This window comes from Pseudomonas pharyngis, assembly GCF_021602345.1.
Classification (GTDB): domain Bacteria; phylum Pseudomonadota; class Gammaproteobacteria; order Pseudomonadales; family Pseudomonadaceae; genus Aquipseudomonas; species Aquipseudomonas pharyngis.
Genome location: NZ_BQID01000005.1, coordinates 106,499 through 164,169, shown reverse-complemented (window position 1 = coordinate 164,169; position 57,671 = coordinate 106,499). Strand labels below are relative to the sequence as shown.

The 57,671-nt window shown below is 60.5% G+C and carries 46 protein-coding genes and 8 tRNA genes (2 of these 54 running past the window's edge); 43 read left to right on the top strand and 11 right to left on the bottom strand.

Annotated elements, in window-relative coordinates:
- On the top strand, positions 1-397 hold the end of the coding sequence (locus L6D74_RS12815; RefSeq protein ID WP_236189396.1) for a pirin family protein. The gene continues 470 nt to the left of window position 1, outside the view; 397 of the gene's 867 nt are visible here — the last part of the coding sequence; its start codon lies off the left edge, out of view; its stop codon occupies positions 395-397.
- 140 nt (positions 398-537) lie between these two features.
- Positions 538-1,980, top strand: coding sequence for a mechanosensitive ion channel family protein (locus tag L6D74_RS12810; protein WP_236189394.1), 1,443 nt, complete (start codon positions 538-540; stop codon positions 1,978-1,980).
- Positions 1,981-1,984: 4 nt separating this feature from the next.
- Here L6D74_RS12810 and L6D74_RS12805 read toward each other — a convergent pair whose 3' ends face one another.
- Positions 1,985-2,572 carry a GNAT family N-acetyltransferase gene (locus L6D74_RS12805; protein WP_115077195.1) on the bottom strand — a complete coding sequence of 196 codons (588 nt, stop codon included), beginning with the start codon at positions 2,570-2,572 and terminating at the stop codon, positions 1,985-1,987.
- 117 nt (positions 2,573-2,689) lie between these two features.
- Between L6D74_RS12805 and xth the strand changes: the two genes are divergently transcribed.
- The 3 genes from xth to L6D74_RS12790 all read left to right on the top strand — a co-directional run bounded on the left by xth (position 2,690) and on the right by L6D74_RS12790 (position 6,338).
- The gene (gene xth, locus L6D74_RS12800; RefSeq protein ID WP_236189393.1) at positions 2,690-3,484 is read left to right on the top strand and encodes an exodeoxyribonuclease III; all 795 of its coding nucleotides are present in this window, start codon (positions 2,690-2,692) and stop codon (positions 3,482-3,484) included.
- A gap of 139 nt (positions 3,485-3,623) precedes the next feature.
- Positions 3,624-5,282, top strand: a complete 1,659-nt coding sequence (locus L6D74_RS12795) for a cytidine/deoxycytidylate deaminase family protein (protein ID WP_236189392.1) — start codon at positions 3,624-3,626, stop codon at positions 5,280-5,282.
- A gap of 228 nt (positions 5,283-5,510) precedes the next feature.
- Positions 5,511-6,338: an arylamine N-acetyltransferase family protein gene (locus L6D74_RS12790; protein ID WP_236189391.1), complete on the top strand. Its 828-nt coding sequence runs from the start codon at positions 5,511-5,513 to the stop codon at positions 6,336-6,338.
- A gap of 3 nt (positions 6,339-6,341) precedes the next feature.
- Here the strand turns inward: L6D74_RS12790 and L6D74_RS12785 are convergent, their stop codons facing one another.
- A complete protein-coding gene (locus tag L6D74_RS12785) occupies positions 6,342-6,671 on the bottom strand; it encodes a BrnA antitoxin family protein (protein ID WP_163974504.1) in 330 nt (109 codons plus the stop codon).
- Positions 6,672-7,018: 347 nt separating this feature from the next.
- Between L6D74_RS12785 and L6D74_RS12780 the strand changes: the two genes are divergently transcribed.
- Positions 7,019-8,539, top strand: coding sequence for a nucleobase:cation symporter-2 family protein (locus L6D74_RS12780; RefSeq protein ID WP_163974505.1), 1,521 nt, complete (start codon positions 7,019-7,021; stop codon positions 8,537-8,539).
- A gap of 123 nt (positions 8,540-8,662) precedes the next feature.
- On the opposite strand, the gene L6D74_RS12775 is transcribed toward L6D74_RS12780, so the two are convergent.
- Positions 8,663-8,738: transfer RNA gene (locus L6D74_RS12775), tRNA-Asn, on the bottom strand.
- A 228-nt stretch (positions 8,739-8,966) separates the two neighbouring features.
- Between L6D74_RS12775 and L6D74_RS12770 the strand changes: the two genes are divergently transcribed.
- Positions 8,967-9,197, top strand: coding sequence for a hypothetical protein (locus L6D74_RS12770; protein WP_064594806.1), 231 nt, complete (start codon positions 8,967-8,969; stop codon positions 9,195-9,197).
- Here L6D74_RS12770 and L6D74_RS12765 read toward each other — a convergent pair.
- Both L6D74_RS12765 and L6D74_RS12760 read right to left on the bottom strand, forming a co-directional pair.
- Positions 9,194-9,394, bottom strand: coding sequence for a hypothetical protein (locus L6D74_RS12765; protein WP_007956421.1), 201 nt, complete (start codon positions 9,392-9,394; stop codon positions 9,194-9,196). The two genes, L6D74_RS12770 and L6D74_RS12765, sit on opposite strands and share 4 nt — an antisense overlap.
- Positions 9,395-9,506: 112 nt before the next feature.
- The gene (locus L6D74_RS12760; RefSeq protein WP_064594808.1) at positions 9,507-10,703 is read right to left on the bottom strand and encodes an amino acid aminotransferase; all 1,197 of its coding nucleotides are present in this window, start codon (positions 10,701-10,703) and stop codon (positions 9,507-9,509) included.
- 336 nt (positions 10,704-11,039) lie between these two features.
- Here L6D74_RS12760 and uvrB point away from each other — a divergent pair, with 336 nt between their 5' ends.
- Entirely contained in the window at positions 11,040-13,055 is a 2,016-nt protein-coding gene (gene uvrB / locus L6D74_RS12755; protein ID WP_011333338.1) for an excinuclease ABC subunit UvrB, read from the top strand.
- Positions 13,056-13,115: 60 nt separating this feature from the next.
- Here uvrB and L6D74_RS12750 read toward each other — a convergent pair whose 3' ends face one another.
- Both L6D74_RS12750 and L6D74_RS12745 read right to left on the bottom strand, forming a co-directional pair.
- Positions 13,116-14,666: an MDR family MFS transporter gene (locus L6D74_RS12750; RefSeq protein ID WP_007956426.1), complete on the bottom strand. Its 1,551-nt coding sequence runs from the start codon at positions 14,664-14,666 to the stop codon at positions 13,116-13,118.
- Positions 14,656-15,705, bottom strand: a complete 1,050-nt coding sequence (locus L6D74_RS12745) for an HlyD family secretion protein (protein ID WP_236189390.1) — start codon at positions 15,703-15,705, stop codon at positions 14,656-14,658. Before L6D74_RS12745 ends, L6D74_RS12750 begins: the two co-directional genes overlap by 11 nt.
- Before the next feature lie 230 nt (positions 15,706-15,935).
- Between L6D74_RS12745 and gltX the strand changes: the two genes are divergently transcribed.
- The 12 genes from gltX (at position 15,936) to L6D74_RS12685 (ending at position 25,365) form a co-directional block, all read left to right on the top strand.
- A complete protein-coding gene (gene gltX, locus L6D74_RS12740; protein WP_007956429.1) occupies positions 15,936-17,417 on the top strand; it encodes a glutamate--tRNA ligase in 1,482 nt (493 codons plus the stop codon).
- A gap of 202 nt (positions 17,418-17,619) precedes the next feature.
- Positions 17,620-17,695: transfer RNA gene (locus L6D74_RS12735), tRNA-Ala, on the top strand.
- Between the two features lie 79 nt (positions 17,696-17,774).
- Positions 17,775-17,850: transfer RNA gene (locus tag L6D74_RS12730), tRNA-Glu, on the top strand.
- 53 nt (positions 17,851-17,903) lie between these two features.
- A tRNA-Ala gene (locus tag L6D74_RS12725) sits at positions 17,904-17,979 on the top strand.
- A gap of 78 nt (positions 17,980-18,057) precedes the next feature.
- A tRNA-Glu gene (locus L6D74_RS12720) sits at positions 18,058-18,133 on the top strand.
- Between the two features lie 183 nt (positions 18,134-18,316).
- Positions 18,317-18,856, top strand: a complete 540-nt coding sequence (locus L6D74_RS12715; protein WP_236189389.1) for a TetR/AcrR family transcriptional regulator — start codon at positions 18,317-18,319, stop codon at positions 18,854-18,856.
- A 30-nt stretch (positions 18,857-18,886) separates the two neighbouring features.
- The gene (locus L6D74_RS12710) at positions 18,887-19,720 is read left to right on the top strand and encodes an alpha/beta fold hydrolase (RefSeq protein WP_085612829.1); all 834 of its coding nucleotides are present in this window, start codon (positions 18,887-18,889) and stop codon (positions 19,718-19,720) included.
- A 47-nt stretch (positions 19,721-19,767) separates the two neighbouring features.
- Positions 19,768-20,229, top strand: a complete 462-nt coding sequence (locus tag L6D74_RS12705) for an acyl-CoA thioesterase (protein ID WP_039770148.1) — start codon at positions 19,768-19,770, stop codon at positions 20,227-20,229.
- Between the two features lie 35 nt (positions 20,230-20,264).
- Positions 20,265-21,224, top strand: a complete 960-nt coding sequence (locus L6D74_RS12700; protein WP_085648997.1) for a tRNA dihydrouridine synthase — start codon at positions 20,265-20,267, stop codon at positions 21,222-21,224.
- Between the two features lie 121 nt (positions 21,225-21,345).
- The gene (locus L6D74_RS12695; protein WP_063429319.1) at positions 21,346-21,792 is read left to right on the top strand and encodes an Hsp20 family protein; all 447 of its coding nucleotides are present in this window, start codon (positions 21,346-21,348) and stop codon (positions 21,790-21,792) included.
- A gap of 184 nt (positions 21,793-21,976) precedes the next feature.
- On the top strand, positions 21,977-22,672 hold the full coding sequence (locus L6D74_RS12690) for a DUF1266 domain-containing protein (protein ID WP_236189388.1): 696 nt from the start codon (positions 21,977-21,979) through the stop codon (positions 22,670-22,672).
- On the top strand, positions 22,669-25,365 hold the full coding sequence (locus tag L6D74_RS12685; RefSeq protein ID WP_236189387.1) for a J domain-containing protein: 2,697 nt from the start codon (positions 22,669-22,671) through the stop codon (positions 25,363-25,365). Before L6D74_RS12690 ends, L6D74_RS12685 begins: the two co-directional genes overlap by 4 nt.
- On the opposite strand, the gene L6D74_RS12680 is transcribed toward L6D74_RS12685, so the two are convergent.
- The 3 genes from L6D74_RS12680 to L6D74_RS12670 all read right to left on the bottom strand — a co-directional run bounded on the left by L6D74_RS12680 (position 25,362) and on the right by L6D74_RS12670 (position 31,398).
- A complete protein-coding gene (locus L6D74_RS12680) occupies positions 25,362-27,053 on the bottom strand; it encodes a molecular chaperone HscC (protein WP_236189385.1) in 1,692 nt (563 codons plus the stop codon). The two genes, L6D74_RS12685 and L6D74_RS12680, sit on opposite strands and share 4 nt — an antisense overlap.
- Before the next feature lie 107 nt (positions 27,054-27,160).
- The gene (locus tag L6D74_RS12675; RefSeq protein WP_039770156.1) at positions 27,161-30,439 is read right to left on the bottom strand and encodes a bifunctional diguanylate cyclase/phosphodiesterase; all 3,279 of its coding nucleotides are present in this window, start codon (positions 30,437-30,439) and stop codon (positions 27,161-27,163) included.
- 68 nt (positions 30,440-30,507) lie between these two features.
- The gene (locus L6D74_RS12670; RefSeq protein ID WP_007956444.1) at positions 30,508-31,398 is read right to left on the bottom strand and encodes a LysR family transcriptional regulator; all 891 of its coding nucleotides are present in this window, start codon (positions 31,396-31,398) and stop codon (positions 30,508-30,510) included.
- Between the two features lie 140 nt (positions 31,399-31,538).
- On the opposite strand from L6D74_RS12670, the gene leuC reads away from it, so the two are divergent.
- From leuC to L6D74_RS12555, 23 genes are all read left to right on the top strand, one after another.
- Positions 31,539-32,957: a 3-isopropylmalate dehydratase large subunit gene (gene leuC / locus L6D74_RS12665; RefSeq protein WP_011333350.1), complete on the top strand. Its 1,419-nt coding sequence runs from the start codon at positions 31,539-31,541 to the stop codon at positions 32,955-32,957.
- A gap of 11 nt (positions 32,958-32,968) precedes the next feature.
- On the top strand, positions 32,969-33,613 hold the full coding sequence (leuD, locus tag L6D74_RS12660; RefSeq protein WP_007956446.1) for a 3-isopropylmalate dehydratase small subunit: 645 nt from the start codon (positions 32,969-32,971) through the stop codon (positions 33,611-33,613).
- Between the two features lie 144 nt (positions 33,614-33,757).
- Positions 33,758-34,522 carry a class I SAM-dependent methyltransferase gene (locus L6D74_RS12655; RefSeq protein ID WP_085689290.1) on the top strand — a complete coding sequence of 255 codons (765 nt, stop codon included), beginning with the start codon at positions 33,758-33,760 and terminating at the stop codon, positions 34,520-34,522.
- 69 nt (positions 34,523-34,591) lie between these two features.
- The gene (gene leuB, locus L6D74_RS12650; protein WP_039770158.1) at positions 34,592-35,674 is read left to right on the top strand and encodes a 3-isopropylmalate dehydrogenase; all 1,083 of its coding nucleotides are present in this window, start codon (positions 34,592-34,594) and stop codon (positions 35,672-35,674) included.
- Between the two features lie 66 nt (positions 35,675-35,740).
- Entirely contained in the window at positions 35,741-36,853 is a 1,113-nt protein-coding gene (gene asd, locus L6D74_RS12645) for an aspartate-semialdehyde dehydrogenase (protein ID WP_011333354.1), read from the top strand.
- A 193-nt stretch (positions 36,854-37,046) separates the two neighbouring features.
- On the top strand, positions 37,047-38,057 hold the full coding sequence (locus tag L6D74_RS12640) for an aspartate-semialdehyde dehydrogenase (RefSeq protein ID WP_064594829.1): 1,011 nt from the start codon (positions 37,047-37,049) through the stop codon (positions 38,055-38,057).
- A 209-nt stretch (positions 38,058-38,266) separates the two neighbouring features.
- The gene (locus L6D74_RS12635; RefSeq protein WP_236189384.1) at positions 38,267-40,906 is read left to right on the top strand and encodes a motility hub landmark protein FimV; all 2,640 of its coding nucleotides are present in this window, start codon (positions 38,267-38,269) and stop codon (positions 40,904-40,906) included.
- Between the two features lie 150 nt (positions 40,907-41,056).
- Positions 41,057-41,881, top strand: coding sequence for a tRNA pseudouridine(38-40) synthase TruA (gene truA / locus L6D74_RS12630; protein ID WP_039771597.1), 825 nt, complete (start codon positions 41,057-41,059; stop codon positions 41,879-41,881).
- 64 nt (positions 41,882-41,945) lie between these two features.
- Positions 41,946-42,560, top strand: coding sequence for a phosphoribosylanthranilate isomerase (locus L6D74_RS12625; RefSeq protein ID WP_236189382.1), 615 nt, complete (start codon positions 41,946-41,948; stop codon positions 42,558-42,560).
- Positions 42,561-42,752: 192 nt separating this feature from the next.
- Positions 42,753-43,673 (top strand): acetyl-CoA carboxylase, carboxyltransferase subunit beta, encoded by a 921-nt coding sequence (gene accD, locus L6D74_RS12620; RefSeq protein WP_007956457.1) that lies wholly within the window; start codon positions 42,753-42,755, stop codon positions 43,671-43,673.
- Entirely contained in the window at positions 43,670-44,977 is a 1,308-nt protein-coding gene (gene folC / locus L6D74_RS12615; RefSeq protein WP_236189381.1) for a bifunctional tetrahydrofolate synthase/dihydrofolate synthase, read from the top strand. The genes accD and folC overlap by 4 nt, the downstream gene beginning before the upstream one ends.
- Complete coding sequence (locus L6D74_RS12610) at positions 44,961-45,623, top strand: SPOR domain-containing protein (RefSeq protein WP_236189380.1); 663 nt, start codon at positions 44,961-44,963, stop codon at positions 45,621-45,623. The genes folC and L6D74_RS12610 overlap by 17 nt, the downstream gene beginning before the upstream one ends.
- A gap of 98 nt (positions 45,624-45,721) precedes the next feature.
- Complete coding sequence (locus L6D74_RS12605) at positions 45,722-46,282, top strand: CvpA family protein (protein ID WP_039771589.1); 561 nt, start codon at positions 45,722-45,724, stop codon at positions 46,280-46,282.
- Positions 46,283-46,323: 41 nt separating this feature from the next.
- Complete coding sequence (gene purF / locus L6D74_RS12600; protein ID WP_007956466.1) at positions 46,324-47,829, top strand: amidophosphoribosyltransferase; 1,506 nt, start codon at positions 46,324-46,326, stop codon at positions 47,827-47,829.
- 80 nt (positions 47,830-47,909) lie between these two features.
- On the top strand, positions 47,910-49,121 hold the full coding sequence (locus L6D74_RS12595; protein WP_064594841.1) for an O-succinylhomoserine sulfhydrylase: 1,212 nt from the start codon (positions 47,910-47,912) through the stop codon (positions 49,119-49,121).
- Positions 49,118-49,894: an SDR family oxidoreductase gene (locus L6D74_RS12590; protein ID WP_041475192.1), complete on the top strand. Its 777-nt coding sequence runs from the start codon at positions 49,118-49,120 to the stop codon at positions 49,892-49,894. Before L6D74_RS12595 ends, L6D74_RS12590 begins: the two co-directional genes overlap by 4 nt.
- Positions 49,895-49,984: 90 nt before the next feature.
- A tRNA-Val gene (locus L6D74_RS12585) sits at positions 49,985-50,060 on the top strand.
- A gap of 55 nt (positions 50,061-50,115) precedes the next feature.
- A tRNA-Asp gene (locus L6D74_RS12580) sits at positions 50,116-50,192 on the top strand.
- A 93-nt stretch (positions 50,193-50,285) separates the two neighbouring features.
- A tRNA-Asp gene (locus L6D74_RS12575) sits at positions 50,286-50,362 on the top strand.
- 421 nt (positions 50,363-50,783) lie between these two features.
- Positions 50,784-53,615: a xanthine dehydrogenase family protein molybdopterin-binding subunit gene (locus L6D74_RS12570; protein WP_236189379.1), complete on the top strand. Its 2,832-nt coding sequence runs from the start codon at positions 50,784-50,786 to the stop codon at positions 53,613-53,615.
- Positions 53,608-54,147: a (2Fe-2S)-binding protein gene (locus tag L6D74_RS12565; protein ID WP_007956473.1), complete on the top strand. Its 540-nt coding sequence runs from the start codon at positions 53,608-53,610 to the stop codon at positions 54,145-54,147. Before L6D74_RS12570 ends, L6D74_RS12565 begins: the two co-directional genes overlap by 8 nt.
- Positions 54,148-54,149: 2 nt before the next feature.
- Positions 54,150-55,385 carry a c-type cytochrome gene (locus L6D74_RS12560; RefSeq protein WP_236189378.1) on the top strand — a complete coding sequence of 412 codons (1,236 nt, stop codon included), beginning with the start codon at positions 54,150-54,152 and terminating at the stop codon, positions 55,383-55,385.
- A 2-nt stretch (positions 55,386-55,387) separates the two neighbouring features.
- Positions 55,388-56,359 carry an XdhC family protein gene (locus tag L6D74_RS12555; protein WP_236189377.1) on the top strand — a complete coding sequence of 324 codons (972 nt, stop codon included), beginning with the start codon at positions 55,388-55,390 and terminating at the stop codon, positions 56,357-56,359.
- 52 nt (positions 56,360-56,411) lie between these two features.
- Here L6D74_RS12555 and L6D74_RS12550 read toward each other — a convergent pair whose 3' ends face one another.
- On the bottom strand, positions 56,412-57,671 hold the 3' portion of the coding sequence (locus L6D74_RS12550) for an NAD(P)/FAD-dependent oxidoreductase (RefSeq protein ID WP_236189376.1). The gene runs 24 nt beyond the window's last position; only the last 1,260 of its 1,284 coding nucleotides appear in the window; the start codon falls outside the window, past its right edge; its stop codon occupies positions 56,412-56,414.

Below are 57,671 nucleotides of genomic sequence, written 5' to 3'. Positions count from 1 at the left end.
CGGCAGCCTGCGGCTGATCGCCGGTGAGTTCGACGGCCACAAAGGTCCATCCCGCACGTTCACGCCTATCGACGTGTGGGATCTGCGACTGAACACTGGCAAGTTGCTCTCGCTGGATCTGCACGAAGGCCGCAACACGGCGCTGGTGGTGTTGAAGGGTTCGGTTCAGATCAACGGTGGGGAGTCGATGCGCGAAGGCCAGTTGGCGCTGTTCGAGCGTGATGGCGATCGCATCACCCTTGAAGCCAGCGCGGACGCGGTGGTGCTGCTGCTCAGCGGCGAGCCGATCGACGAGCCGATTGTCGGCCACGGCCCGTTCGTGATGAACACCGAGCAGGAAATCCATCAGGCTTTCGCCGACTTCCAGTCCGGCCGCTTCGGCCAGATGCACAGCTAAAAAAACCGGCAGGCGCCACGTGCGCCTGCCGGTTTTTTTTTGAGCGCGTGCAGTGGCGCTCATCCCGCCAAATCAATTCCTCCTACACTGAGCCCAATCTGTGCGATCTTCTCGCGACTGGCCCCTGTCGGAGTTGTTTGATGCTGTCTCTGCTCACCGATCATCCGTTGTTTTGCGCCTTGATCCTGATCCTGGTCGATCTCGGTCTGTGGCGCCTGATCAGCGCCCACGGCAGCGCATGGAAACTGTTGGTGCGGGTGCTGATTTTTGCCCTGTTCAGCATCCTGCTGTTCAACGAAGGGCTCAACCCGATGGAGCCTGCGCCGTGGGCCGACAATGTGCCGTTGCACCTGGCGGCGACCGGGTTGCAGATCGGCTGGTGGCTGTTCGGCGCGCGCACCCTGACGGTGCTGATTGGCGCGGTGATGATGCAGCGGGTCGGACACACCGGGCGGTTGTTGCAGGATTTGCTCGGTGCGGTGATTTTCCTGATCGCCATTATCGCGGCACTGGCCTATGTGCTGGATCTGCCGGTCAAGGGCGTGCTGGCAACCTCCGGGGCGCTGGCGATCATCGTCGGTCTGGCGTTGCAGAGCACCTTGAGCGACGTGTTTTCCGGGATCGTGCTCAACACCACCAAGCCTTATCAACTGGATGACTGGATTTCCATCGACGGCACCGAAGGTCGGGTCACCGACATCGACTGGCGCGCCACGCGCCTGCAAACCAGTCAGGGCAGCATGGCGGTGATTCCCAACTCGCTGGCGGCCAAGGCCAAGATCATTAACTTCAGCCGGCCGAGCAATATGTTCGGGGTGGCCGTCAGCGTGCAGGTCAGCCCCCATGCGCGGCCCAGTTCGGTGATCGAGGCCCTGGAGCGAGCGATGCAGGGCTGTCGGCAATTGCTGGAGAGCCCCGCGCCGAGTGTCGCGCTGAAGAGCTCCAGCAGCGCCGGCACCGAATATGAGATCAGCGGGTTTGTCGCCTCGATGAGCGAAAAGCGCGTGGTGCGCAATCAACTGTTCGACCTGGCGTTCCGGCACCTGCAAGCGTCCGGGGTCAATCTGCTGTCGAGCGATGAACCCGGTGTGGCGAGCAATCTTTCGCGGCCACGGGCGTTGCTCGACAGCTCGCCGATTTTCTCCACCCTGCGTCAGGAAGAGAAAGAAACCTTCAGCCAGAACATGACCCTGCAAACCTTCCGGGCCGGCGAGATGATCCTCGCGGGCGGCGAGGTCAGCGATCATCTGTTCATCATCGAGTCCGGCGTGGTCTCGGTGACGCTCAAGCGCCATGGCGCGCCGTTCGAGTCTGGACGGATGGGGCCGGGTGAGGTGATCGGCGAGGCGGGGATTCTGTCCGATACGTCGTTGCCGGCCGACTTCTCCGCCAAGACCTTCTGCGCGCTGTACCGCATCGAGAAGTCTTATCTCAAGCCGTGCCTGGACGCTCGTCACGACATCAACGACGCGATGCAGGCTCTGCTCGATTTCCGCCTGCACAAGGCGCAATCCCTGACGGAAGAAACGCCGGTGCTGGCGCCGAAAAAAGGGTTCCTGCAATGGCTGCGCAATCGCGTCTGAGCCTTCAGCGCAGGCCGTAATCCGCCAGTTTGCGTTCCAGGTTCAGGCGCACCTGTGGCCATTCGTCATCGATGATGCTGAAGCGCACCGAGTTGCGCTTGCGGCCGTCCGGCATGATGCGTTCGTGGCGGACGATGCCTTCCTGTTGCGCGCCGAGCCGCAGGATCGCGTTGCGCGACTTCTGGTTGTTCTCGTCGGTGGTGAACTGCACCCGCACGCAGTCGAGCACCTCGAACGCGTGGCGCAGCATCAGGTACTTGGCCTCGGTGTTGACGAAGGTCTTCTGAAAACGTGCCGAAATCCAGCTGCTGCCGATCTCCAGCTTGCGGTTGAGCGGGTCGATTTTCCAGAACCGGGTCGAGCCGATCACCTCGCCGGTTTCCTTCAATACGATGACAAACGGCATGACGGTCCCAGCCTCACGGCCATCGAGGGCCTTTTTCAGGTAGGCATCGACGGTGGTGGCCGACGGCACCACGGTGACCGTGAGGTTCCACAGTTCACCGTCAGCGGCAGCGCGGAGCAGGGCATCGGCGTCGGTGTATTGGAGCGGGCGCAGGATGATGCCCTGGCCTTGCAGCGTGGTTTGCATGTGGGGATTCTCGGCGATCGGGCGAGGGCTTATTACGCCGTACGGGAAGGATCCGACGCAACCGTCGCGGTGGGCGGATGTCAGAGTTTTTATCGGTCAATGGCAGGAACCCGGACGATGAAAAAAATGCGCATTGCCACGTTCAACGTCAACGGCCTGCGGGCCCGACTGCCGAACCTGCTGGAATGGCTCAAGCGCGAGCAGCCGGACATCGCCTGTTTGCAGGAGCTGAAACTGGTGGACAGCGCGTTTCCCGCCGCCGAGCTGGAGGCCGCTGGTTACGGCGCCATCTGGCACGGCCAGGCTTCATGGAACGGCGTGGCGATTCTTGCCCGCGATGCGCAACCGCTGGAGAGCCGGCGCGGTTTGCCCGGCGACCCCGACGATAAACACAGCCGCTACCTCGAAGCGGCGGTGCACGGGGTGTTGGTGGGCTGCCTGTACCTGCCCAATGGCAATCCGCAACCGGGGCCGAAGTTCGACTACAAACTGGCCTGGTTCGAGCGCCTGATCAAATACGCCAAGGATCTGCAAAGCAGCGATCACCCGGTGGTGCTGGCCGGCGATTACAACGTGGTGCCCACCGATCTGGATATCTACAACACCCGTTCGTGGCTCAAGGATGCGTTGTTGCAACCGGAGAGCCGCGAGTGCTATCAGCGTCTGCTGGATCAGGGCTGGACCGATTCGTTGCGGCATCTGTATCCCGAGGATCGGCTCTATACGTTCTGGGATTACTTCCGCCAGCACTGGCAGAAGAACTCCGGGCTGCGGATCGACCATCTGCTGCTCAATCCGACGCTGAGCCCTTATCTGCACGAGGCCGGTGTGGATGCCTGGGTGCGCAACGAACCGCATGCCAGCGACCACGCGCCGACGTGGATTCGCATCGATTCGCGTAAGCGGAAATAATCAATTCTCGTGATTGAGAATAGTTATTGCAATCAGATTGCCAAGGCGTTTTTTGATTGAAAATGCATAGTGGCTTTTTGGTTTCGGATGTCGTAATTTTGGAATATAGGAACTACAAAAAGACGACGGAGCGAAGCGAATGGCCAGTTTTTTTAAGGATGCAATTTCAAAAATTTATGGTGACGACGATGATTTTATAATCATCGGTCTAACAGGGCGCACTGGAAGTGGGTGTTCGACAGTTGCAAAAATACTTTCGAAGCCACAGGAGGAAATAAAGCACTCCCTGTTTTCTGGTAATAACCCTGATTCAAATCCTCAAAGAAAGCAGAAGATAATTCTTAAGAATTTTGAAAAAAATTGGGAGCCGTTTGTAACCATACAGGCAAGCTCGGTTTTAACGCTTATGTTGTCGGAGCTTGATATAACAGAGTCATCCGTTTTTTTGGGAGGAGTGGACGGGATAAGTGAGAAGGTTAAACGGGATATTGTTGAGGTTTTGCAAGAAATAAAAAATGAACCTGTAGTGGAGGGTGATATAAAAAACCTGAGGAGATACTTTGCAGAATTTTTGCCTGGACAGAACGAAAAGCTAAAGCGTGTTATTGGTGGTTCTGGTTATGTAAAGTTATTTCAGCAAATTGGTAATAATCTTCGAAATTCTGGTAGTCCGGCTTCTGATGAACGTAAGAGTGGTAGTTTTTATTCGCTCGCAGATAAAATAAATTCAATTATAAAGTTGATACGCTCGGCTCGAGGTAAGGGGCGGAAAACTTTTATCGTTATTGATGCTATTCGCAACCCATTCGAGGCGACATATTTCCAAGATCGTTATTCTTCTTTCTATTTAATGGCGGTTTCGTGTGAAGATGAACAACGTAAGAGACGACTGAGACTTCTAGGGTATACGGATGAGCAAGTAGGTAGGATTGATGGGGAGGAGTACAGTTCTAGAAGTCTCAATCAGCAGTCTACTTATATAAAGCAAGATATTCAGGCTTGCTTGGAACGGTCGGAGCTGTATATAAATAACCCGGATTCAGAAAACGCTGTTTCGGATTTTTCCAGTCTAGCAAATCAGTTGATCACTTTTGTATCTTTAATGATGAGGCCGGGGCTAGTTACGCCTACACCTTTAGAACGGTGTATGCAAATGGCTTATACTGCAAAATTGAATTCGGGTTGTATTTCAAGACAAGTAGGAGCTGTTGTAACGGATTTAAATTTCTCAGTGCAATCTGTTGGCTGGAACGATACTCCATATGGGCAAGTTCCTTGCAGTTTGCGTAATCGATTTGACCTTGTGAGCGGTTACGACCAGAGTGCTTACTCTGAATATGAGAAAACTGATGTCGCTTATATTGAAAGATTTAGTGGTGAGAACTCCAAGTATCTAAAAATTGCAAGTACGGGGAGGAATGTCTCCTACTGTTTTAAAAGTGAGTATAACAGTCTAAAAAAAGAAAAAAATCAGGTTCATACCAGATCACTGCATGCGGAAGAAAATGCATTTCTGCAGATTTCTAAGTATGGTGGTAGACCTGTTGAGGGTGGAAAGCTTTTTACAACTGCTAGCCCTTGTGAGTTGTGTTCGAAGAAAGCTTATCAATTAGGTATTAAGGAAATTTATTATATAGATCCGTATCCTGGGATTGCAGTAAATCATATATTAATGGGAGGGACTAATAATCCTCAGTTGATAATTTTTTCTGGTGCCGTCGGGCGAGCGTTTCATAATCTATACTCGCCGAGGTTGCCATATAAGGACGAGTTGAATGCTTTGGCGCTTGATGACTAAATGATTTATATGTCAAGCGCCTAACTCTGAGGCGTTATGTCCATTGGCAAGCCATTATTGCTTTTGCTAGTGCGCTGCTCATCCATTTCCTGAGTCGGATGAGCAGCGGGATGAACAGGTACTGATAAATGTGATCGAAATAATCAATTGTCGAGACCATAGATGAGTCTCTTATACATGGCGACCATCGGCGGAACGATCCGCGCCCCCATGCAAAAGGACCCAGCCATGAGCGAGCCACGCCTGACGAATCTGAAACAGTATCTGCAACGCCTGGGATTCGATGCGCCCCCGACACCGACCCTTGAAACCCTGCGCCTGTTGCAACTGCGCCATACCGGCGCCTTTGCTTTCGAAAACCTGTCGACGCTGAGTGGCGAACCTGTGCTGATCGATCTGCCCTCCATTGAGCGCAAGGTCCTGAACGACGCCCGTGGCGGTTACTGCTACGAGCTGAACAACCTGTTTCTGGCCTTGTTGCTGGAGCTGGGGTTCGATGCGCGGGGCATCAGCGGGCGCGTGGTGATGAATCAGCCCGAAGGCAGCTGGACGGCGCGCACCCACCGCTTGAGCCTGGTGAACATTGACGACGTGCGCTACATCACCGACGTCGGCTTCGGCGGCATGGTGCCGACCGCGCCGCTGGTGCTGGATACCGAAGCCGAGCAATCCACCCCGCACGAACCGTATCGCATCGAAGTGCAGGCCGATGGCTACATGCTGCGGGCCAAGGTTGCTGGCGAATGGCGGCCGATGTACCTGTTCGACCTGCAGCGCCAGGAAGACATCGATTACACCCTCGGCAACTGGTACGTCTCGACCCACCCGGACTCACCATTCGCCCAGCGCCTGATGGTGGCGCGTACCGGCGACGGCTGGCGGCGTACGCTGAACAACGGCAGTTTCGCCATTCACCGCATCGGCGCCGAGAGCGAGCGGCGCGAAGTGACAGATGTTGATGAACTGATCGAATTGCTGGAACGGGAATTTGGCCTGAACTTGCCGCACCAGCCCGGTGCACGGGAGGCTCTGGCGCGCTTGATTCAGCCAGTTTGAACGCTACGGTTTGACGTCCGGTTCCAGCACCCGCCGGATCTCGTTCACGGCCGCCGACAGTTTTTTCTCAAGGCTCTTGAGGTCGGTGGCGGTGATGCCTTGCTTGAATTGCCCGCTTGAATGTTCGAGTTCTTCGGTTGCGCCACGGCTATTAAGCAATGCGTGGCGCAGGGTGTTGTTGATCACCGTCTGATAGCCAAACCCCTCGCTTTCAGCGACCTCGCGCGCGGCTTCGATCACCGCGTCATCGAGCATGATGGTGATGCGCGTTTTACCCTTGGTGGGCGCAATGGCGCCGCGTTTACCGTCGCTGAAATTGTATTCATTTTTCATTGATTACCTCTGCGCAAAGTTGCCATTGCTCGCTGGGCTCGAATGCGTTGGCAGCATTCTTGCTTTTGTCGAACTGAATCTTGAATGACTTCAATATGCATACTTTATATGTATAAAAAAGAGTGCGGCCGCGCCGTCGGTCGCCGTGAACACTTCAGCCTAGGCGGATAAAACGTGAACTCGATTGGGGATGTGTTGCCGGATTTGTGGAATGAAAGCAGCGGGATAGAAGGTTGGGTGGCTAGCTAACCATTATGTGACTGACAAGTTGTATACAAGTCTATGGACATTTGTCCTGACTCTTGCATACAGTGTGTGCATAACAAAAACCAGGGAACTCCCCCACCATGAAAACGCCCCATGTTTCACACCAACGGCCCGAGGACGAGAATCTCGGGGTCGGCGCGAATATGGCTTACGGCCTGCAACACGTTCTGACCATGTATGGCGGTATCGTCGCGGTGCCACTGATCATCGGTCAGGCCGCCGGGCTTTCGCCGGCGGACATCGGTCTGTTGATTGCTGCTTCATTGTTTGCGGGGGGGCTGGCCACGTTGCTGCAAACCCTGGGTTTACCGTTTTTCGGCTGTCAGTTGCCGCTGGTGCAGGGCGTGTCGTTCTCTGGCGTTGCCACCATGGTGGCGATTGTCAGCAGTGGCGGGGAGGGCGGCTTCCAGTCGGTGCTCGGCGCGGTGATTGCGGCGTCGCTGATCGGCTTGCTGATCACGCCGGTGTTCTCGCGAATCACCAAGTTCTTCCCGCCGCTGGTCACGGGCATCGTGATCACCACCATCGGCCTGACGCTGATGCCGGTGGCCGCACGCTGGGCCATGGGCGGCAACAGTCATGCGCCTGATTTCGGCAGCATGCAGAACATCGGTCTGGCGGCGGTCACGCTGGTGCTGGTGTTGTTGCTGAGCAAGGTCGGCAGCTCGACCATCTCGCGTCTGTCGATCCTGTTGGCCATGGTGATCGGCACGGTGCTGGCGGTGTTCCTCGGGATGGCGGACTTCTCCAGCGTCACCCAGGGCCCGATGTTCGGCTTCCCGACGCCGTTCCATTTCGGCATGCCGACCTTCCACTTCGCTGCGATCCTGTCGATGTGCATCGTGGTCATGGTGACTCTGGTGGAAACCTCGGCGGACATTCTGGCGGTCGGTGAAATCATCGGCACCAAGGTCGACTCCAAACGTCTGGGCAACGGCCTGCGGGCGGACATGCTATCGAGCATGTTTGCGCCGATCTTCGGCTCGTTCACCCAAAGCGCCTTCGCCCAGAACGTCGGGCTGGTGGCGGTGACCGGGATCAAGAGCCGCTATGTGGTGGCGACCGGCGGTATCTTCCTGGTGATCCTCGGTCTGCTGCCGTTCATGGGCCGGGTCATCGCAGCCGTGCCGACGTCGGTACTCGGCGGCGCCGGTATCGTGCTGTTCGGCACCGTGGCGGCAAGCGGTATCCGCACGCTGTCCAAGGTCGATTATCGCAACAACGTCAACCTGATCATCGTCGCCACCTCGATCGGCTTCGGCATGATCCCGATTGCCGCACCGAACTTCTACGATCACTTCCCGAGCTGGTTCGCGACCATTTTCCATTCGGGCATCAGTTCGTCGGCGATCATGGCGATCCTGCTGAACCTGGCATTCAACCACTTCACGGCGGGTAACTCGGATCAGCAGTCGGTGTTTGCGGCGGCAGAAGAGCGGACCCTGCGTTATCGCGATCTGGCAGCGCTGCGTGAAGGCGACTACTTCAGCGACGGCAAGCTGCATGACTGCGACGGCAATGAAGTGCCGGTGATCGATCCGGATTCGGATCACGGTCATGGCGTACCGAAGGCACATGCCAAGAGCAGCGAGCACGTCTGACCGTTGTGGTTGAATGAAAAGGGCCGATCAGCTGGAAAACTGATCGGCCCTTTTTCTATGTCGCCGTTTTTTTCAGCGCCCACTAAAAAGCCCCTGAATCTTTCGATTCAGGGGCTCTGTATTTGGCTCCACAACCTGGACTCGAACCAGGGACCCAGTGATTAACAGTCACTTGCTCTACCAACTGAGCTATTGCGGAATTGGTGCGTATGTTACTGATTTAAAAAGACTAGTCAAGCGCGAGATGTAAATTTGTTGGAAAGGTCAGGACGGGCGGCGGTTTATCGGCGATTGGCGGTTACCAGAACTCCACCAGAGGTCTACCATGGCCGCCCGGAAGTGGTCACACGCGCTGCCGGCCATTCGCCGAAAAGGTACGCGCCATGAATAGTCCCATCCTCACCCATTGTCCTGTCGAGGTGTTCGCATGAGCACCGCGCAAATCAGCCTGCCCAAAGGCGTTGGCCCACATGCCGAAAAGCTTTTCGACGCGATCACTCAGGCCGGTACGGCTGAAGAACTGAACCGCGCAGGCGGCAAGGCCGAAGGTTTTGTCCTCGGCCTGGAAAGCACCAAGGCCATCAAGAGCCAGATCGCCGAATCGCTCTACGTCGTTTATGACGATGCGGCGACTCAGCGTGCAGCGGAACTGGCTTAACCGCCGAACGTGAAGGTGCCGAGCATCAGTTTGGCGTACAGCATCGTCGCACCCAGTTGCACCAGCCACAGCGCCAGCCCGCCGAGAAACACCCCGGCCGCGACTTGCAGCACCAGGTTGTTGCCGCGTTTGGCCGGGGCGCGGGGGATGAAGTCATCCAGATCGTCGCGGTCGGCGCGCAGGTCATCGTTTTTCATGTCGTCTCTCTGAAATATCGTTTGGGTGCAGTCTAGAGGGTGTAGCGGCTTTTCTTCAGACAAATAAAAAACGGGAAGCGCGAAGGCCTCCCGTTTTCAGTACGGCGCCGGATCAGATGACCTGAACGATGGCGTCCGTCACGGCTTCGATGTTGCTCTGGTTCAGCGCAGCGACGCAGATGCGGCCGGTGTCCAGGGCGTAGATGCCGAACTCGTTGCGCAGGCGATGAACCTGTTCGGTGGTCAGGCCGGAGTAGGAGAACATGCCGCGCTGACGACCGACGAAGCTGAAGTCACGCTGCGGGGCTTTCTTGGCCAGCAGAGCAACCATCTGCTCGCGCATGCCACGAATGCGCAGGCGCATTTCAGCCAGTTCGGCTTCCCACTGGGCGCGCAGTTCCGGGCTGTTCAATACCGCAGCAACGATGCTTGCACCGTGGGTCGGCGGGTTGGAGTAGTTGGTGCGGATCACGCGTTTGACTTGCGACAGGACGCGGGCGCTTTCTTCTTTCGATTCGCTGATGATCGACAGCGCACCGACGCGCTCGCCGTACAGCGAGAACGACTTGGAGAACGAGCTCGATACGAAGAAGGTCAGGCCGGATTCGGCAAACAGCCGCACGGCAGCGGCGTCTTCGGCGATGCCGTCACCGAAACCCTGGTAAGCCATGTCGAGGAACGGCACGTGACCTTTGGCCTTGACCGTTTCCAGCACGTTGTTCCAGTCCGCCGGGCTCAGGTCGACGCCGGTCGGGTTGTGGCAGCAGGCGTGCAGCACGACGATCGAGCCATTCGGCAGGGCGTTGAGGTCTTCGAGCAGGCCGGCACGGTTCACGTCGTGGGTGGCGGCGTCGTAGTAGCGGTAGTTCTGCACCGGGAAACCGGCGGTTTCGAACAAGGCGCGGTGGTTTTCCCAGCTCGGGTCGCTGATCGCCACAACGGCATTTGGCAGCAGTTGCTTGAGGAAGTCGGCACCGATTTTCAGTGCGCCGGTCCCGCCGACGGCCTGGGTGGTGACAACGCGGCCAGCCGCCAGCAGTGGCGAATCATTGCCGAACAGCAGCTTTTGCACGGCCTGGTCGTAGGCCGCGATGCCGTCGATCGGCAGGTAGCCACGGGAGGCATGCTGAGCGGCGCGAATGGTTTCGGCTTCGATGACGGCGCGCAGGAGTGGAATTCGCCCCTCTTCGTTGCAGTACACACCCACCCCGAGGTTGACCTTATTGGTCCGGGTATCGGCGTTGAATGCTTCGTTGAGGCCCAGGATTGGATCGCGGGGTGCCATTTCGACAGCGGAGAACAGGCTCATTTTTACGGCAGCTCTATTGGAGAGTGGAGGGACGTGTGGCGCTCCAGCCGAATGCACTAGAGCGGTGCACAAACGGGGAGCTAGTATAGAGGCCATCATCGATCAATGGCGACAGGCGAATCGGCTTTTAAGGTAAGTTTTTCCGATTATTTCTCGACCGTTAGTCGAATGCATCTGTCGGAGACTTTACCGGATGTAGGACGTTTGCCTTGAAAGGCGAGGCAATCGGCTCCACATTCAGCACAATCTTCGTTTTTTCTTGCGCGACATCGGTCGTTTGCGGTCATTCTCGTGGTGCTGCGGTTTGCCAGCAGCGTCGCGATTCCAGAGGTGTTTATGTCTGAATTCCAGCTCGTCACCCGTTTCGACCCCGCCGGCGATCAACCCGAAGCCATTCGCCTGATGGTCGAAGGCATCGAAGCCGGGCTGTCGCACCAGACGCTGCTCGGGGTGACCGGGTCGGGCAAGACCTTCAGCATCGCCAACGTCATCGCCCAGGTGCAGCGCCCGACCCTGGTGCTGGCGCCGAACAAGACGCTGGCCGCGCAGTTGTACGGCGAGTTCAAGTCGTTCTTTCCGAACAACGCCGTCGAGTACTTCGTTTCCTACTACGACTACTACCAGCCCGAAGCCTATGTGCCGTCGTCCGACACCTTTATCGAGAAGGATGCGTCGATCAACGACCACATCGAGCAGATGCGCCTGTCAGCGACCAAGGCGTTGCTGGAGCGCAAGGACGCGATCATCGTCACCACGGTCTCGTGCATCTACGGTCTGGGCAGTCCGGAAACCTATTTGAAAATGGTCTTGCACGTCGATCGCGGCGACAAGCTCGACCAGCGTGCGCTGGTGCGGCGGCTGGCCGACCTGCAATACACCCGCAACGACATGGATTTCGCCCGTGCGACCTTCCGGGTGCGCGGCGATGTGATCGACATCTACCCGGCGGAATCCGACCTCGAAGCGATCCGCATCGAGTTGTTCGATGACGAAGTGGAGAGCATTTCCGCGTTCGACCCGCTGACCGGCGAGGTCATCCGCAAGCTGCCGCGCTTCACCTTCTATCCGAAAAGCCACTACGTGACGCCTCGGGAAACCCTGCTCGACGCCATCGAGGGGATCAAGGTCGAGTTGCAGGAGCGCCTGGAATACCTGCGCAACAACAACAAACTGGTGGAAGCCCAGCGCCTGGAGCAGCGCACCCGATTTGACCTGGAGATGATCCTCGAACTCGGTTATTGCAACGGCATCGAAAACTACTCGCGCTATCTGTCGGGTCGTCCGGCCGGTGCGGCGCCGCCGACGCTCTACGATTACCTGCCGGCCGACGCCTTGCTGGTGATCGACGAATCCCACGTCAGCGTGCCGCAGGTCGGCGCGATGTATAAGGGCGACCGCTCGCGTAAAGAGACCCTGGTGGAATACGGCTTCCGCCTGCCATCGGCGCTGGACAACCGGCCGATGCGCTTCGACGAGTGGGAAGGGGTCAGCCCGCAGACGATTTTCGTCTCGGCCACGCCCGGCAACTACGAAGCCGAACACGCCGGCCGGGTGATCGAACAGGTTGTGCGCCCGACCGGTCTGGTCGACCCGCAGGTTGAAGTGCGCCCGGCGCTGACCCAGGTCGACGATCTGCTCTCGGAAATCACCAAGCGCGTCGCGGTAGAGGAGCGAGTGCTGGTCACCACGCTGACCAAGCGCATGGCCGAAGATCTGACCGATTACCTGGCCGATCACGGCGTGCGTGTGCGTTATCTGCACTCGGACATCGACACCGTCGAGCGGGTGGAAATCATCCGCGACCTGCGTCTGGGTACTTTTGATGTGCTGGTGGGGATCAACCTGCTGCGTGAAGGTCTGGACATGCCGGAAGTGTCGCTGGTGGCGATTCTCGACGCGGACAAGGAAGGTTTCCTGCGTTCCGAGCGGTCGCTGATCCAGACCATCGGCCGGGCGGCGCGTAACCTCAATGGTCGAGCGATCCTCTACGCGGATCGCATCACCGGTTCGATGGAGCGGGCGATTGGCGAAACCGAGCGCCGTCGCGACAAGCAGATCGCCTTCAACCTGGCCAACGGCATCACGCCGAAGGGCGTGTTCAAGGACGTCGCCGACATCATGGAAGGCGCCACCGTGCCCGGTTCGCGCAGCAAGAAGCGCAAAGGCATGGCCAAGGCCGCCGAAGAAAACGCCAAGTACGAAGCCGAACTGCGCTCACCGAGCGAGATCACCAAGCGCATCCGTCAACTGGAAGAGAAGATGTATCAGCTGGCCCGCGACCTGGAATTCGAAGCCGCGGCGCAGATGCGCGACGAAATCGCCAAGCTGCGTGAGCGGCTGTTGGCCGTTTAACGGATCGTTCCCACGCTCTGCGTGGGAATGCAGCCCTGGACGCTCTGCGTCCGCTCAAGGTTAATGTGCCTCGCCGGCCTTCAGTCCGGCGGGCAATTTCTTGGTCAGCAAAATCGCCAACATGCTGATCCCCAGCGCAATCCCGACAAAATGAAACGCATCGTTGTAGGCCATGATCAGCGCCTGCTGATGCACGATCTCGCTCAACTTGCCCAGCGCCGCCGTGTCACTGCCGAAGCGATCAGTCATCGACGCCAGGCGTTCGGCCACCTGCGGATTGGTCGGCACCACCGCTTCACGCAGGTAATCGAAGTAGGTCTTGGTGCGCGCATCCAGCAGGGTGGCGAGCAGAGCGATGCCGATGGCGCCGCCGAGGTTGCGCAAAATGTTGAACAGGCTCGATGCCGAGCCCGCGTCCTGCGGCAGGATGTACGCCGTGGCGATCAGCGAAATGGTCACCATGATCAGCGGCTGGCCCAGTGCGCGGATGATCTGGATCTGGTTGAACTGCGGCCCGGCGAAATCCGGGTTGAGCACGCCGGAGGAAAAACTCGCCAGCCCGAACAGGCCGAATCCGATCGTGCACAGCCATTTCGGCGAGACGAATTTCATCAGTTTCGGCACCAGCGGAATCAGAAACAGCTGCGGCACGCCCATCCACATGATCACTTCGCCGATCTGCAGGGCGTTGTAGTTCTGGATCTGCGCCAGATACAGCGGCAGCAGATAGATCGAACCGTACAGCCCAACGCCCATGCCGAGGCTGGAAATACTCGACAGCCCGAAATTGCGGTTGCGCAGGATGCCCAGGTTGATCAGCGGATTGGGCTTGGAAATCTGCACGATCACAAAGGTGATCAGGCTCAGCAGGGCGATGCTGCCCAGCGTCACGATCAGGCTCGATTCCAGCCAGTCCTTGCGATGGCCTTCCTCAAGAAAAACCTGCAGGCAACCGAGGCCGATACCCAGGGTGAGAATGCCGGTGTAATCGGTGCTTTTCAGCAGCTCCCAATGCGCTTCTTTTTTCTCCAGGCCGTACATCAGCCCGGCGATCATGATCAGGCCCGGCGGGATGTTGATATAGAAGATGTATTCCCAGCCCCAGTTCTCCGTGAGCCAGCCGCCGAGGGTCGGGCCGATGGACGGGGCGAAGGTAGCGGTCATGGCAAACATCGCCATGCCTTTGGCGCGGTGATGTTCGGGGAGTTTGATCAGGGTCAGGGTGAACGCCAGCGGGATCAGCGCGCCGCCGGTGAAGCCCTGCATGGCGCGAAACACGATCATGCTCTCCAGACTCCAGGCCATCGAGCACAGCAGCGACGAAATCAGAAACCCCAGCGACACCCACACTGCCAGCCGCCGTGCCGACAGCAACTGCACCAGCCAGGCGGTCAGCGGGATCATGATGATTTCCGCCACCAGATAAGACGTCGAAATCCACGAGCCTTCTTCCAGCGTCGCCGACAGGGCGCCCTGAATATCCTTGAGCGAGGAGTTGGTGATCTGGATGTCGAGCACTGCCATGAAGGCGCCGAGCATCACGCTCATCACCGCAATCCAGTCCCGCCGGGTCGGTTCGCCGACCGGGCGGATCAGCGAATCACCGGCCATTGTCGGCGGTGTCTTTGATATTCACGGTGGCGGTGACGGACATGCCCGGACGGATCTTGCCGTGCAGCGGGTTATCGGCCTTGAAGGTCAGCTTGACCGGAATCCGCTGCACGACCTTGGTGAAGTTGCCGGTGGCGTTGTCCGGCGGCAACAGGCTGAACTGCGCGCCGGAGGCGGCGAACAGGCTGTCGACCCGGGCCTCGATCGGCGTATCGCCGTAGGCATCGAAAAGCAGCTCGGCTTTCTGGCCCGGCTGCATGTGACCGATTTGGGTTTCCTTGAAATTGGCCTGCACCCAAATGTCTTCGTCCGGAACGATTGAAAGCAGATAGGCGCCGGCCTGCACCACCTGACCATTGCGCGCGGCACGCTGGCCGATCAGGCCGCTGATCGGTGCGTGGATTTCGCTGCGGGTCAGGTTCAGTTCGGCTTGGGCGAGGTCGGCGCGGGCGTTGGCGATCTGCGCATCGAGGCGTTTGATCTCGGCGGTCAGCGCGTTGACCTGCTGGCGCTGGCTCTGGGCATCGGCCTGGGCCTTGGCCACTTGCGAGCGGGCGATATGAGCGTCGGCGGAGAGGGTGGTGACCCGCTCCTCGGAGACGTAGCCGGGTTTACGCAGGGTTTCTGCCCGCGACAAATCCATCTGCGAGCGCCCGAGGGTGGCTTGCGTGGTTGCCACTTGCGCATCGCTGGCGGCGATCAGGCTCGATTGCTGAGTCAATTTGCTCTGGGCCTGCAGGCGTTCGGCTTCGCGGGTGGCGAGGGCGGCATTGGCGCGATCGACGGCGAGACGGAAATCATTCGGTTCGAGACGAATCAGCAACTGGCCTTTTTCCACATGCTGGTTGTCCTGCACCAGCACTTCCTCGATGCGTGCGCTCAACTGGCTCGACACGCGGGTGATTTCACCCTGGACATAGGCGTTGTCGGTGCTTTCATAAAAGCGTCCCTTGAAAAACCAATGGGCGAAAAAGCCCCCGGCAATCAGCAGGACCAGCAACAGGAAAATGAACAGGCGACGCTTGAGTTGGGCAGGCATGGGCAAACTGTAGTCGAGGAATTGTAAGGAAAGTTATCAGCAGGCGAATCTGGCACACAGCCGATGAGCGGTAAATGCCGTCTGTTGATATTCGGCCATTCACCACGGCCAACGGGCGTTCCAGACGCAACCTTGGCTTAAATGCCCTGCCCGCTGGAGCGGGGCGGGTGTCGCCTGTTACCATTCGCCGCTTGATCGTTCTTTGCTTTTCATTCTTTTCGAGACATGCCATGACCACCGTCCGCACTCGCATCGCGCCATCGCCTACCGGGGATCCCCACGTAGGTACCGCTTACATCGCACTGTTCAACTACTGCTTTGCCAAGCAGCACGGCGGTGAGTTTATCCTGCGGATCGAAGACACCGATCAGTTGCGTTCGACCCGCGAGTCCGAACAGCAGATCTTCGACGCCCTGCGCTGGCTGGGTATCGACTGGAGCGAAGGCCCGGACGTCGGCGGCCCGCACGGTCCTTACCGTCAGAGCGAGCGCGGCGATATCTACCAGAAGTACTGCCAGCAGCTGGTCGACATGGGCCACGCCTTCCCGTGCTTCTGCACCGCTGAAGAGCTGGACCAGATGCGCGCCGAGCAAATGGCTCGCGGCGAAACTCCGCGTTACGACGGCCGGGCACTGTTGCTGTCCAAGGAAGAAGTCGCCCGTCGCCTGGCTGCCGGCGAGCCGCACGTGATCCGCATGAAGGTGCCGAGCGAAGGCGTCTGCGTGGTGCCGGACATGCTGCGTGGCGATGTCGAGATCCCGTGGGATCGCATGGACATGCAAGTGCTGATGAAGACCGACGGCCTGCCGACGTACTTCCTGGCCAACGTGGTCGACGATCACCTGATGGGCATCACCCACGTGCTGCGCGGCGAAGAATGGCTGCCGTCGGCGCCGAAACTGATCCTGCTTTACGAATACTTCGGCTGGGAACAGCCGGAGCTGTGCTACATGCCGCTGCTGCGTAACCCGGACAAGAGCAAGCTGTCCAAGCGCAAGAACCCGACTTCGGTGACGTTCTACGAGCGCATGGGCTTCATGCCTGAGGCGATGCTCAACTACCTGGGCCGCATGGGCTGGTCGATGCCGGACGAGCGCGAGAAGTTCTCGCTGCAGGAAATGGTCGACAACTTCGACCTCAAGCGCGTGTCGCTGGGCGGGCCGATTTTCGACATCGAGAAACTGTCGTGGCTCAACGGCCAGTGGCTGCGTGATCTGCCGGTGGAAGAGTTCGCCGCTCGCGTACAGAAGTGGGCGTTCAATTCCGAATACATGATGAAGATCGCGCCGCACGTTCAGGGCCGCGTCGAAACCTTCAGCCAGGTTGCACCGCTGGCCGGATTCTTCTTCGCCGGTGGCGTGAACCCGGATGCCAAGCTGTTCGAATCGAAAAAGCTGTCGGGCGATCAGGTTCGTCAACTGATGCAGTTGATCCTGTGGAAGCTTGAGAGCCTGCGTCAGTGGGAGAAGGACAGCATCACCGCGACGATTCAGGCGGTGGTCGAATCCCTCGAGCTCAAGCTGCGTGATGCGATGCCGCTGATGTTTGCTGCGATCACCGGGCAGGCGAGTTCGGTGTCGGTGCTCGATGCGATGGAAATCCTCGGGCCGGACCTGACCCGTTTCCGTCTGCGCCAGGCGATTGACCTGCTGGGCGGCGTGTCGAAGAAAGAAAACAAAGAGTGGGAAAAGCTGTTGGGCGCCATCGCCTGATTGCGTTTGACTCTGCAGGACGCGCCGAAGGTCATGATCTTTTGATCATGTCCTTAGGCGTTTTCCCCCGAATTTACGGGGGGAGGGCGGTAAGTGATTGTTATGCCGACAAAAAATTTTGAATTTTTTCAAAAATAAGTTTGACAGCCTTTCGATACGCCCTTAAGATTCGCCCCGTCCTCAGCGATGACATCAACGATGAGGGGCTATAGCTCAGCTGGGAGAGCGCTTGCATGGCATGCAAGAGGTCGACGGTTCGATCCCGTCTAGCTCCACCAATTTACACTTCGAAGCCTGGCCACACCGGCTTCGAAGCGATCAACACTCAGCGTTGATCAGTTGTATAGAAGGGTTTGCGTCCCCTTCGTCTAGTGGCCTAGGACACCGCCCTTTCACGGCGGTAACAGGGGTTCGAGTCCCCTAGGGGACGCCAGTTTTACAGAAGCGATGTTGCAAGATGTCGCTCCGCCGAGAGGCGAAAAATCCGGGGCTATAGCTCAGCTGGGAGAGCGCCTGCATGGCATGCAGGAGGTCAGCGGTTCGATCCCGCTTAGCTCCACCAATTTACAGTTCAAGGTCTGGCCACACCGGCCTTGAATCGATCAGTACTCAGCGCTGATCAGTTGTACAGAAGGTTTGTGTCCCCTTCGTCTAGTGGCCTAGGACACCGCCCTTTCACGGCGGTAACAGGGGTTCGAGTCCCCTAGGGGACGCCACGATTACCCGCTCTGCGGGATTTTATAAGGGTCATTCAATTATTGAATGGCCCTTTTGTTTGTCTGGCGTTTGGCCAAATCCTCTTTTTCCTTAACACTGTGCTTCAGACCAGCGGTCACGCGTGTGACTTGCGGAATATTATTATGAGAATAATATTGCTATCGTAATATTCGGAGGCGACGATGAACGACAAGAAAGCTCAAACCCGCGAACGCATTCTCAAGGCCGCCAGTGCTGCACTGATCCAGCGCGGTCCGGCTGAACCGAGCGTGGGCGAAGTGATGGGTGCGGCCGGCCTGACCGTTGGCGGCTTCTATGCCCACTTCGAAAGCAAGGACGCCATGATGCTTGAGGCGTTCAAGCAATTGCTCGGTCGCCGTCGCGACCTGATTGCCGACATGGATAGCGAGCTGACCGGTGAAGAGCGCCGCGCTCTGGTAGCCGCGTTCTATCTGTCGCGCAAGCATCGCGATTCCAGCGATTCGGCCTGCCCGATTCCGGCCTCCATTGGTGAGCTGGGCCGTCTGCCGGAGGCCTTTCGGATGGCGTTGAACGAACACTTGGAATTGATGATTGCGCAGTTGGCCGCAGCGCCGGAAGACACCGACAAAGCGTTGGCCGACGTGGCCTTGATGGTGGGTGGCCTGGCGCTCGCGAGGGCGTTGGGGCCTGGGGATTTATCCGATCGATTGCTGCGCGCCGCCAAGTCGGCGGTGCGTTGACCTGAAGGCTACAAGCCCGGGGAGAGAGCGATGAGCACGTTGAAGTGGGTTCGCGGCGTTAATGGCACCTTGGGCTGGTTCGCACCGAAACTGGTGGCGAGCAAAATGCGGTTGGCGTTCATGACGCCGCGCGTGAATAAACCGAGGGACTGGGAATTGCCGCTGCTGGCGAAATCCGAACGCATCACCTTGCGCTTCGGTCTTTCGGCCCTGCGCTGGGGGCAAGGCCCGACTGTTTTGCTGATGCACGGCTGGGAAGGGCGGCCCACCCAGTTTGCCGCGTTGATCACCGCGCTGGTTGAAGCGGGTTACACCGTTGTCGCGCTTGATGGCCCGGCCCACGGTCGCTCGCCGGGGCGTGAAGCCAACGTGGTCCTGTTCGCTCGAGCGATGCTTGAAGCCGCTGCCGAATTGCCTCCGTTGCAGGCTGTCATCGGTCACTCCATGGGCGGCGCCAGCGCCATGCTGGCGGTGCAATTAGGATTGCGCACCGAAACCCTCGTGAGCATTGCCGCTCCGGCGCGGATTCTCGGGGTGTTGCGCGGGTTTGCCCGTTATGTCGGCATGCCGCCCAGGGCCCGCTCGGCGTTCATTCGTCAGGTCGAACAGGACGTCGGCATGCGCGCCGCCACCCTTGATGTCGCCCACTATCAACTGGATATGCCAGGCCTGATCGTGCATGCCGAGGACGACACCTTCGTTTCGGTCAAGGAATCCCAATTGATCCACGAATCCTGGTTCGACAGTCGCCTGCTGCGCCTGGAAGCCGGCGGCCATCAGCGCGTGCTGGCCGACCCCCGAGTGATTGATGGCGTGTTATCACTGCTGGCCGGGCGCAGCCTTCAGGCGCGGCAATCGGCCTAGTCATCCGTTACACTGCCCCGGTTGAATCATCTGACCGGGAGTAGGGCATGGGCTGGGATCGGGCAACGCCGTTTACCATTGATCTGCAAGTGGGCGCCGAGGACATCGACGGGCTGGGCCACGCCAACAACGCGGTCTACGTGACCTGGCTCGAGCGTTGTGCCTGGCGCCACTCGCAGCGCCTGGGCCTGGATCTGGTCGAGTACCGGCGTCTGGATCGGGCGATGGCCGTGGTGCGACACGAAATCGATTACCTGGCCGCCGCCTACGAAGGCGACGAGCTGCAATTGGCGACGTGGATCGTCGATTGGGATCAGCGCCTGAAAATGACCCGTCACTTCCAGTTGATTCGCCCCAGCGACAACGCCACGCTGCTGCGCGCCCAGACCACCTTCGTCTGCATCGAGCTGTCCACCGGCAGGCCCAAGCGCATGCCTGCCGAGTTCATCGAAGGCTACGGCCCGGCCATACAGACGGCGGACATGGGTTTAGCCCGCGAAACCCAGTAAACTGCCGCACGTTTTTCCTTGAGTGTGTGTTTCCCATGCAAATTGCTCTGGCGCCGATGGAAGGGTTGGTCGATGACATCCTGCGCGATGTCCTGACCCGTGTTGGCGGTATTGACTGGTGCGTGACCGAGTTCATTCGGGTCAACGACCAGTTGCTGACCCCGGCCTATTTCCACAAGTTCGGCCCTGAACTGCTCAACGGTGCCCGCACCGCTTCCGGCGTGCCACTGCGCGTGCAGTTGCTGGGTTCCGATCCGGTGTGCCTGGCGGAAAACGCGGCGCTGGCCTGCGAGCTGGGCTCCGAAGTGATCGACCTGAACTTCGGTTGCCCGGCCAAGACCGTCAACAAATCCCGCGGCGGTGCGGTACTGCTCAAGGAGCCGGAGTTGCTCAACCGGATCGTCGAGCACGTGCGTCGCGCCGTGCCCGCACACATTCCCGTCACCGCCAAGATGCGCCTGGGGTTCGACAGCCCGGACGGCGCGCTGGTGTGCGCCACGGCGCTGGCCGAGGGCGGCGCCGAGCACATCGTGGTTCACGCCCGCACCAAGGTCGACGGCTATAAGCCGCCGGCGCATTGGGAGTGGATTCCACGCGTGCAGGACGTGGTCAAGGTGCCGGTGTTCGCCAACGGCGATATCTGGAGCGTCGAAGACTGGCGCCGCTGCCGGGAAATCAGCGGCGTCGAAGACATCATGCTCGGTCGTGGTCTGGTGTCGCGCCCGGATCTGGCCCGTCAGATCGCCGCCGCCCGTGCTGGCGAGGAAGTCGTCGAGATGACCTGGACCGAACTGATGCCACTGATCCAGGACTTCTGGCTGCAAGCCAAAGCGCAAATGACCGCGCGCCAGTCGCCGGGCCGTTTGAAGCAGTGGCTGGCCATGCTGACCCGCAATTACCCTGAGGCCGTTGAGCTGTTTACCGTGCTTCGGCGTGAAACCGAGCCGGATCAGGTCTCGCGTTTACTGGGTTTGCCGGTCGCCGAAGCGGCCTGAAAAAAATCTGTAAATACGCTCTTGAAAACAAAACGCAGGTCCCTATCTAAGGGTTACGCGATGCCGAATTCGGGTCGCGGAGACAAAAAAACTTGCTGATTGTTTTCAGGAGATTTGAATCATGAGTACTGCATTTTCCCTCGCTCCACTGTTCCGTTCCTCGGTGGGTTTCGACCGTTTCAACGACCTGTTCGAAACCGCCCTGCGCAACGAGCCAGGCAGCACCTATCCGCCTTACAACGTGGAAAAACACGGTGACGATCAATACCGCATCGTCGTGGCGGCGGCCGGTTTCCAGGAAGAAGACCTGGAACTGCAAGTCGAAAAAGGCGTGCTGACCATCAGTGGCGGCAAGCGTGATGCCAACGAAGGCGTCACGTTCCTGCACCAGGGCATTGCCCAGCGTGCATTCAAGTTGTCCTTCCGCCTGGCCGATCACATCGAGATCAAGGCTGCCGGTCTGAGCAACGGTCTGTTGAGCATCGACCTGTTGCGCGTGATCCCGGAAGAGGCGAAAGCCAAGCGCATCCCGATCAACGGGGCGCAGAAGCCGGCTCTGCAACACTGAGTCACTTGCAGAAACAAATCGTCTGAACGGGCGATAAGCCGCTGAATGAAGGCCCCGATACGTCGGGGCCTTTTTTATGTGCGCAAGAAACGGCTGTTCGACTTTGCCCCCAGCGACGGTTTCTCTACAATCCGCCGCAGTTTTGCCGACCCCATCCTAATCGGTCGGCCTGGAGCCTTTTTTCATGGACGATATTCAACAGCGCTGGCTGTGCGCCCTTTCTGCGCCAATGGCAGCGCTCAACACCGGCGCCGGGTACGACGACCCCGCTTTCTGCGACGACCGCTACATCGATCTGAAAGACAGCTGGGGTATCGATGACCGGCGGCAATTGTTCGACATGCTCCAATGGATGACGGACGACGGACATGCCAAGCACCTGAGTGGAGCCTACTCGGCATGGCAACGTTGTCTGCCGAGTGAATGGCAACGCCTGCTCGAAGGGCTGAGCCCTCGCGATCGTGTTCTGCATGAGTTTGCCAGTCGCACTTTCGGCGGTTGTGGTCCCGGGGGAATTTTGTCCTGGGACTACGGGCGGATGGGATTTCTCCTGCGTTGCGCGGTGCGCAATCAGTGGATTGATCTGGCCGAAAGCAACTGGCTGCACAGTCGTTTGGCCGTCAGGGCGCAGTTTCACTACGGTAACTGGATGTCCTACTTCAATGGCTTTGTTGTGGGTCGCAGCTTTTGGTGCTGCCTGAACACAAGCGATGACGAGTTGGCCTGGGAGCTGGAACGGCAGGGTGACAGTGCTCATAACCTGCGGATCACCCGCGGCCTCGCCCGGAACATCCCGCATTTTCTGGCCGACCTGCCCTGGCACATGGAGATTGATCTGCTGCCCCGCCCTGCATCGCTCAAGGAGTTCGACTGGTCATGAGTTGCTGGATTCGACTGGGCATCGAGCCCACCTCCGACGAAACCCTGATTCGCGATGCCTACCGCGCACGATTGCCGTCGCATCATCCGGAAACCGATCCTGAAGGATTTCAGGCGCTGCGCATGGCCTACGAAAACGCGTTGCGTCTGGCGCGTGAAGACGAGCAAGAAGCGCCCGAGGAAAAAACTGAAGAGTCAGGGCAGGAGGTTGTCGAGATCCCGCAGGCGTTCGCGGATTTCTGCGAGTTGCTTGACGATCCCGCGCGGCGTTTCAACTTCGAGGCGTGGCAGGCATTTGTCCGGGCGCTGGATGAGCTGTCGCTGGAACAGCTCGATGAACTCAGTTGGGGGCTCTACCACCGGATGGCCGATGCCGGCCCGCTGTCTTACCGCTGCGCGAATCTGTTGGCCAAGCGTATGGCGTGGCATCAGCAGTTACTGGATCTGGAGTTCAACGACGCGCATCGGATGGAAGCCTTTTTGCAGCGAATCGAAACGCCTGACCCGTTCGATACCGATCTGATGAGCGCTTGGTCAGAGGCTGCGCAGACCGAAACACTCTGGTACGCACGCAGCCTCGACTTCATTTTCGCCAAGCGTCCACTCCATGAGTTTGCCGACTTCGCCGGTCAGCACACCTGTCTGCCGTTGCCGGATGATGCTGCGTTCATCAAGCGTTTGCTGGTGCAGTTCACTCAGGCGGGCATCGGTGCATCGACATTTTTGCAGTGCTGCGTCGAAAAGCAGCTGGAAGCACCTGATGACGTGGACTGGCTTTACCTGTTGGCGTGTCAGAGCAGTCTGCTGGGGCGGGACGATCAGGCATTGCCTTGCTGGATCCGACTGTGGAACGAGTTCCGCCATCCGATGGCCGAAAGTCGTCTGCTGGAATTGTGCGCCAAGCGGCAACCGACTTTTCTGCCCCTGCTGATTCAGGCGTTCGATTGTCTGGACGAGTTTTCTGACTGGCCTACGGATCTCGGGTATGACGCCCAGGTATACGGCAGTCCGTCACAACGCCCCGAGACGCTGAACCGTTGGTTGGGTGTCGGGCGGTTGAAGCTTGATAGCCTGGCGCAGAGCTTTGTCGATTGGCGCATGACAGGCGATGAGCTCCCGTTGCTTGCCCAACTGCTGGGTGAGAATGCCGACAGCCGGCTGCTGCAACTGTACCGGCATGCCTGGGCGCTGCATCGCGGTGATGCGGTCTTGCTGCAGCGGATTCTGGATCAGCCGCTCCCGGTCGATGCGCTCGAATGCCTGGTGTTGAGCGGGTTCAAAGTTCAGGCCGGACAGCATCTGCGCTGGTTGGCGAATGCGCCGATTGTGCAGGCTATGAGCGTATTCAGCGAAGCGGATTCAATATCGCAGCAATTGCCGCAGGCACTGACAACAGGCGAGCTGCACAAGGTCTGTCGCCTGTGGTTGCGTCGCTTGCGGCCCTACAGTGACACCGCCCTGGAGCGCATCGCCGAAGCATTCAAATTGGGCGCCGTCAAAGACGACTGTGACTTGTCCGAGCTCGATCTGCTTCTTCAGTTGAGCCGTCGCGGGATAGGGTTGCCGCCGGTCGGGCTGGGCGAGGCTGCCTGGGAGTGGCACGCTCAAACCGTGTTTTTGCTGGCGTTGCTGGATCAGCCGGAACGTTGTCTGCAATTGATCGATGGGCAGTGCCTGGAGCGTCTGCCGTTCAGTCCGGCTCATCCCTTGAGCCGATTGCAGCCACTGTTGCGCCGTTTGCAACGCGAGCAAGGCAATTGCGACGGTTTACTGGGCTGGCTGCAAGGCAACGATCCGGTGCACGGCTTGTTGGTGCAGCAATTGTTCAGCGTGCAGCAGGCGCTCGACAGCGCCCGATTGCCTGCCAACACCCTGCTTTACACCTGCATCGAAAGCGACCGCGCTGCGTGTGGCGATGATCTGTTGGGTTTGTTGATGTTCTGGGGCGTGCTCTATCACGACCCGAGCCTGAGCGCCGAGCAGCATCGTGCCTTGCTGCAATCCATCGCAGCAGTCAGTTGCGAGGACGACTGGTTCGAAGGGTTTCGTGACGGCTTGATCAAGGGCGAGCCGGTGTGGCCGCCGCGCAAGGTGTTGACGGATTTTGGGGTCGACAAACTGTTGGCGTACGAGGCCCTCGATTCGCTCAAGGCCATGGTTCGCTATGGCGCTGCCGGAGTGCCGAAAACGCGAGTGCTGCGCCAATTGCAGCAGGGCAAGGATGACGTGCAGAACAGTATCGGCTTGCGCCTGGCGCTGTGTGCCTTGCTGTCCTGGTCGGAGCGTTTGATGCTGGCCAAAAGTGATATTCAGCCGGTGCCTGCTGGGGCGATCTGGCGCCTGGGGTCGCGGCTGGGGCGCAAGGCTTTTATCGCCCAGGTTCTGGGGTGTGTAGTGATTGCGCCGGTGGCAGGATTGATCAGCGGCACCACATTCTTTGGCATTCTGATCCTGTTACTGGGTGTTCTGCTGTTATTCGGCGCCACTCTGCGTCGCTTGCATGATATGGGACGAGGCCTGCCCACATTGCTGATATTCATGGCCTTGTCGCCGGTCTTGCCGTTCCTGCCGCTGCTGCTGTTCGGCTTTCCCGGTGACAAGTTGCCCAACCAGTACGGGGCACCACCGGACAGCGGCGGTGGTGAAATGCTGTCCGGTGGTTTGCAGGCTGCTCTGCGGCGGCTCAACGGTTAGAGGCGCAGTTGGTCCAGCGCCTTGTTGAGTTCTGAGCGGTGGCTGGCGATCTCTGCCGGCTGCTGTCCGGCGAGTACCGTGGTGAAGTTGTGCAGCCACTCGGCAATGTGTTCGCGCTGCGTGCCCAGACTTTGCATCCATGCCCGCTCCAGACGGGCCAGCAGTGTGCGGTTGGGCAATGCGTCGCGTGGATGGACCTTCAGCGTGGACAGTCGGTTATGGCTGTCTCTGCGCGCTTGTTCATTCAGCCCGGTGGGACTGCGGTCGATGCTGTGGCTGTGGCGTTCGCCGGTCTCGAGCAGCGTGACGTCTACTTCGAGCAAACCGTTGATGTCGTAACTGAAGCGTACGTCCAGCTCCTGAATGTTATCGGTGGGCGTCAAGGTGACATCGAAAGCGTCAATGAGGATGTTGTCACGTACCCACGGCCGCTCACCCTGATAAACGGCAATGCGCAGCAGCTCCTGTCGGGGGTGGGTTGTGTGGTAGCGCTCGACCCGTGACGTCGGAATGATGGTGTTGCGTTCGATGATCGGCGAAAAGGCGCCGTCGATGCCTTTGCCACGCATGGTTGCGATGCCCAGCGTATACGGGCAGACATCGGTCAGAATCAGTTCTTCGATCGCGCCATCGCGCGCCTTGCAGGCCGCTTGCGTGGCTGCACCCAGTGCAACGAGGGTGTCGGGATCAAGATGCCGGTAGGGCAGGCGTCCGAACAGGGTCGCGACCATCTGTTGTACCGCAGGCATCCGCGTTGCCCCACCAACCAGCACCAGACTGTCGAGATCCCGTGGTTTCAGGCGCGCATCGCGCAGGGCCTGCTCGATCGGCGCGCGCAATCGTGCCAGCAACGGTTCCCAGATCTTCACGGCAGCGGCTTCGTCCAGCGACCATTCGTGCAGTTTGTCGGCATGGTGCCAGCTCAAAGATTGAGGGCCTTCGCCGAGTTTGCATTTGAGTTGTTCCAGGGCATCGCCCAGGCTGGCCATGCCTTGCGGATCAATCATCGACGGGGTCAGTCGCCAGTTTTTCAGACAGGCATTCAATAGTGCATCGGTAAAGTCTTCGCCCCCCAGAAAGTTGTCGCCGGTGGACGCATGCACTTCAATCAGCGGCAATGCATATTCCAGCACCGTGACATCGAACGTCCCGCCGCCCAGATCGAAGATCAGCGTGCGTTCGAATTTTTGTTCGTGCAGCCCGTACGCCATTGCAGCGGCGGTTGGCTCGTTGATCAGTCGGGAAACCTTCAGGCCTGCCAGTTCGGCGGCAAACAGGGTGCGTTTGCGTTGTTCGTCACTGAAATACGCCGGCACGGAAATCACCGCTTCAGCCACCGGGTGGCCGAGAAAAGCCTCGGCGTCCTGCTTGAGTGAGCCCAGCACCAGTGCCGACAATTCTTCCGGGCTGAAGGTTGTGGTGCCGAGTTCGATCTGCCGGTCGCTGCCCATGAAGCGCTTGAACGCGGCGGCTGTACGTTCCGGGTGGGTTGTCAGGCGTGCGCGTGCAGCCTTGCCGACCAGAATGGTCCCGTCTTCATCGAGGCTGACCACCGACGGGGTCAGCACCTCGCCGAGGGCGTTGGGGATCAATCGGGCCTGACCGTCCTGCCAGACGGCGATCAAACTGTTGGTGGTGCCAAGGTCAATGCCCAGCAGGGCCGGGCGGGGGAGGGATGCATCCTGCATGATCGATCTCGAAACAGCGCGAAAAAAACGCGACCCTACAGGTTGCCGCCAACCCTGGCAATTACCGGCCAGGGGTCAATGCTCGGGGTAGTAACCGCAGATGTCCGTCATTCCAGCAATCCCTTCAACCCCTCCAGCGGCAATGGTCGGCTGTGCAGATAGCCCTGATACAAATGGCAGCCCAACCCTTGCAGGAAGGCCAGTTGTTCCGGGGTTTCCACGCCTTCGGCGATCACTTCCAGTTCCAGGCTGCGGGCCATGGCGACGATGGCGCGGATGATTTCGGCGTCGTTGGGGTCGGTGGTGGCGTCGCGGATGAATGACTGATCGATCTTCAGCGTGTCCACCGGCAATCGTTTCAGGTATGTCAGCGATGAATAGCCGGTGCCGAAATCGTCCATGGCAAAACTCACGCCGAGTTTTTTCAGGCGGCGCATTTTGCTGATGGTGTCTTCCAGATTCTGAATGACGATGCCTTCGGTGATTTCCAGTTTCAACAGCGAGCAAGGCAGGCCGTGGCTGCTCATGCTGTGCTCGATGCGCTCGACGAAGTCGTTCTGGCGGAACTGCCGGGGGCTGATGTTCACACACAGGCTGAAGGCCAGAGGATCGATCAGCTTTTCGGCGATCAATTGTTTGAAGGCTTCGCACGCCTCGTCGAGGATCCAGGTGCCGACCTCCAGAATCAGCCCGCTGTCCTCCAGCACCTTGATGAATTCGGTAGGCGATTGCGCGCCGAGTTCCGGGTGATTCCAGCGTACCAGGGCTTCGGCGCCGATGATGCGGTTGTCCTGGGCGTCGATCTGCGGTTGGTAATGCACGTCGAATTCCCCCCGGGCCAGCGCCAGACGCAGGTCGGTCTCCATGCGCAGCCGTTCGCTGGCCGCTTTCTGCATGGTGTTGTGGTACATCTGCGTGGTGTTGCGCCCCGAATCCTTGGCGCGGTACAGCGCAATGTCGGCGCGCTTGAGCAGGTCGGTCGGGGTCGAGCCGTGATCGGGAATCAGCGCCACGCCGATGCTCGGCGTCACTTGCAGACGCTGGCCGTCGAGGAACATCGGCTCCGACAGCAACTCGCGAATGGTGTCGGCCAACTCGCGCACCTGAGCGCTGACTTCGTTGCGCGTGCCCTCCAGGCCACTGAGCAGCACCACGAATTCATCGCCACCGAGCCGCGCCACGGTGTCTTCCATGCGCACGCTGGCTTCAAGCCGTGCGGTGATGATTTTCAGCACCGTGTCGCCGACCGGGTGACCCAGCGAGTCGTTGATGTGCTTGAAGTGATCCAGATCGAGAAACAGCAGCGCCCCGCGCAGGTTGTGACGCTTGAGCAGGGCGATCTGCTGGCTCAGGCGATCCATCAGCAGCGCGCGGTTGGGCAGGTTGGTCAGCGGATCGTGATAGGCCAAGTGGCGGATCTGCGCCTCGGCGTTCTTCAGCAGGCTGACGTCCCGGGCGGTGAGCAGCAGGCAGGCGGTTTCGTTGAGAGTGATCGGCTCGACCGAGACTTCCACCGTCAGGATCTCGCCGCGCTTGTTGCGCCCGAGCATTTCCTGATGGTGCACGCGGCCCTTGATCTGTAGCTCGGCCAGCAGTGCCGAACGCTGTTTTTCCTCGGCCCAGATACCGACCTGATACACGGTTTTGCCCACCACTTCGTCGGCGCGATAGCCGGTGAGGCGGCAGAAGCCGTCGTTGACCTCCAGATAGCGCCCGGTGTCGCGTTCGGTAATGGTGATCGCGTCGGGACTGGAGTGAAACGCCTTGGCGAATTTCTCTTCGCTGGCTTTGAGCGCCGCTTCCGAGCGCTGTTGCTGGGTAATGTCGCGCAGCGTGGTGACGATGCACGGCTGGTTGCCGACGCTGATCTGGCGGCTGGAAATCACGCAGGTCAGCGACTGGCCGTCCTTGTGCTGGACGATGATCGCGACGTTGCTCAGGCCCTGTTCGCGGATCACCCGTTCGATGCGTTGCAGGCTTTTCGCCGAGGCGTCCCACAGGCCGATTTCTTCGGCGGTGTGGCCGATCACATCGCTGGCACTCCAGCCGAAGGTCTGGGAAAAGCTGGAGTTGATCTCGATGAATTCCCCGGTTTCCTGGCGCGTGACGCAGATCGGGTCGGGGCTGACCTGGAACAGCGTGGCGAATTTCTCTTCCGAAGCCACCAACCGTTGTTCGCGCTCGACCTGATCGGTGATGTCCAGCAGGGTGCCGGCCATCCGCAGCGGTACGCCGTTGTCGTCGCGATAGAGGCGGGCGCGGCTTTCCAGATAACGCGAGCTGCCGTCCGGCAGTTGCACGCGGTAAGTCAGCTGATAATTTCCCGCCGGGCCTTCGCGCAGGCTGCGATAGGCATCGCGCATGCTGTCGCGCTCTTCGCCGGGGACGCCTTCGAAGAATTCTTCGAAGGATTCATGGAACGGTTTCGGCTCCAGGCCGTGCAATTGCGCCGCCCGGGCCGAGCCGTAGAGCATGCCGCTGGGAATGTGCCAGTCCCAGGTGCCGAGTTGCGCCGAATCCAGCGCCAGGTCGAGGCGTTCCTGGCTGTCTTTCAGGGCATGTTCGGCGGCTTTTCGTTCGGTAGTGTCGAGAAAAGTGCTGAGCAGGTAAGGCTGGCCTTCGAGTTCGACCTTTTGCGCGCTGAGGATGCCGTCGTGGATCTGGCCATTGCTGGCGCGGAACTGCACCTCCATGCTGACCAGTTCGCCCTTGGCCTTGGTTTTCTTGACCAGCTCCGCCCGTTGCTCGGGATGCACCCACAGGCCCAGTTCCAGGGTGGTGCGCCCGATGGCGCTTTGTACCGGCCAGCCGAACAGGCTTTCGAAATACTGGTTGGCCTCGCTGATCAGGCCGTCTTCCTGGCGGGTCAGCAGCACCATGTTCGGGCACAGATGAAACAGTGTCGCAAAACGTTTCTCCGAACTGCTGAGCGCCTGTTCCCGTTGCCGCTGGTGGGTGATTTCGCGGATCACCCCGATCATTCGGGGTCGACCGTGTTTGTCGGGGAGCAGGCTGCCGTTGATTTCCAGCCAGTGCAGGCTGCCGTCGGGCCAGCGGATGCGATGGTGCATCGCCTGTTCCAGCGGAGCGCCGGCAATCACCGCGTGGAAGGCGCGGATGGTTTTCGCCCGGTCTTCCGGTGGCAGCAGGTCGAGATATTCCAGGTCTTCGGGCAGCGGTTGCCGAGGATCAAAGCCGAACAAGGCCTGGGTGCCCCGCGACCAGCTGATCTGCCCGCGCTCGATGTCCCAGTACCAGGCGCCGAGCCGGGCACCGTTGAGCGCCGCGAGCAATTGTGGCGCGCTCTCCCAGCTCTGCTCGGATCGCCGTGGATCAATGGCCTGAATACGCGGCATCGGCGGAATACGGTCAACAGATTTCGGCATTGTTAAGGGGCCTTGAGCTGATTTGGGCGTTTGGCACAGGGGCGGCAGCTCTATAGGAGTAGCACAAGTTAGCCGAGAGTCCCTGGCAGATCGATTTGAGCGTCCAGCAGGGCCATAAACGCCCGTGCAGCATTCGACAGCGTCCTTTCAGTGTGCAGGATATAGCCTAGCTGGCGACTGAGCTGTATGCCCGGTAAAGGTATGCGCGCCACCTGTTCATCGAGCATGGTGCGCGGCAAAACGCTCCAGGCCAGGCCGATCGACACCATCATCTTGATGGTTTCCAGGTAGTTGGTGCTCATGGCGATGTTCGGCGTCAGGCCCTGAGCCTCGAACAGCCGCTGCACAATATGGTGGGTAAAAGTGTTGCCGCCGGGGAAAACCGCCGGATGACCGGCAATGTCCGCCAATGTGACGGCGCCGTTGCTGATCAATGAATGTTCCGGGGCCACCACGAAATCCAGCGGGTCATCCCAGACTGGCGTGGCCTTGACCAGCGTATGCGGCTCCGGCGCCAGGGTGATGACTGCCAGTTCTGCCCGGCCGTGGAGAATTTCCTCGTAGGCCACTTCCGAATCGAGGAACTGAATATCCAGCGCCACCTGTGGGTAGCGGCGGGTGTATTCCCTCAATAAGGGCGGCAGACGGTGCAGGCCGATGTGGTGACTGGTGGCCAGGGTCAGGCGGCCGGTGACTTCGCCGGTCAGGTTGGTCAGGGCGCGGCGCGTGTCGTCCAGCACGTTGAGAATCTGATAAGCCCGTGGCAGCAGGGCCCGGCCGGCCTCGGTCAGGCCCACTTCACGACCGAGCCGGTCAAACAGCCGCACATTCAATTGCTGCTCCAGCCCGGCGATGCGTTTGCTGATGGCCGGTTGTGTCAGGTGCAGCCGTTCGCCGGCACCGGAGAAGCTTCCAGTCTCGGCAATCGCGATAAAAGCATTGAGGTTGGCCAGGTCCATGTTCGTATTCCAGGTGGTTATCCAAAGCATAAAAAATATGAATTTGAGTTATTTAATCTAACCCCATAGGATCGGCCTCACAAGCCAAAGGGTTATTGATAAGCCCAGGGCATAGAAACAAGCTGATGAGGAACCGTCTGATGGCCGGCAAAACGCTCTACGACAAGCTCTGGGATTCGCATTTGGTCAAGCAGCGCGACGATGGCTCGGCGCTGATCTATATCGATCGTCACATCATCCACGAAGTGACCTCGCCGCAAGCCTTCGAAGGCCTGCGTCTGGCCGGGCGCAAGCCGTGGCGCATCGATGCCAACATCGCCACCCCGGACCACAACGTACCGACCACCCCGGAGCGCAAGGGCGGCATCGAAGCCATTGCCGACCAGGTCTCGCGTTTGCAGGTTCAGACCCTCGACGACAACTGCGATGAATACGGCATCGTCGAATTCAAGATGAACGACGTGCGCCAGGGCATCGTTCACGTGATCAGCCCGGAGCAGGGCGCGACCTTGCCGGGCATGACCGTGGTCTGCGGCGACTCGCACACCTCGACCCACGGCGCGTTCGGCGCCCTGGCTCACGGGATCGGCACTTCCGAAGTCGAGCACGTGCTCGCCACCCAGTGCCTGGTCGCCAAGAAAATGAAGAACATGCTGGTGCGCGTCGAAGGCCAGTTGCCGTTCGGCGTGACCGCCAAGGACATCGTCCTCGCGGTAATCGGCAAGATCGGCACCGCCGGCGGTAACGGCCATGCCATCGAATTCGCCGGCAGCGCGATTCGCGACCTGTCCATCGAAGGCCGCATGACCATCTGCAACATGTCCATCGAAGCCGGCGCCCGTGTGGGCCTGGTGGCGGCGGACCAGAAGACCGTGGATTACGTCAAGGGTCGTCCGTTCGCACCGAAAGGCGCCGAGTGGGATCTGGCGGTCGAGTCCTGGAAAGACCTGGTGTCCGACGCCGACGCGCATTTCGACACCGTGGTCGAGCTCGACGCCACGCAGATCAAGCCGCAAGTCAGCTGGGGCACATCGCCGGAAATGGTGCTGGCCGTTGATCAGAACGTGCCGGACCCGGCCAAGGAAATGGACCTGGTCAAGCGCGACTCGATCGTCCGCGCCTTGAAATACATGGGTTTGACCGCCAATCAGGCAATCACCGACATCCAGCTCGACCGCGTATTCATCGGTTCCTGCACCAACTCGCGGATCGAAGACTTGCGCGCTGCAGCGGTCATCGCCAAGGGCCGCAAGGTCGCCTCGACCATCAAGCAGGCCATCGTGGTGCCGGGCTCGGGTCTGGTGAAGGCCCAGGCCGAGGCCGAAGGTCTGGACAAGATCTTCCTCGAAGCCGGTTTCGAATGGCGCGAGCCGGGTTGCTCGATGTGCCTGGCGATGAACCCGGACCGTCTGGAGTCCGGCGAGCATTGCGCCTCGACCTCCAACCGTAACTTCGAAGGCCGTCAGGGCGCCGGTGGCCGTACCCACCTCGTCAGCCCGGCCATGGCCGCTGCGGCGGCGGTGAACGGTCGTTTCATCGACGTTCGTGAATTGATCTAAAGGAGCGCAGCATGAAAGCTTTTACCCAGCACACTGGTCTCGTCGCGCCTCTGGATCGTGCCAACGTCGATACCGATCAGATCATTCCGAAGCAGTTTCTGAAGTCGATCAAGCGCACCGGTTTCGGCCCGAACCTGTTCGACGAATGGCGTTACCTCGATGTGGGGCAGCCGTATCAGGACAACTCCAAGCGTCCGCTGAACAAGGAATTCGTGCTCAACGCCGAGCGCTATCAAGGCGCCAGCGTGTTGCTGGCCCGCGAGAACTTCGGTTGCGGTTCCAGCCGTGAGCACGCGCCGTGGGCGCTGGAAGAGTACGGTTTCCGCAGCATCATCGCGCCGAGCTATGCCGACATCTTCTTCAACAACAGCTTCAAGAACGGTTTGCTGCCGATCATCCTGAGCGACGCCGAAGTCGACGAGCTGTTCAAGCAGGTCGAGGCCGCGCCGGGCTATCAGTTGCAGATCGATCTGCACGAGCAGACCGTGACCAGCCCGAACGGCAAGGTCTACCGCTTCGAGATCGACGCGTTCCGCAAGCACTGCCTGCTCAATGGCCTGGACGACATCGGCCTGACCTTGCAGGACGGCGATGCGATTGCCGCGTTTGAAGCCAAGCATCGCGCGAGCCAGCCGTGGTTGTTCCGCGACGCGTGAGATTGATGTAGTCAGGGCTGACCCCATCGCGGGCAAGCCCGCTCCCACAGGTTTTGTGAACGCTGCATTTACTGTGGGAGCTGGCTTGCCAGCGATGAGGCCGGCAAAGGCAGCGCAAGACTTGGCCCAGAAAAGGACGTATCCATGACCAGCACCGCCCACAGTCAGGTTGTACAAAAGCAATTTGGTGAACAGGCCGCCGCCTACCTGAGCAGCGCCGTTCACGCTCAAGGCACTGAATTTGCGCTGCTGCAGGCTGAGTTGGCGGGGCAGGGCGAGGCGCGGGTGCTGGACCTGGGTTGCGGCGCCGGGCACGTGAGTTTTCACGTCGCCCCGTTGGTGAAGGAAGTGGTGGCCTACGACCTGTCGCAACAGATGCTCGACGTGGTTGCCGCCGCGGCCGTTGATCGCGGCTTGAGCAATGTGTCCACGGTCAACGGCGCCGCCGAGCACCTGCCGTTCGCCGATGGCGAATTCGACTTCGTGTTCAGCCGCTATTCGGCGCACCATTGGAGCGATCTCGGTGTGGCCTTGCGCGAAGTGCGCCGGGTGCTGAAACCGGGTGGCGTGGCGGCGTTCATCGATGTGCTGTCGCCGGGCAGTCCGCTGTTCGACACCTATTTGCAGAGCGTCGAAGTGCTGCGCGACACCAGCCATGTGCGCGATTATTCGGCCGGCGAGTGGTTGCGCCAGGTCAGCGAGGCCGGTCTGCACACCCGCAGCACCACGCGTCAGCGCCTGCGTCTGGAGTACAACAGCTGGGTCGAGCGCATGCGCACACCCGAAGTGATGCGCGCCGCGATCCGCCAGTTGCAGCAGTCGATGGGCAACGAAGTGCGCGAATATTTTGAGATTGAGGCCGATGGTTCGTTCAGTACAGATGTACTGGTGCTCTGGGCTGAAAAGTAAGTTTCGAACGACAAGCATTTTTCCCGGCGCGCCCGTCGACGGCGCACCGACTGAAGACACGAGGAAAGCATGAGCAAGCAGATTCTGATTCTCCCAGGCGACGGTATTGGTCCGGAAATCATGGCCGAAGCGGTCAAGGTGCTGGAGCTGGCCAACGACAAGTACAGCCTGGGCTTCGAGCTGAGCCATGACGTGATCGGTGGCGCCGCCATCGACAAGCACGGCGTGCCGCTGGCTGACGAAACCCTCGACCGTGCCCGCGCAGCCGACGCTGTGCTGCTGGGCGCCGTGGGTGGCCCGAAATGGGACACCATCGAGCGTGATATCCGCCCTGAGCGCGGTCTGCTGAAAATCCGTGCGCAACTGGGCCTGTTCGGCAACCTGCGTCCGGCGATCCTGTACCCGCAACTGGCCGAGGCTTCGAGCCTGAAGCCGGAAATCGTTGCCGGCCTGGACATCCTGATCGTCCGTGAGCTGACCGGCGGCATCTACTTCGGCGCGCCACGTGGCACCCGCACCCTGGAAAACGGCGAGCGCCAGTCCTACGACACCCTGCCGTACAGCGAAAGCGAAATCCGCCGTATCGCCCGCGTCGGTTTCGACATGGCCCGCGTGCGTGGCAAGAAGCTGTGCTCGGTGGACAAGGCCAACGTGCTGGCGTCCAGCCAACTGTGGCGTGAAGTGGTCGAGCAGGTGGCCAAGGATTACCCGGACGTTGAACTGAGCCACATGTACGTCGACAACGCCGCCATGCAACTGGTGCGTGCACCGAAGCAGTTCGACGTGATCGTCACCGACAACATGTTCGGCGACATCCTGTCCGATGAAGCGTCGATGCTCACCGGCTCCATCGGCATGCTGCCGTCGGCCTCGCTGGACGCCAACAACAAGGGCATGTACGAGCCTTGCCACGGCTCGGCACCGGACATCGCCGGCAAAGGCATTGCCAACCCGCTGGCGACCATCCTGTCGGTGTCGATGATGCTTCGTTACAGCTTCAACCTGCACGAAGCCGCCGACGCCATCGAGAAAGCGGTCAGTGTGGTGCTGGATCAAGGTCTGCGCACCGGCGACATCTTTTCGACCGGTTGCACTAAAGTCGGTACGCAGGAAATGGGTGACGCAGTAGTCGCCGCGCTGCGGAATCTGTAATCTCTCGGGCCCGCTGCGAAATTCAATACAAAGCAGCGGCCCACTTTTCAAGAAGGTGTAGTTGCGATGAAACGTGTAGGTCTGATCGGTTGGCGCGGCATGGTCGGTTCCGTGCTCATGCAGCGGATGCTGGAAGAGCAGGATTTCGATCTTATCGAGCCGGTGTTTTTCACCACTTCCAATGTCGGTGGCCAAGGCCCGTCCGTGGGCAAGGACATTGCTCCGCTCAAGGACGCTTACAGCATTGAAGAGCTGAAAACCCTCGACGTGATCCTGACCTGCCAGGGCGGCGACTACACCAGCGAAGTATTCCCGAAGCTGCGCGAAGCCGGCTGGCAGGGTTACTGGATCGACGCGGCCTCGAGCCTGCGGATGAACGACGACGCCGTTATCATCCTCGATCCGGTCAACCGCAAGGTCATCGACCAGCAGCTCGACGCAGGCACCAAGAACTACATCGGCGGCAACTGCACCGTCAGCCTGATGCTGATGGGCCTGGGTGGTCTGTTCGAGGCCGGTCTGGTCGAGTGGATGAGCGCCATGACCTATCAGGCGGCGTCTGGTGCCGGTGCACAGAACATGCGTGAACTGATCAAGCAGATGGGCGCGACCCACGCCGCTGTCGCCGATCAACTGGCCGATCCTGCCAGCGCGATCCTCGACATCGACCGCCGTGTGGCCGAAGCCATGCGCAGCGACGCATACCCGACCGAAAACTTCGGCGTACCGCTGGCTGGCAGCCTGATCCCGTGGATCGACAAGGAACTGCCGAACGGCCAGAGCCGCGAAGAGTGGAAGGCCCAGGCCGAGACCAACAAGATCCTCGGTCGCTTCAAGAGCCCGATCCCGGTCGACGGCATCTGCGTGCGCATCGGCGCCATGCGTTGCCACAGCCAGGCGCTGACCATCAAGCTGAACAAGGACGTGCCGATCGCCGACATCGAAGGGCTGATCAGCCAGCACAACCCTTGGGTCAAGCTGGTGCCGAACAACCGTGAAATCAGCATGCAGGAGCTGAGCCCGACGAAAGTCACCGGCACCCTGAACGTACCGGTCGGTCGTCTGCGCAAGCTGAACATGGGTTCGCAGTTCGTCGGTGCCTTCACCGTCGGCGACCAACTGCTGTGGGGCGCGGCCGAACCGCTGCGTCGCATGCTGCGGATCCTGCTTGAGCGTTGATCGCTTGATGCAATGAAAGAACCCGCGCCTTGCAAGAGGCGCGGGTTTTTTTGTACCTGTTGATCGTTCCCATGCTCTGCGTGGGAATGCAGCCATGGACGCTCCCCGTCCGCTCTTCGCGGCGGGCGCGAATTGCCTGCGTGCGACTCACCCGGTAAAGTGCCGCTCCCCCCGTTTCGCCAGAGGTAGCAACATGACCCAGACCCTTGATATTGCCGTGATCGGCGCCACCGGTACTGTCGGCGAAACCCTTGTGCAGATCCTCGAAGAACGCGACTTCCCGGTTGGCACGCTGCACCTGTTGGCCAGCAGCGAATCCGCCGGCAGCTCGGTGCTGTTTCGCAACAAGAACGTGCGCGTGCGTGAAGTCGACGAGTTCGATTTCAGCAAGGTCAAACTGGCGTTCTTCGCCGCCGGCCCGGCCATCACCCTGAGTTACGCCGCCCGCGCTCACGCGGCGGGTTGCTCGCTGGTCGATCTGTCCGGCGCCTTGCCGGCGGATCAGGCGCCGCAAGTGGTGCCGGAAGCCAATGCCGATGTGCTGGCCGGTTTGAAAGTGCCGTTCCAGGTCAGCAGTCCAAGCCCGTCGGCCACTACTTTGGCCGTGGTGTTGGCGCCGCTGCTCGATCTGATCGAACTGCAATACGTGCATGTCACCGCCAATCTGGCGGTTTCCGCCCAGGGCCGCGAAGCCGTGACCGAGCTGGCGCGCCAGACCGCCGAGCTACTGAACATGCGTCCGCTGGAGCCGACATTCTTCGACCGGCAGATGGCTTTCAACCTGCTGGCCCAGGTCGGCACACCGGATGCGCAAGGTCATACGCTGCTGGAAAAACGCCTGGTGCGCGAGCTGCGTCAGGTGCTGACCAAGCCTTTATTAAAGATTTCCGCAACTTGTGTTCAAGCCCCGGTGTTTTTTGGCGATAGCTTTAGCGTGACCTTGCAGTCAGCGAGCGCGGTCGACCTGGAAAAGGTTAATGCTGCGCTGGAAGATGCCGAGGGTATCGAGCTGGTCGAGGCCGGTGATTATCCGACCGCCGTCGGTGACGCAGTGGGGCAGGACGTGGTCTACGTCGGGCGGGTACGTGCCGGTGTCGACGAACCGTCGGAACTTAATCTGTGGCTGACGTCAGATAACGTACGCAAAGGTGCGGCCCTCAACGCCGTGCAGGTCGCCGAGTTGTTGATAAAAGACCTGCTGTAAAAGATACTTGGCAACAATTTGTCGACTGATTCTAGCCGGGCGCTATGCTTGGCCGGAGCAGTTGGCAACGTGTCACCCTCCGGGACTTTCCGGGGCATCAAAGAAATGATCGCGCGCGGCATGCTGTCGTCGTCGCGCGCAATGCCTTACGGCAGCGACTATCAACATCTTCTCGCTGGCCGAGGAACGTTCAAACAAAGGAAGAGGCTATGGTTCAAGTTCGCAAACTGGTGTTAGCAATAGCGGCCGCCTCGGCGCTGTCCTCCGGTATGGCGCATGCCCTCGGGCTCGGGGAGCTGACCCTGAAGTCGACCCTGAACCAGCCGCTGGTAGCGGAAATCGAGCTGCTCGATGTCAAGGATCTGACCGCTGCCGAAGTGGTGCCGAGCCTGGCCTCGCCGGAAGATTTCGCCAAGGCCGGCGTCGATCGCCAGGCCTTCCTCAATGATCTGACGTTCACCCCGGTGCTCAACGCCAGCGGCAAAAGTGTGCTGCGCGTTACCTCGAGCAAACCGCTGTCGGAACCGATGGTGAAATTCCTCGTGCAGGTAATGTGGCCGAACGGCCGCCTGCTGCGTGACTACAGCGTGCTGCTGGATCCGTCGAAGTTTTCGCCGCAGACCGCCGATGCCGCCGCTCAACCCGCGCCAGCGCAAACCATTACCGCACCGACCACCGGCGCCACCCATTCGACCCACACCACCACGCCGCGCGACACCCTGTGGGAAATCGCCGCGAAGGCGCGCACCGGCGGTTCGGTGCAGCAGACCATGCTGGCGATCCAGGCCTTGAACCCGGACGCGTTCATCGGCGGCAACATCAACCGCCTGAAAACCGGTCAGGTGCTGCGTCTACCCGATCAGGTACAAAGCACCGCGCTGCCGCAGTCCAAAGCGATTGCCGAAGTGGCCGCGCAGAACGAAGCCTGGCGTCAGGGCCGTCGTTATGTGGCCAAGCCGGGCACCGGTCAGCAGCAACTCGATGCGACCAATCGTGGCCGCGCCAATACCGGCGCTGCGCAAAACGCCAAGGACAACCTGAGCCTGGTGTCCGCCGAAAGCGCCAAGGCGCGTGGCAAGGGTCCGGCCGGCGATGCCAAGGCCCTGAGCAACAAACTGGCGGTCACTCAGGAAAGTCTCGACACCACCCGTCGTGACAACGAAGAACTGAAAAGCCGCATGGCCGATCTGCAAAGCCAGCTGGACAAGCTGCAACGCCTGATCGAGCTGAAAAACAATCAACTGGCGAAGATGCAGGCCGAGGGTTCGGGTGCTGCTCCCGCGACCGCCGCCACTGCGCCAGTGGTGCCGGCGATCACCGCGGAACTGGCGGCCACGCCGCCGGCCACTCCGGCAGAGGCTGCTCCGGGCGCACCTGCGCCTGAAGCCGCCGCTCAGGCACCAGTCGAGCCGGTTGTCGAGCCTGTGGTTGAAACCACGCCGGCCGCCGATGACGAGAAATCCTTCAACGAACTGCTGACCAATCCGATCCTGCTGGGTCTGGTCGGTGGCGGTGCGGTGGTTCTGCTGCTCCTGCTGTTGCTGCTGGCCCGCCGCCGCAAGGCGCAGCAGGAAGCCGAAAAACACCTGCGCATGGCCCGTGCCCTGGAGGAGCAATCCTTTTCCCAGGATCTCGATCTGCCTGAAAGCAGCTTCGAAGGTCTGGAAGTGCCAGCCGCCAGCGTCAAGCTGAACCCAGCCCCAGCCCCAGCCCCAGCCGCTGCTGCTGCTGTAGTTGCGCCAGTCGTGATGGCCGAGCCGATCGCCGCGCCGTTGGTGGCTCCGGCCGCCGAGCGTTCCGACGACGTGCTGGACAAGGCGCAGTCGCACATCGACGGCGGTCGTCTGAATCAAGCGGCCGCGCTGCTGGAGGAGGGCGTGAGCCTGGAGCCGCAGCGCAGCGATCTGCGTCTGAAACTGATGGAAGTCTACGGTCGTCAGGGTGATCGCGATGCGTTCGTCGGTCAGGAGCGCCAACTGGTCGCCAATGGCGACAACTTCGCCAAGGTCGAAGAGCTGAAAAGCCGCTTCCCGGCCATGGCGGTCGTCGCGGCCAGCGGCCTGGCGGCTGCGGCCATGGCTGCCGAGCTGGACGCGGAATACGTCAAGGAGCTGCTGCTCGACGAGCCTGAAGCGCCTGCCGCGGCAGATGCTGAACTGGACAGCGCTTTCGACCTGAGCCTCGACGATCTCGACAACATCACGCCGGTTGAGCCTGTGGCTGCTGTCGAGCCGGAAGCGCCGGTCGAACTCGACGAATTTCCATCGGACGACGATCTGAGCTTCGAGTCGGTGCTGCAACAGCAGACCGACATCAAGGAAAACCTCGACGACCTGTCGGATTTCGACCTGGATATGGATCTCGGTGCCGACCCCGCGCCTGCGCCGGTCGAGCTGGCAGACGATGATTTCCTGCTGGATCTGGACGAAGGCGTGAAGGATCTGCCGCTGGTCGAAACTCCAACCGTGGCCGACGTGCCGCAGGACGATCTGGAGCTGCCAGCCGATTTCGACCTGTCCCTGGCTGACGAAATGGACGCGGCGCCAGCCGAGCCGGATGCGTTCGCCGCCGAACTGGACGACGTCAACGCCGAGCTGGATCGCCTGTCGAGCAGCATCAACGAGCCAAGCTTCACCGAGGCCGATGCCGCGCTGGGTGATGATCTGGGCGAGGATGACTTCGACTTCCTGTCCGGTACTGATGAAGCCGCGACCAAGCTCGATCTGGCTCAGGCCTATATCGACATGGGCGACAACGACGGTGCGCGCGACATCCTCAATGAGGTCATCAGTGAGGGCAACGACAAGCAGAAGAGCGAAGCGAGCGAAATGCTGTCGCATCTGGCCTGAGTCGGCATTCAGCGGTAAACAAAACGGCAGCCCATGAGGCTGCCGTTTTTGTTTGGGTCTGGTTTCCCCGTCCCGCCGCCTTATAATGCCCGCCTTTGTAGATCAGCAGGCTGTACCGACTTGGCAAACATAGATAACCCGGCCGCCGAAATGGCACCCGAAGGCTTTTTCCGCGTCGCGTTGGGCGTTGAATACAAGGGCTCGCGCTACAGCGGCTGGCAGCGCCAGTCCACCGGTGTGCTCACCGTGCAGGAAACCCTGGAAAAAGCCCTGTCGAAGGTCGCCGACTCGCCGATCTCGCTGCAATGTGCCGGGCGCACCGACGCCGGTGTGCATGCCTGCGGGCAGGTGGTGCATTTCGACACCCAGGTCGACCGTTCGCTGAAAGCCTGGGTCATGGGCGCCAATATCAATCTGCCCCACGACATCAGCGTCAGTTGGGCGAAGGTCATGCCGGCGCATTTCCATGCGCGATTCAAGGCGATTGCCCGGCGCTATCGCTACGTGATCTACAACGATCAGATCCGCCCGGCGCATCTCAACGAGGAAATCACCTGGAATCACCGTCCGCTGGACGTCGAGCGCATGGCCGAGGCCGCGCAGTACCTGATCGGTACTCATGATTTCAGTGCCTTCCGTGCCGGCCAGTGCCAGGCCAAGTCGCCGATCAAGAAGATGCATCACCTGCGCGTGACCCGTCACGGCAAAATGATCGTTCTGGACATCCGCGCCAACGCTTTTCTGCATCACATGGTGCGCAACATCGCCGGCGTGCTGATGACCATCGGTGCCGGCGAGCGGCCGGTGGAGTGGATGAAAGAAGTGCTGGAGAGCCGCGAGCGGCGTTCCGGCGGAGTCACGGCGCATCCGTTCGGCCTGTATCTGGTGCAGGTCGAGTACCACGACGAGTTCCCGTTGCCCGAGCGTTTCATCGGGCCACATTTCCTTACGGGTTTCGCGGAACTTGACGGCTGACGCCCTCGAACGCATTTGTTACCATCCGGGACTTTCTCGGATTTGCCTTGGGGTTTTTATCGACATGTCAGCCGTTCGCAGCAAGATTTGCGGGATTACCCGCATAGAAGATGCGTTGGCAGCCGTCGAGGCCGGGGCCGATGCCATCGGTTTTGTGTTCTACGCTAAAAGTCCCCGGGCCGTGACCGTGCAGCAGGCGCGGGCGATCATCGCCGCATTGCCGCCGTTCGTGACCACGGTCGGGTTGTTCGTCAATGCCAGCCGCTGCGAGCTCGGGGAAATCCTCGATGCCGTGCCGCTGGATCTGTTGCAGTTCCACGGCGACGAGACCGCCGCCGAGTGTGAAGGCTGGCACCGGCCGTACATCAAGGCCTTGCGTGTCAAGGCGGGCGATGACATTGCCGCTGCCTGCGATGCCTACCCGAGCGCCAGCGGCGTGCTGCTCGACACTTATGTCGAAGGCGTGCCCGGCGGAACCGGCGAGGCGTTCGACTGGTCATTGATTCCGCAAGGCTTGAGCAAGCCGTTGATTCTGGCCGGCGGCCTGACGCCGGAGAACGTCGCCGATGCGGTCGCCCGGGTGCAGCCGTATGCCGTGGATGTCAGCGGCGGGGTAGAGGCGAGCAAGGGCATCAAGGATCACGCAAAGATTCGTGCATTCATCAACGCCGTACGCTGATGTGACGGCTGGCAGACTGCCGCCGTCCACAGCTCTGTAGAAAAGAGGCTGAGGGTCTTTTCGGGGTGTACGCAGGTCAGTTCCGCTGACCCGGCAGCCCGGCCGATCATCGCCACACATGAATTTAGCTGAAGGGCATACGCGGGGCCGCGAACCAGAGCGTTCGGGCCGCCGGTACTGGAGAAAGAAAGCATGAGCAACTGGTTGGTAGACAAGCTGATCCCTTCGATCATGCGTTCCGAGGTCAAGAAGAGCTCGGTCCCTGAAGGTCTGTGGCACAAATGCCCGTCCTGCGAGGCTGTGCTGTATCGTCCGGAGCTGGAAAAGACCCTGGACGTTTGCCCTAAATGCAACCACCACATGCGCATCGGCGCACGTGCGCGCATCGACATCTTCCTGGACGCCGAAGGCCGTGCCGAACTGGGTGCTGACCTGGAGCCGGTTGACCGTCTGAAATTCCGTGACGGCAAGAAGTACAAGGACCGTCTGGTCGCTGCCCAGAAGCAGACCGGCGAGAAGGACGCACTGGTTTCCATGAGCGGCACCCTGCTGGGCATGCCTGTCGTGGTTTCGGCGTTCGAGTTCAGCTTCATGGGCGGTTCCATGGGCGCCATCGTCGGTGAGCGCTTCGTGCGCGCCGCCAACTATGCACTGGAAAACCGTTGCCCGATGGTCTGCTTCTCCGCCTCCGGTGGTGCGCGGATGCAGGAAGCCCTGATCTCTCTGATGCAGATGGCCAAGACCTCGGCGGTGCTGGCGCGCCTGCGCGAAGAAGGCATTCCGTTCATCTCTGTGCTGACCGATCCGGTCTACGGCGGCGTTTCCGCCAGTCTGGCGATGCTGGGCGACGTGATCGTCGGCGAGCCAAAAGCTCTGATCGGCTTCGCCGGCCCGCGCGTGATCGAGCAGACCGTGCGTGAAAAACTGCCGGAAGGCTTCCAGCGCAGCGAGTTCCTGCTGGAGCACGGCGCCATCGACCTGATCATCGACCGTCGCGAGCTGCGTCCGCGTCTGGGCAACCTGCTGGCGCAACTGACCGGCAAACCGACCCCGACCTTCGTTGCCGCGCCGATCGAGCCGATCGTCGTTCCGCCGGTGCCTGCCAACGTATGACCGAGCGCACCCTTGGCGAGTGGCTCGCCTACCTTGAACAGTTGCATCCATCGGCCATCGACATGGGGCTGGAGCGTTCGCAACAGGTAGCGTCCCGCATGGGACTGGGCCAGCCGGCGCCACGGGTGATTACGGTCACCGGCACCAACGGCAAGGGTTCGACCTGCGCTTTCGTGGCTTCCTTGCTGCGGGCGCAGGGCCTAAACGTCGGTGTCTACAATTCTCCGCACCTGCTGCGTTACAACGAGCGGGTGCAGCTCAATGGCGTCGAAGCCACTGATGCGCAGCTGTGCGAAGCCTTCGCGGCGGTCGAAGCGGGGCGCGGCGACACTTCCCTGACTTACTTCGAAATGGGCACCCTGGCGGCGTTCTGGCTGTTTCAACGGGCCGGGCTCGATGCGGTGGTGCTGGAAGTCGGGCTGGGCGGGCGTCTTGACACGGTCAACGTGGTCGATGCCGATATCGCGCTGGTCACCAGCATTGGTGTCGATCATGCCGACTATCTGGGCAATACCCGTGAATCCGTGGCCTTCGAGAAGGCCGGGATTTTCCGCCAGGGCAAACCTGCGCTGTGCGGCGATCTGAATCCTCCACAACCCTTGCTGGACAAGGCGCGCGAGCTTGCTTGCCCGTTCTTCCTGCGCGGGCGGGATTTCGACCTGGGTATCACGGATCAGTTCTGGCAGTGGCGTGGCACCGATGCTGACGGTCAGGTCGTCGAACTGCGTGATTTACCGCTGCTCGACCTGCCGATGGAGAACGCCGCGTTGGCGTTGCAGGCTTATCTGCTGCTCGGGTTGCCATGGGATGCCGGGCAGATTGTTGCGGCGTTGCAGGCGACTCGTGTGGTCGGTCGCCTCGATCGTCGCTCGTTCGAATGGAACGGCAAGCGTCTGAATCTGCTGCTGGATGTTGGCCACAACCCGCATGCGGCGGAGTATCTGGCGCGGCGTCTCGCGGCTCGTCCGCCGGTCGGCAAGCGTCTGGCGGTGTTCGGCCTGTTGGCGGACAAGGATCTGGACGGTGTCATCGGTGAATTGAATGCCAGCGTCCAGCACTGGGCGGTGGCGCCACTGGATTCGCCACGTGCGCGTCCGGTGGATGAATTGAATCAGGCATTGCAGAACCTTGGCGCCTCGGTCACGTCTTATGACAGCGTGGCGGCCGCTCTGGAAGGGCAGTGTGCAGTGGCCACCAGCGACGACGAGATCTTGCTGTTCGGATCATTTTATTGTGTCGCCGAGGCCCTCGAATGGCTGTCTCGGCGCTCCACGGAGGAAGCGGCAAATGGCTTTGCTGGATAAAGCGTACAAGCAGCGCATGGTCGGTGCCCTGGTGCTGGTGGCGCTGGCGGTGATTTTCCTGCCGATGCTGTTTTCCCGTCAGGATGAACAGCGTCAGGTGACCGTCGAGGCGCCGGCTGCGCCGCAAGCGCCCGCCGTGGCGCAGATCCAGATGGAAACCGTGGCGGTGCCTGAGCCTCAGGTTCTGCCGCAAGAGCCAGTGCCAAGCGATGACGAAGTCGCCGACCAGGCTGTGCCAACGGCGCCGATTGCTTCCGCCGCACCAGCTCCGGCTCCGGCGCCGGTAGCCAAACCGGTTGCGCCGGCTCCCGCTCCCGTGGCCAAGCCAACCACGGCTCCGGCGCAGCCGATCGCTGCGCTGTCTGCCAAACCGGATACCACTCAAAGCCGCGTCGATGCCAATGGCCTGTCGGTGAGCTGGTCAGTGCAACTGGCCAGCCTGTCGAGCCGTGCCAGCGCCGAAAGCCTGCAGAAAACCCTGCGCAGCCAGGGTTACAACGCTTACATTCGTTCGGCCGATGGCAAGAACCGGGTGTTCGTCGGCCCGCTGATCGAGCGCGCCGAAGCCGATCGTCTGCGCGATCTGTTGAGCCGCCAGCAGAACCTCAAGGGGTTTGTGGTGCGCTTCCAGCCTGAACGCGGCTGATATCTATCACTTCGATAGAAATGCACTGAAAATCGCAGCTTACCGACAGCCATGCGCTCTGCTAAAATGCGCCGCCTTATCCGTCCGTAGGCTGCACTGTGCCATTTACCTGGGTTGACTGGGCGATCGTTGCAATCATCGCCATCTCCGCTTTGATCAGTTTGAGCCGCGGCTTCGTCAAAGAAGCATTGTCGCTGGTGACCTGGATCATCGCAGGAGCTGTTGCCTGGATGTTCGGTGGCTCACTGTCCGAGTACCTCGCCGGATACATCGAAACACCGTCGGCTCGCGTGATCGCGGGCTGTGCCATCATGTTTGTCGCCACACTGATCGTGGGCGCAATGATCAATTATCTTATCGGCGAGTTGGTTCGCGTCACCGGGTTGTCCGGAACCGATCGATTCCTCGGCATGGCCTTCGGCGCTGCGCGTGGCGTGTTGCTGGTGGTCGTGGCGGTCGGGCTGTTGAGCCTGGGGCCGGTACAGCAGGACGGGTGGTGGAAAGAATCACAGCTCGTGCCAAAGTTTCTATTGGTCGCAGACTGGTCCAAGAACCTGATTCTCGGGTGGAGCAGTCAGTGGCTTGCCAGCGGAATCAGCGTACCCGCTGATATTCCGTTCAAGGAGCAACTCTTGCCGTCGGCCAAAACGCCTCAGTGAGTGTTGTTCAGTTCAGATCCATTAAGTAGGGGTTGCGTCGCATGTGTGGCATCGTCGGTATCGTCGGTAAGTCGAACGTCAATCAGGCGCTGTATGACGCGCTAACCGTGCTCCAGCACCGCGGCCAGGACGCTGCCGGTATCGTGACCAGCCATGATGGCCGGTTGTTCTTGCGCAAGGACAATGGCCTGGTGCGTGACGTGTTTCAACAGCGTCACATGCAGCGCCTGGTCGGCCACATGGGTATCGGCCACGTCCGTTACCCGACTGCCGGCAGCTCGACGTCGGCCGAGGCTCAGCCGTTCTACGTCAACTCGCCGTACGGCATCACCCTGGCGCACAACGGTAACCTGACCAACGTTGAACAGTTGGCCAAAGAGATCTACGAATCCGATCTGCGTCACGTCAACACCAGCTCCGACTCGGAAGTGCTGCTCAACGTGTTCGCTCACGAGCTGGCCCAGCGCGGCAAGCTGCAACCGACCGAAGAAGATGTGTTTGCCGCCGTGACCGACGTACATAACCGTTGCGTCGGTGGTTACGCCGTTGTGGCGATGGTGACCGGTTACGGCATCGTTGGTTTCCGCGACCCGCACGGCATCCGCCCGATCGTGTTTGGCCAGCGTCACACCGACGAAGGCGTCGAGTACATGATCGCTTCCGAAAGCGTTTCGCTGGACGTGCTCGGTTTCACCCTGATCCGCGACCTGGCGCCGGGCGAAGCGGTCTACATCACTGAAGACGGCAAGCTGCACACCCGTCAGTGTGCGACCAACCCATCCCTGACCCCGTGCATCTTCGAACACGTCTATCTGGCGCGTCCGGATTCGATCATCGACGGCGTGTCGGTCTACAAGGCCCGTCTGCGCATGGGTGAGAAGCTGGCCGAGAAGATCCTGCGCGAGCGTCCAGAGCACGACATCGACGTGGTCATCCCGATTCCGGACACCAGCCGCACTGCCGCGCTGGAGCTGGCCAACCATTTGGGCGTGAAATTCCGCGAAGGTTTCGTCAAGAACCGTTACATCGGCCGTACCTTCATCATGCCTGGCCAGGCCGCGCGCAAGAAATCGGTACGTCAGAAGCTCAACGCCATCGAGCTGGAATTCCGCGGCAAGAACGTGATGCTCGTCGACGACTCGATCGTTCGTGGCACTACCTGCAAGCAGATCATCCAGATGGCCCGCGAAGCCGGCGCGAAAAACGTCTACTTCTGCTCGGCGGCTCCGGCTGTTCGCTTCCCGAACGTGTACGGCATCGACATGCCGAGCGCTCACGAGCTGATCGCGCACAACCGTTCGACCCAGGACGTGGCTGACCTGATCGGCGCTGACTGGCTGATCTATCAGGACCTGCCTGACTTGATCGAAGCGGTCGGCGGCGGCAAGATCAAGATCGAAAACTTCGATTGCGCAGTGTTTGACGGCAAGTACGTCACCGGCGACGTCGACGAGGCTTACCTGAACAAGATCGAACAGGCACGCAACGATGCCTCGAAGGTCAAGACCCAGGCGGTCAGTGCGATCATCGATCTGTACAACAACTGAGTTTCAACCGGCCCTTAGGGGCCGGTTTTGTATCTGGCAAAAGACTTTTATTTATCGAGAACAGGGCAAGGAGTGACAGCATGAGTCAGGAATGGGATGCCGGTCGGCTGGACAGCGACCTCGAAGGCGTAGCGTTCGATACCCTGGCCGTACGTGCCGGTCAGCACCGTACGCCGGAAGGCGAGCACGGTGATCCGATGTTCTTCACTTCCAGCTACGTGTTCCGTACCGCCGCCGATGCGGCTGCGCGGTTTGCCGGGGAAGTGCCGGGCAACGTCTACTCGCGTTACACCAACCCGACCGTTCGCGCCTTCGAAGAGCGCATCGCCGCGCTGGAAAGCGCCGAGCAGGCGGTGGCTACGGCGACGGGCATGGCCGCGATCATGGCAGTGGTGATGAGCCTGTGCAGTGCCGGCGATCATGTGCTGGTGTCGCGCAGCGTGTTCGGTTCGACCATCAGTCTGTTCGAGAAGTACTTCAAGCGTTTTGGCGTGGAAGTCGATTACGTGCCGTTGGCCGATCTGTCGGCCTGGGACGCAGCGATCAAGTCCAACACCAAATTGCTGTTCGTCGAGTCGCCGTCCAATCCGTTGGCTGAGCTGGTGGATATCACCGCGCTGTCGGAAATCGCGCACGCCAAGGGCGCGATGCTGGTAGTCGACAACTGCTTCTGCACGCCTGCCTTGCAGCAGCCGCTGAAGCTGGGCGCAGACATCGTTGTGCATTCGGCCACCAAGTTCATCGATGGCCAGGGCCGTTGCATGGGCGGTGTGGTTGCCGGTCGCAGCGAACAGATGAAAGAAATCGTCGGCTTCCTGCGTACCGCCGGGCCGACCCTGAGCCCGTTCAACGCCTGGATCTTCCTCAAGGGTCTGGAAACCCTGAACCTGCGGATGAAGGCGCATTGCGCCAACGCCCAGCAACTGGCCGAATGGCTGGAGCAGCAGGACGGCATCGAGAAGGTGCATTACGCCGGTCTCAAGAGCCATCCGCAGCACGAGCTGGCTCAGCGTCAGCAGAAAGGCTTCGGCGCGGTGGTGAGCTTTGAGGTGAAGGGCGGAAAAGAGGGCGCCTGGCGCTTCATCGATGCGACCCGTTTGATCTCGATCACCGCCAATCTGGGTGACAGCAAAACCACCATCACCCACCCGAGCACTACGTCCCACGGCCGTCTGGCGCCGCAGGAGCGCGAGGCTGCCGGCATTCGTGACAGCCTGATCCGCATCGCGGTCGGTCTGGAAGACGTGGCTGACCTGCAAGCCGATCTGTCGCGCGGTCTGGCGGCGTTGTGATCGAGTTGTCTACGCCGAAGATCGGCACCCATGGCCGCGTTGCATTGGTCACGGGTGCCGCGCGGGGGATCGGTCTGGGCATCGCAGCGTGGCTGATCAGCGAAGGCTGGCAGGTGGTATTGACCGACCTTGATCGTGTCCGTGGTTCGAAAGTGGCGAAGGTGCTGGGCGAGAACGCCTGGTTCATCGCCATGGACGTCGCGGACGAAAGCCAGGTGGCGCTCGGTGTCGCTGAGGTGCTGGGACAATTCGGTCGTCTGGATGCGCTGGTGTGCAACGCTGCCGTGGCCGATCCGCACAACATCACGCTGGAAAGTCTCGATCTGGCTTACTGGAATCGGGTGTTGGCGGTGAACCTCGGTGGGCCGATGTTGCTGGCCAAGCACTGCGCGCCGTATCTGCGTGCGCACAACGGGGCGATCGTCAATCTGGCCTCGACCCGTGCGGCGCAGTCGGAACCTGATACGGAAGCCTATGCGGCGAGCAAGGGCGGTTTGCTGGCGTTGACTCACGCACTGGCGATCAGCCTCGGGCCGGAGATTCGCGTCAATGCGGTCAGTCCGGGCTGGATCGATGCGCGGGATCCATCCGCCCGGCGCGCGGAACCGCTGACCGATACCGATCATGCCCAGCATCCTGCGGGCAGGGTAGGGACGGTCGAGGATGTGGCAGCGATGGTGGCGTGGTTGCTGTCGAAGAATGCAGGGTTTGTGACGGGGCAGGAATTCGTGGTCGATGGCGGCATGACCAAGAAGATGATTTATACGGAATGAAGCAATTTCGTCTTTTTTAGAAAAACTTCAATCCTGCTATTGACTTAGGTTCGCTACCTGCGTAAATTTCGCGGCCTCGGAGATGCAAACGGGTGATTAGCTCAGCTGGGAGAGCGTCTGCCTTACAAGCAGAATGTCGGCGGTTCGATCCCGTCATCACCCACCACTCCCGAGAGACTTGCGTAAGCAAGAACGTAGGCTGAAAGTGCCTGCACCGACGCGCAGCGGTAGTTCAGTCGGTTAGAATACCGGCCTGTCACGCCGGGGGTCGCGGGTTCGAGTCCCGTCCGCTGCGCCATATTTAACGAGTCAGACACTGTCTGGTTCGCGATTGAAAAGCACCGAAGCTTTCAGTCAAACGAGTTACTTGAGCGTCAGCTCAAAGCGATACGCAGCGGTAGTTCAGTCGGTTAGAATACCGGCCTGTCACGCCGGGGGTCGCGGGTTCGAGTCCCGTCCGCTGCGCCATATCTGTTTCAAGGACCGCTGAACGCCTTGAAACACCGAACGCAACCTCTGGTTGATTCGGAATCGATAGCAAAGACCCTGGTCGAAAGACCGGGGTTTTTTGTGTCTGAAATTTGACCTCTCCCAAATTCCTCCCTTGTAGCCGGCGACGAATCCTAGCCGTGGCTCGTTCGATGCTGCCGGGCAATCTACCTGAGTCTCCGAGTCGCTGCGATGCAATGCCGCATTGATTTTTTGATTCTTTAGTCAAATTTTTGTAACTGGTTGTTTGCTGCGAGCTCAGAAACCTATAAAGTTAACCTTTCGGTCAGCTTTGCACTGTCATCACGCCCTTTGCTTCGTCAAAAAGGGCTTCTGCAAGACTCGAGATTCCCAGTAGATAACCAGAAGGGCGGATCCATAACCGCCCAGAGGATGATCCATGTCCAACCGTGAAATATCCCGGCGCTCGTTCCTTCAGGGCGGGCTGGTGGCGGGTGTGAGCGTTACGCTGACGCCGCTCAGCAGTCAGGCGCTCGGTGCCTTGATGGAAAACAGCGTCACCGTGCCGTCCGAGCAGTGGCTCGGCAACAACGGCAAGGCGCGCCAGCGTAACGATGCCTTGTCCAAGGTCTGCGGCAGCAAAGTGTTTGCCCGCGACATCCGTTCCAAGGACATGCCGGGCTGGCCCCAGCAGCAAGGCCACGCCATGTTGCTGAAAACCATCAAGGCTGACCGTATCTACGAAGGCTATGACCTGTCGTGGCTCGGCGCCGATCTGCAGCCTGATCGTATCGTTACCGCCGCCGACCTGGACAAGGACGGCATCGTGTTCCCGGAAGAGCACGCGCCGGATCCGCTGCTGCCGGAAGGCAAGGTGCCGATGTTCATCGGCCACCCGGTTGCGATCCTGATCTGGAACGACTTCGAGCGTTTCCGCCAGGCCAAGAACAAACTCAAATTCAATGACAAAGCGATTCGTTACGGTGCGCAAGTACCGTTCTACGAAGGCGATCCCTATGGCAGTTTCCGCTACGTGCGCGTCGGTGGCCCGACGTCGGCAGACGAAGACGAATTCGCCAGCCTCAAGGACTCGATCCTGTTCCCGATGCTGAAGAACCGTCGTCCGGTGTGGAATTCCCAACCGAACCTGCACGGCAACCTGACCGAACGCGGCCTGTTCTATGCCGATCGCATGAAGAAAGAGATCGACACCCCGCCGGACAACTGGCTGGTGTTTGACGAACGTTACAAGACCCCGTCGATCGAACCGGCCGCGATGGAACCGGACAACGGCAACGGCTGGTACGACCCGGCGACCAAGACCCTGCATTTCGTCGTCGCCACTCAGTGCCCGTTGGAAACCGCCACCGAGACCGCGAAGATGATCGGGCCGTCGCGTTTTGGCCTGGCGAACCTCAACATGCACCCGGGTTACACCGTCGGTTACGGGTCCAAGGACCACAACATTTTCGTCTACTACGCAGCTTTGGCGGCGTTGTACGGCGCGGGCGTGCCGATTCGCCTGGCCAACGACCGCTACGAGCAGTTCCAGAGCGGCATCAAGCGTCACCCGTTCGACATCCGCTACCAGTTGGCAGTGGACAAGACCGATCATAGCTTCAAGATTTTCCGTGCCGAGATGAGCGTCGACGGTGGCGGCCGGATCAACTACAGCCCGTCGGTAGCGGCCGTTGGCGCTACGGCGGCGCAGTCGATCTACTACATGCCGCAGAACGACCTGCAGGTCACCGCTTACCATTCCCGAGCGGTTGAAGCGGGTTCGATGCGCGGCTACGGCACGCTGCAGAGCATGGCCTCCACCGAGATGATGGTCGACGAAATCGCCGATCGCCTTGGTGTCGATGCCATCGATCTGCGCCGCAAAAATGCGCTGCGCTCGGGGATGAAAAACACCCAGGGCGCGATCCCGGCCGGTGCGTTGCGCCTGCACGAGATTCTCGACAAGGCTTCGCTGCACGAAGTCTGGAAAAACCGCGACGCGATCAAGAAGCAGCGCGAAGCGGCGGATCCGGACAACTGGTATGGCGTGGGTTTCGCCATTTGCCAGAAAGACTTCGGCACCGGTTCCGAAGCACCGATGGCCAGCATCGAGTTCACCGCTGACGGCCGCATTTCCCTGCGTCACATCGGCATCGAGATCGGTACCGGCATGTCCACCTCGCAAGCCTTGGTAGTGGCTGATTTCCTCGGCAGCGCGGCTCACGACGTGAAGACCGGCGAAACCGAGTGGGATGAAATGCAGCTGGTCACCGCCGGCAACCCTTACATCATGAGCCAGGCCGAACAGGACAACTTCCTGCGCAACCCGCGCTGGGTCGGCAAGCTGGCATCGGCCTCGTCCGCGACCAACTCCGCCTACTACTTCAGCCACGCCACCCGTGAAGCGGCGCGCGTGCTATTCAACCACGGTCTGTGGCCGGCGGCGCTGGAGATCTGGCGTCAGGGTCCGTACGGCGGCCAGGCCAACCCTTACGTGGTGCGTCGCGAAGATGCGCATTGGGTCGACGGCAAACTCACCGCCAACGGCATGCAGCCACTGACCTTCGAAGAGCTGGCCAAGCGTGCGCACGAGCGCGGTCTGGTCACTGGCGCCACGGTTCACGGTTTCAACCGCTGGAGCTGGGCCGAGGCCGAATACAGCATCGATGGCGTGCGCGAGCGTCTGCCGCTCGACGGTCTGGCGGTGAAGTACGGCGACGGCGCCCCTAAGGCGAAGAAAGCGCAGATGACCAGCGCCGGTTTCCACCTGCTGGATCGGCAGAACATCGCCTATCCGGTCGTCCAGTTGAACAACGCCGCCGTGACCTACTACAGCCCGGTGGCAACGCTGGTCGAGTTGAAGGTCAACAAAGGTTCGGCAGAAGTCGAAGTGCTCAACCATCACTCGTGGCTGGAATGCGGACGGGTGCTGGTCGAAGAACTGGTTCGCGGCCAGCTCGAAGGCGGGATCGCCATGGGCATCGGTCACGCCTTGATGGAAGAGATGCCGTTGTACGAAGGCGGGCCGGGGGAGGGGGACTGGAACTTCAACCGTTATCGCCTGCCGATGGCGCGCCATGTGGCGGTGTGGAAGCAGACGTCGGAAATCCTGCCGCCGCTGTCCCCAAGCGACCCGTCCAAAGGCATCGCCGAAGTGGTGATGATTCCGGTGGTCGGTGCCATCGGTAACGCCGTGGCCCACGCCATCGGTAAACGTGTTCGCGATCTGCCAATCACTGCTGCGCGCATCAAGGAGGCCCTCAATGGCTAACCGTCCGCTTCAACTGACCCTCAACGGTCAATCCGTCGGCCCGGTGGACATCCCTGATGACCTGCCGATGATCGACTACCTGCACGAATACAAGAACCTCACCGGTTCGCGCCTGGGCTGCGGCCAGGGCATCTGCCACGCCTGCGTGGTGATCGTCGATAACCCGGATGGCACCAGCGAAGAAGTGCGCACCTGCATCACCGGCGCGCATTATTTCGAGGGCAAGAAAGTCCGCACCATCGAAGGCCACGCCAAGCGTGACGAGCAAGGCCAGGTCACCGAGCTGAACCCGATCCAGCAGCGGTTCGTCGACGAATTCGCTTTCCAGTGCAGCTACTGCGCGCCGGGCTTCGTCAACGCCGCGACCGTGCTGGTGGAGAAGCTGCAGCGCCAGCCAATCGTCAAAAGCAAACTGGAGCAAGTCATCGAGGACAGCCTCGGCCATCACGTCTGCCGTTGCACCGGGTACGTGCGTTACTACAACGCCACCCGCAACGTGCTGACCGATCTCGGCCTGGTCAAGGAGGGTTAAGCATGAAGCAATTACTGACCCGCCTGACCCTGGCGGTCGGGCTGGCTGCGCCTGTGTTGGCGGCGCACGCGGATGATCAGGTCAAGCGCGGCGAATACCTCGCCCGCGCGGCTGACTGCATGGCGTGCCACACTGCGCCCGGCGGCGCGCCGTTTGCTGGCGGCCTGCCGATCGTATCGCCGTTCGGCACGATCTACGGCACCAACATCACTCCAAGCAAAGAGCACGGCATCGGTTTGTACAACGATGACGAATTCTTCGCTGCGCTGACTGAAGGCAAGCGTCGCGACGGCGCCAACCTGTACCCGGCGATGCCGTACACCTCGTATCACTTGATGCCGCGTGCGGATTCGGATGCGATTCACGCGTATCTGAAAACCGTCGAGCCGATCGAGCGCGCCGCGCCGGCGACCAGTCTGAGCTTCCCGTTCAACGTGCGTCCGGGCTTGATTGGCTGGAACATGATGTACGGCAAAGCCTTGAAGCTGGAGCCTGCCGAAGGCAAAAGCGACGCCTGGAAACGCGGCCAGTATATGGTCGAAGTGCTCGGCCATTGCGGCGAATGCCATACGCCACGCGGCCTGCCGGGCGCGATGCAGTTGGATAAGCGCCTGACCGGCGGCATCCTTAACGGCTATCTGGCGCCGAGCCTGCTGGCAACCGACTTGGCGGCACGCGGCTGGAACCATCAGGACCTGAGCACGTTCCTCAAGCACGGCATGAGCGCCCAGGGCACGATGTTCAACGAGATGTTCCCGGTGTTCCACAACAGCACTCAGGGCCTGAATGATCCGGATCTGGCGGCGATGGCGACTTTCCTGCTGGGCGACAAGCCTCCGGCGGCGAAAGAACTGACCGAGGTGCCGGTGGAAAAACTCAGTGTCAGCGCCCAGCGCGGCCTTCAGGAATACTTGAACGTCTGCGCCGGCTGTCACGCGGCCGGTGGCGAGGGCAAACCGCACATCGCGGTGGCCATGCGCGGCAACACCACGTTGCGTCTGGAAGACCCGCGCAACCTGTTGCGCGTGATCGAGGATGGCATCGGCGAACAGAAATTCGCCGGGTTCGAACACATGCAGCCGATGCCGGGTTTTGCCGACAAGCTCAGTGCCGAACGACTGACCGATCTGCTGAACTACCTGCGTCAGGGCTGGGGTGGTCAGTCGGCCGAGCTGGCGGTTGGTGATGTGCAGAAGCTGCAGGCTGATGCGCCGTCCGTTGAGCACAAGGCGCACTGATCATGCAGCATCTCGATCTGCAAGTGGTTCGACGGGCGTTGGAGTGGTCGACGGCGGGGCAACGCATCTGGCTCTGCACCGTGCTGACCACCTACGGCTCGGCACCTCGCGCGCCAGGTTCGCTGCTGGCGGTGAACGACGGCGGGCAGTGGATCGGGTCGCTGTCCGGTGGTTGCGTCGAGGAAGACTTTCTCGAGCGCGTCGCCGAAGGTGCGTTTCTCGATGCGATCAATGTCGTGCGTTATGGCGAAGGTGACGATCCGCGTTCGCGGGTCAGCCTGCCATGCGGCGGCATTCTCGATGTGCTGGTAGAGAAATTTGACGCCGGCTGCGATGTGCAGGCGCACCTGCGTGAGCTCGAATCGGCGTTGCTCGGGCAGCGCCGGGTGATTCGCGAAGTCGATCTGACTACTGGTGCGCGTAGCCTGTTTACCGATCACGAGCAGGGCGCGCGAATCGAGCGTGAAATCGACCGGGTACGGATCCGCATCGGGGCTGCTCAGCGTTTGCTGCTGGCGGGGTATTCCAGCGTGGCGCAGGCCTGTGCGGAATTCGCGGTCGGTCTCGGCTTCGAAGTGATCCTCTGCGACCCGCGTGAAGAAGTGCTGAAAGGCGTGGTGCTCAATGGCGTGGAGATTCGCCGGCAATTGCCGTCGGTGTTCATCGCCGATGGCGGTTGTCACCGTGATACGGCGGTGGTGGCGTTGACCCACGATCCGCGCATCGACGATCTGGCGATGATGGAAGCTGTGCGCACCGAGGCGTTTTACATCGGCGTGATGGGTTCGTTGCAGACTTCACAAAAGCGCTTCGAGCGTTTGCGCCGGATTGGCGGGCTGGGGGAGAGCGAGCTGGCGCGAATTCATGCGCCGATCGGCCTCAACCTGGGCAGCAAGACGCCGGCGGAAATTGCTCTGGCGGTGCTCGCGGATATCCTGCGGATTCGCAGCGGGATTGCGCGGGATCAGTTGTGATTGGAGCTGGATGTAAAAGGGGCCGCTTTTCAGCGGCCCCTTTTTTTGCGCATCAGAAACCGAGCTTGTCGCGCAGTCCGTAGTACCACGCGCCCAATGCGGCAAACGGTGTGCGCAGCAGTTGCCCGCCGGGGAAAGGGTAGTGCGGCAGATCAGCAAAGGCATCGAAACGCTCGGCTTGTCCGCGCAGTGCCTCGGCCAATACCTTGCCGGCCAGGTGCGTGTAGGTCACGCCGTGGCCACTACAGCCCTGGGAGTAATAGATGTTGTCGCCCAGGCGTCCGACCTGAGGCAGGCGCGACAGGGTCAGCAGGAAATTGCCGGTCCAGGCGTAGTCGATCTTCACGTCCTTGAGCTGCGGGAAGGCCTTGAGCATTTTCGGGCGGATGATCGCTTCGATGTTCGCCGGATCCCGCGCGCCGTACACCACGCCGCCGCCGAAGATCAGGCGCTTGTCGCCGGTAAGGCGGTAGTAGTCGAGCAGGTAATTGCAGTCTTCGACGCAGTAGTCCTGCGGCAGCAGGGATTTCGCCAGATCATCGCCCAGTGGTGCGGTGGTGATGACCTGAGTGCCGCACGGCATCGATTTGGCCGCCAGCTCTGGCACCAGATTGCCGAGGTAGGCGTTGCCGGCGACGATGATGAATTTGGCTCTGACCTTGCCTTGCGGTGTATGTACGACCGGGTTGGCACCGCGTTCGATGCGCACGGCCGGCGACTGTTCGTAAATGGCGCCGCCCAGGGATTCAACGGCGGCTGCTTCACCGAGGGCCAGGTTGAGCGGGTGGATGTGGCCGCCGCTCATGTCGAGCATGCCGCCGACGTACTGATCGCAAGCCACCACTTCGCGGATGCGGCGTTGATCGAGCAGTTCCAATTGGGTATGGCCGAAGCGTTCCCACAAGCGTTTCTGCGATTCCAGGTGGCCCATCTGCTTGGCGGTGAGGGCGGCGAATACGCCGCCGTCCTTGAGGTCGCACTGGATGTTGTACTTGCTGACGCGCTCGCGAATGATCCGGCCGCCTTCGAAGGCCATCTGCCCGAGCAGTTGCGCCTGTTTCGGGCCGACGCTGCGTTCGATCACATCAATGTCACGGCTGTAGCTATTGACGATTTGCCCGCCATTGCGCCCCGAGGCGCCGAAGCCGACCTTGGCGGCTTCCAGCACGGTAACGCGAAAACCGTTCTCCAGCAGGAAGAGCGCCGAGGAAAGTCCCGTATAACCAGCGCCGATCACACAGACATCCGTCTCCACGTCATCCTGCAAGGCAGGACGTGGTGGTGCGGCGTTGGCCGATGCCGCGTAGTAAGA

Coding starts and splice junctions, on each gene's coding strand:
- L6D74_RS12810 (WP_236189394.1), top strand. CDS start 538: ATGCTGTCTCTGCTCACCGATCATCCGTTGTTTTGCGCCTTGATCCTG.
- L6D74_RS12805 (WP_115077195.1), bottom strand. CDS start 2,572: ATGCAAACCACGCTGCAAGGCCAGGGCATCATCCTGCGCCCGCTCCAA.
- xth (WP_236189393.1), top strand. CDS start 2,690: ATGAAAAAAATGCGCATTGCCACGTTCAACGTCAACGGCCTGCGGGCC.
- L6D74_RS12795 (WP_236189392.1), top strand. CDS start 3,624: ATGGCCAGTTTTTTTAAGGATGCAATTTCAAAAATTTATGGTGACGAC.
- L6D74_RS12790 (WP_236189391.1), top strand. CDS start 5,511: ATGAGCGAGCCACGCCTGACGAATCTGAAACAGTATCTGCAACGCCTG.
- L6D74_RS12785 (WP_163974504.1), bottom strand. CDS start 6,671: ATGAAAAATGAATACAATTTCAGCGACGGTAAACGCGGCGCCATTGCG.
- L6D74_RS12780 (WP_163974505.1), top strand. CDS start 7,019: ATGAAAACGCCCCATGTTTCACACCAACGGCCCGAGGACGAGAATCTC.
- L6D74_RS12770 (WP_064594806.1), top strand. CDS start 8,967: ATGAGCACCGCGCAAATCAGCCTGCCCAAAGGCGTTGGCCCACATGCC.
- L6D74_RS12765 (WP_007956421.1), bottom strand. CDS start 9,394: ATGAAAAACGATGACCTGCGCGCCGACCGCGACGATCTGGATGACTTC.
- L6D74_RS12760 (WP_064594808.1), bottom strand. CDS start 10,703: ATGAGCCTGTTCTCCGCTGTCGAAATGGCACCCCGCGATCCAATCCTG.
- uvrB (WP_011333338.1), top strand. CDS start 11,040: ATGTCTGAATTCCAGCTCGTCACCCGTTTCGACCCCGCCGGCGATCAA.
- L6D74_RS12750 (WP_007956426.1), bottom strand. CDS start 14,666: ATGGCCGGTGATTCGCTGATCCGCCCGGTCGGCGAACCGACCCGGCGG.
- L6D74_RS12745 (WP_236189390.1), bottom strand. CDS start 15,705: ATGCCTGCCCAACTCAAGCGTCGCCTGTTCATTTTCCTGTTGCTGGTC.
- gltX (WP_007956429.1), top strand. CDS start 15,936: ATGACCACCGTCCGCACTCGCATCGCGCCATCGCCTACCGGGGATCCC.
- L6D74_RS12715 (WP_236189389.1), top strand. CDS start 18,317: ATGAACGACAAGAAAGCTCAAACCCGCGAACGCATTCTCAAGGCCGCC.
- L6D74_RS12710 (WP_085612829.1), top strand. CDS start 18,887: ATGAGCACGTTGAAGTGGGTTCGCGGCGTTAATGGCACCTTGGGCTGG.
- L6D74_RS12705 (WP_039770148.1), top strand. CDS start 19,768: ATGGGCTGGGATCGGGCAACGCCGTTTACCATTGATCTGCAAGTGGGC.
- L6D74_RS12700 (WP_085648997.1), top strand. CDS start 20,265: ATGCAAATTGCTCTGGCGCCGATGGAAGGGTTGGTCGATGACATCCTG.
- L6D74_RS12695 (WP_063429319.1), top strand. CDS start 21,346: ATGAGTACTGCATTTTCCCTCGCTCCACTGTTCCGTTCCTCGGTGGGT.
- L6D74_RS12690 (WP_236189388.1), top strand. CDS start 21,977: ATGGACGATATTCAACAGCGCTGGCTGTGCGCCCTTTCTGCGCCAATG.
- L6D74_RS12685 (WP_236189387.1), top strand. CDS start 22,669: ATGAGTTGCTGGATTCGACTGGGCATCGAGCCCACCTCCGACGAAACC.
- L6D74_RS12680 (WP_236189385.1), bottom strand. CDS start 27,053: ATGCAGGATGCATCCCTCCCCCGCCCGGCCCTGCTGGGCATTGACCTT.
- L6D74_RS12675 (WP_039770156.1), bottom strand. CDS start 30,439: ATGCCGAAATCTGTTGACCGTATTCCGCCGATGCCGCGTATTCAGGCC.
- L6D74_RS12670 (WP_007956444.1), bottom strand. CDS start 31,398: ATGGACCTGGCCAACCTCAATGCTTTTATCGCGATTGCCGAGACTGGA.
- leuC (WP_011333350.1), top strand. CDS start 31,539: ATGGCCGGCAAAACGCTCTACGACAAGCTCTGGGATTCGCATTTGGTC.
- leuD (WP_007956446.1), top strand. CDS start 32,969: ATGAAAGCTTTTACCCAGCACACTGGTCTCGTCGCGCCTCTGGATCGT.
- L6D74_RS12655 (WP_085689290.1), top strand. CDS start 33,758: ATGACCAGCACCGCCCACAGTCAGGTTGTACAAAAGCAATTTGGTGAA.
- leuB (WP_039770158.1), top strand. CDS start 34,592: ATGAGCAAGCAGATTCTGATTCTCCCAGGCGACGGTATTGGTCCGGAA.
- asd (WP_011333354.1), top strand. CDS start 35,741: ATGAAACGTGTAGGTCTGATCGGTTGGCGCGGCATGGTCGGTTCCGTG.
- L6D74_RS12640 (WP_064594829.1), top strand. CDS start 37,047: ATGACCCAGACCCTTGATATTGCCGTGATCGGCGCCACCGGTACTGTC.
- L6D74_RS12635 (WP_236189384.1), top strand. CDS start 38,267: ATGGTTCAAGTTCGCAAACTGGTGTTAGCAATAGCGGCCGCCTCGGCG.
- truA (WP_039771597.1), top strand. CDS start 41,057: ATGGCACCCGAAGGCTTTTTCCGCGTCGCGTTGGGCGTTGAATACAAG.
- L6D74_RS12625 (WP_236189382.1), top strand. CDS start 41,946: ATGTCAGCCGTTCGCAGCAAGATTTGCGGGATTACCCGCATAGAAGAT.
- accD (WP_007956457.1), top strand. CDS start 42,753: ATGAGCAACTGGTTGGTAGACAAGCTGATCCCTTCGATCATGCGTTCC.
- folC (WP_236189381.1), top strand. CDS start 43,670: ATGACCGAGCGCACCCTTGGCGAGTGGCTCGCCTACCTTGAACAGTTG.
- L6D74_RS12610 (WP_236189380.1), top strand. CDS start 44,961: ATGGCTTTGCTGGATAAAGCGTACAAGCAGCGCATGGTCGGTGCCCTG.
- purF (WP_007956466.1), top strand. CDS start 46,324: ATGTGTGGCATCGTCGGTATCGTCGGTAAGTCGAACGTCAATCAGGCG.
- L6D74_RS12595 (WP_064594841.1), top strand. CDS start 47,910: ATGAGTCAGGAATGGGATGCCGGTCGGCTGGACAGCGACCTCGAAGGC.
- L6D74_RS12570 (WP_236189379.1), top strand. CDS start 50,784: ATGTCCAACCGTGAAATATCCCGGCGCTCGTTCCTTCAGGGCGGGCTG.
- L6D74_RS12565 (WP_007956473.1), top strand. CDS start 53,608: ATGGCTAACCGTCCGCTTCAACTGACCCTCAACGGTCAATCCGTCGGC.
- L6D74_RS12560 (WP_236189378.1), top strand. CDS start 54,150: ATGAAGCAATTACTGACCCGCCTGACCCTGGCGGTCGGGCTGGCTGCG.
- L6D74_RS12555 (WP_236189377.1), top strand. CDS start 55,388: ATGCAGCATCTCGATCTGCAAGTGGTTCGACGGGCGTTGGAGTGGTCG.